Raw genomic sequence first — 57671 nt, 5'->3', positions numbered from 1 at the left:
TCAAACCAGATGATTTAATGGATTTGCCGGTAACCAACTTATCCGATGCATTAAAAGGATTAGTTCCTGGTCTTGCAGTTAGTGGAGGTTCAGGACGCCCTGGAGACGCTGCGACTATTCAAATTCGTCAAACTTTTGGTTTCTCAAAAGATGGAAATTCAACAATACCTTTAGTTGTAATCGATGATATGGTTCAGGTTGATCCAGCAACAGGTAAAGCTACGTTAGATGCTTTTAATAGATTGGATCCTTCAGAAATCGAAAGTATTACAGTTTTAAAAGATGCGTCAGCGGCTATTTATGGTTCTCGTGCATCTCAAGGAGCGATTGTTGTAAAAACTAAGAGAGGAAAAGCAGGTAAAGCTAAATTTAGTTATAACAGTCAATTTGTAGTTAATGACGCTGTAAGCCATACTAAAACAATGAATGCTTATGAATATGGAGTTTTTAATAACAGGTTTTTAACAGGACAAAATCCAACTATTGCTCCGGCTAGCTTATTTTCTCCAGCGGAATTAGAAGAAATGAAAGGTTTGAACTATGACTGGCTTAAAGAAGCATGGAAACCAGCTATACAGCAAAAACATTCGTTTAACGTAAGTGGAGGAAGTGAAGATATTACTTATTTTGCAGGAGCAACTTACTTAACGCAAGATGCAAATCTTGGATATCAAAAATATGATAAATGGAATTATCGTACAGGAATTAATGCAAAAATTGCAAAGAATTTAGATTTCTCTGCGGCTATTTCTGGAACTTCTGCATTTATCGATAAATCGTTTACTAAAGCGGCAGCAAATATTAGTGACGGCGGTTATGGAACAGCAGCAGGTGGTGAACAGGCTGATTATGGATACTTAGTACACATGCCAAAATTTATTCCATGGGAAACTACAGTTGACGGCAAACAATATTATATGTCTCCTTTTCCTAATACGAATAAAAATTTTGGAAGTGCAAATGCAAATAATAATATCGCAGGATGGAACTATTTTGCCAACCTAAATAATGGTTCGCACCAAACAACAGATGATTCTTCTTTCAATGTAAATGCTTCTTTGAATTATAAAGTAGAAGCAATTAAAGGTTTGTCTTTTAAAGCAACTTTTGCACGAACTAAAAATTCTACTTATTCAGAACAAATTCAATTGCCGTATGATCTGGCAAGAATTAAAAATTATGATTTAGCAGATAATCACCTTGCTAGTGCAGCGTATCCTAGTGCAATTGAAAAAAATCCAGAAGTAGGTGGTATAATTGATTACGCGATAGAAACTAACGTTCGAAACGCCAGAGTATATTATAATAGTAATTTTTCTAAGAGTACTCAAGCAGATTTTTTTGCGAACTATAACAGAACTTTCGGAGATCATCAGGTTAGCGGAATGTTTGGTATTGAAAGATCTGAATCTGAGTGGCAAAGTACACGTTTAGCTTATACAAATACTCCAAAAGATTATCTAGGGGATTGGCGTACAGCTGGAACAGTAGATACAGGTAACTCTACCGCTTTAAAAGGAAATAATGCAACACTTTCATATTTTGGAACTTTAAATTACAACTATAAGTCAAAATATTTATTACAATTCCTTTTACGTAGTGATGCTTCTACAAAGTTTGCACCAGAAAATTATTGGGGAACTTTTCCTTCTCTTCAATTGGGTTGGGTAGCTTCTAAAGAAGAATGGTTTGAAAGAATTTTGCCAACGGTAAATTTCTTTAAATTAAGATATTCTATTGGTAAAACAGGAAAAGATAATCTTCAGCCTTGGAAATGGTATCAATTTTATGATCTTACAGTTAATAAAGGCTGGCAATTTGGAGAAAATGGAGGTCAATTAGGATCTGGATTATCTCCTAAAGTAAATCCAAACAGAAATGCAAAATGGGATTCTACTTTAAAACATAACCTTGGTTTAGATTTAGCTTTTTTAAGAAGCAGATTACAGATTACAGCAGATTTCTATTATGACATAACAAAAGATATGTTAACAGATATGGGTAGTGCAACAGGTGTACCAATTGCTGTTGGTGGAGCTTTTGCAGAACAAAATTATGCGCAAGTTGATGCTTGGGGATCTGAGTTAAGCGTTAACTGGAGCGATAAAAGAGGTAAATTTAGTTATGATGTTGGAGTAAACTTTAGTTATGCAGATAACAAAATTGTAAAATTCCCAGATCAAGGAAATTTACTTCCATCTAATAATACAAGAAGAGAAGGATATTCAGAAGGATTTAATCCAGTATGGGGATTCAAAACATGGAATGAAACATCAACAGGAGATGGTATTTTACGTACAGATCAGGATGTTACTAATTATTGGAATTATTTATCTCAAAATGCAGCTGCGGCTGGTGTTGCGCCAAGTTATTTGGGAATAACTGACCCTGCTAAACTTCAAAAAGGATCATTAGCTTATCAGGATCTAGGTGGTGTGCTTAACCCTGATGGAACTCTTAGTGGACCTAACGGTCAAATTCTTGTAGGAAACGATTATGCTAAATTAGCCAAGAGCAGCAGAACGTATGGATTTACTACCAATTTAGGAATGAAATACAGCAGTTTTTCTTTAAGAACTCAAATCTCAACATCTTGGGGAGGAGCAAATTTTGTTGACTTAGTAAGTCAGGGAACTTCTAGTGCTAATAATATGTGGGCTCGTGAACCATTTTGGAATGATATGTACGGGTCTGATAATCCAAATGGTAAATACCCTAATTTAGCACAAACAGGTGTATTAAATCCTTCTGATTTTTGGCAGATAAGTACTTTCCGTTGTTTTGTTAGAAATTTAACTGTAGCATATGAAATTCCTAAACAAGCTTTAGCTAAAACTAAAATACAGAATATATCATTAGGTGTAACCGGTAATAATCTTTGGGATTTATATAACCCATATCCAGGTCATTATCGCAATATGTACGACAATTCTTCTGTAGGTTATCCTACTCTTAGATCATGGTCGCTTAATTTAAACGTATCATTCTAATTTAAATTCGATATCAATTATGAAAACAAAACTTAATATATATATACTTTCAGCACTTGTACTTGTTTTAGGTGTTTCTTGCAGCGAGAATTTCCTGGAAGAGGTTAAGCCTATCGGACAGTATGATGATTCATTCTATCAAAGTCAGGCACGTGTACAAGCGTATGTTGATAATCAATACTTTGATTTTTTTGCAGCTTTTAAATCACCAACATCAACTGTAATTGGGGTTTATAATGATGTAAACACGAAACTAACAGAAGAGCAGGGAGGAGTTCAGGATTATATTAATCCAAGTAAACTACTTAATAGTCCTGATGTAGCAAAAGATTATTTTGGTGCTAAAATTGGTACCGGTTTAGTTAATAATGCCTATACCAGAATTAGAGAATGTAATAATTTAATCGAGGATATTGATGTAAAAGGAGCTGCTTTAGATAAAACATTCCGCGATCAGGCAAAAGGTCAAATGTATTACATGCGTGCTATACAGTATTTTGATTTAATGCGTACTTATGGTGGTGTTCCTATCGTTACAAAGGTTATGTCTCCATCTGTAGATGATGAAAGTATAAAACTTCCAAGAGCAAAAGTATCTGAGGTAGTGGCTCAAATAGTAGCAGATTTAGACATGGCAGCTAGTTTATTGCCTGGAGACTGGAATTCTGCAAATTATGGACGTTTTACAAAAGGAGCAGCTTTAGCTCAAAAATCTCGTGTGTTATTAACTTTTGCGAGTCCTTTATTTAATAAAAGCTGGGATGGTTCAAATGAGCGTTGGCAAGCAGCTCTGGATGCTGGATTGGCAGCAGAAAGTGTATTAACGCAAAATGGTTATGGATTGTATGGAAATTCAATTAAAGAATGGAATGACATGTTTTTAATTGATAATGTTAAGTGTAGAGAAGCAATCACTGTTCAGCTTTTATCGAGCTCAAATAGTGATGTAAATTTTAACATAAACAATAACTGGGAGAAATCGATTCGTTTACCAAGTCAAGGAGGAAACGGTGGTGTTTCTGCTCCAAAAGAAATGATTGATTTATTTCCAATGGGAGATGGTAGAAGACCAACTGCTGCAAATGGATACAATGATTTTACATTCTTCGTTAATCGTGACCCAAGATTTTACAGAACATTTGCTTTCTCAGGAGTTAAATGGGGATATAAAGAAAATGCTAATGCAGTTCTATGGTCTTACCGCTGGTTAGATAATAAGAATAAACCTTATTTTAATGACCTTAACAGTACATCAACAAGCCCTGCATTTGTTCGAAAAATGACAAATACAACAGCAACCAATGCCGTAAATTATGCATATTCACCAACTGACATTATGGAATACCGTTATGCAGAGTTACTATTGAATATTGCAGAATGTTATGCAGCATTAGGGCAAACGGGTAATACTTTAGCCTATTTAGGAAAAATCAGAGCTCGTGTTGGTATTCCTGCAGCAAACAATTATGGAATTGGTACATTGGCAGATAAATATGCAGCTATAGAAGCGGTATTATATGAGCGTAGAGTTGAGTTAGCATACGAAGGAAAACGTTACTGGGATGTACAACGTTGGAAATTATACAGCGATGAACCACTTGGACCTAATACAAGCAACAGCTGTCAAAAATTAGGTTTAGCACCTATTAATGGAACTCAGCGAACAGGAAATTACCTGCAGTACAAAACAACTGCAACAGCAGCAGATCCTTTAGCAGCTTCACGCGCAGGCATACTTGCAGATCCTGATTCGGCTAATTTCGAAGCACAGTTAAGTACATTAGCGGCATATTATAATGATAATTTTGTACTTGCCACTTTAGTTACACCAATGGATAATGTTAGTGGAGCAGCCGTTAAAATTAAATTCAATCCAAACTATTACATAAGTGGTCTTAATACAACAGCTTTAACATCTAACCCTTGGTTATTACAAACAATAGGCTGGAATGATAATTTTGGAGGTGCAGGAACTTATAATTATCAAGAATAAGATAAGCACGATGAATTGCCCTAAATCATTAAGCATATCTAATAATAAACAACAAAATTAAACATGACAAATCTTCACCTGTATTCTACTTAGATGCAGGTGATTTGTTTAAACAGAATTACCAAAATCAAAATTAACATGAAAAATTCCGCATTATTTATCTTGACCCTGCTGTTTTTGGGAAATGCAAAATGTTTCGCTCAATACCCAAAATTAAGTGCAGAAGTTCAGGCGCAGGAAAAAGCTATTAAAGACGAAGCAAACAGACTTTCTGATGAAGCTTGGGCTAAAGCTTTAGTAGTTATTGAAGAAGAAGCAAAACACGGTAAACCATACATTCCATGGGCATCTCGTCCAAATGATTTACCTCAGGCAGAAATTCCTGCTTTCCCGGGTGCAGAAGGAGGCGGAATGTTCACTTTTGGAGGTCGCGGTGGAAAAGTTTACACGGTAACAAGTTTAGAAGACCGCGGTCCAGGAACGCTTCGTGACGCATGTGAACAAGGAGGAGCAAGAATAATAGTATTTAATGTTTCAGGAATTATCAGAATCAAAAGTCCGTTAATTATTCGTGCACCATACATCACAATTGCAGGACAAACAGCTCCGGGTGACGGTATCTGTGTTGCCGGAGAATCAGTTTGGATCGACACACACGATGTAATTATCAGACACATGCGTTTCCGCAGAGGAGAAACTTTCGTAGGACGTCGTGATGATGCAATTGGAGGAAATCCTGTTGGAAATATTATGATCGACCACGTATCAGCAACTTGGGGATTAGATGAAAATATGTCAATTTACAGACACATTTACAGCCCGGGTGCAGGTTATGCAGATGTAAAAGTAGGAACAGTAAATATTACAATCCAGAACAGTTTATTCGGAGAAGCTTTGGATACTTACAATCACGCTTTCGGAAGTACTTTAGGTGGAGAAAACTGTTCCTTTATGAGAAATATGTGGGCTAATAACGCAGGAAGAAACCCTTCTATCGGCTGGAACGGAATTTTCAACTTTGTAAACAATGTAGTTTTCAACTGGTACAACAGATCTACAGACGGAGGTGATTATACAGCAAATTACAACATCATCAATAACTTTTACAAGCCAGGTCCAGTAACTGATTTATCTCAGCCAATAAGCTATAGAATCTTAAAACCAGAATCAGGAAGAAGCAAATTACCATATATGGTTTTTGGTAGAGTTTATGCAAACGGAAACGTAGTAAACAATAATGAAAAAGTAACAAAAGACAACTGGGACGGCGGAATTCAACTTGAAAATAAAAAAGGAGAATTAATGTCTTATGACGAAGCAAAAGTCTATTTCGATAAAATGAAAGCAGACAAACCTTTCCCAATGCCTTGGTTCAATAAATTCATGACTGCAGAAGAATCGTATGAATTTGTACTTAAAAATGTTGGAGCAACTTTACCAATTAGAGATAAAGTGGACGAAAGAATCGTAAGAACAGTAAAAACAGGAGTTCCTGAATACGCAAAAGGATTAGAGAAAAAAGAATTTTATCAATTCGAACACAGACGTTTACCGATGGATTCTTATAAAAAAGGAATCATTACAGATATTTCTCAAGTTGGAGGATATCCAGAATACAAAGGAAAACCTTATGTAGACACAGACAAAGACGGAATGCCGGACGCATGGGAGAAAAAATATGGTTTAAATCCAAATGATCCATCAGATGCACAAGGAGATTTAAACGAAGACGGATATACAAATATTGAAGATTACATCAACGGTGTAAATCCAGCAATAAAAGTAAACTGGAAAGATCTTGCTAATAATAAAGAAACATTAGTTCGACCAATATTAGATTTAAAATAAGAAACATTTTGAAAACATTCTTGTTTCGCAATGAAATGAGAATGTTTTTAAATATTAAAATATCACGAAAAGATGGCATTAAGAAAATTTAATATCAGTTTTTTAGCATTGGTTTTTACATTTTCAGCATTAAATGCACAGCAGCATTTAGATCCTGAATATATCAAAATAACCAATGAAAGAGCAGCAAAAATCGTTGCCAAATTAGACTTAAAAGATGCTAAAAAAGAAACATCAGTTTCAAATATTGTAGCACAGCAATTTAGGGATTTAAGCGAAATTCAGGATGGAAGAGACGCTGAAATCAAAAAAATAAAAGACGATAGCAGTTTAGCAAAAGAAAAACAAAACGAGAAAATTGATAAACTAAAATCAAAAGCAGATGAATCAATTGAAAAACTGCATAAATCTTACCTTAAAAAATTAGGAAAAGAATTATCAGAAGACAAAATTACTGAAGTTAAAGACGGAATGACTTATGGAGTACTTCCAATAACTGTTGCAGGTTATAATGATATGCTTCCAAATTTAACTGCAGAACAAAAAGACTATATCTATAAAGCTTTAGTAGAAGCCAGAGAACATGCAATGGACGGCGGTTCATCTAAAGAAAAACACGGATGGTTTGGTAAATACAAAGGAAGAATCAATAACTATTTATCAAAACAAGGTTACGATCTAAACAAGGAAAGTGCTGACTGGCACAAACGTCTTGAAGAAAAAGAAAAAAGTAAAGTAAAGGATTCTACTTCAAAAGAATAATACGCTATAAACTTTACACCAAAAAACTATAAACCTTAGATTATCTTTTCATGCAGACTATCTTCCCAATAACCACATTAAAAAGAACCATGATGATTTTTTCATTTTGTTCTTTCTTTACTTCAGCATATGCACAATATCCAGAAATTCCGAAACCGCTTCAAGACAAAGCCGATGCAATATTGGCCGATGAAGAAAAAAGGTTAGCCGAAATCTGGAAAAATAATTACAGTACAATACAGGCAGAAGCCAAACAAGGAAAACCTTATTTACCTTGGGCATCTTACCCTAAAGATTTCGTTCAGGCAGATATTCCTGCCTTTCCGGGAGCTGAAGGCGGCGGAGCATTTACACAAGGCGGCCGCGGCGGAAAAATATTTGTAGTAACCAGTTTAGAAGACAGCGGAAAAGGAACTTTTCGCGAAGCCTGTGAAGCCGTTGGAGCCAGAACAATCGTATTCAATGTTTCTGGAATAATTCAATTGAAAAAAAGAATCAGCATGCGTGCGCCGTACGTTACAATTGCAGGACAAACTGCTCCAGGCGACGGAATTTGCATTGCAGGAGAAACTTTAGAAATTGATACACACGACGTTATTATCAGACATATGCGTTTTCGTCGTGGTGCAACAGAAGTAACCAGAAGAGATGACGCACTTGGCGGAAATCCAATAGGAAATATAATCGTAGACCACTGCTCAGTAAGCTGGGGATTAGACGAAAATATTTCATTGTACAGACATCAGTTTGCTGCCAATGAAAAATCTAAATTAGAAAAACTGCCAGCATGTAATATTACCATTCAAAATACCATTTCTTCAGAAGGTTTAGATACTTACAATCATGCCTTCGGAAGTACAATTGGCGGACTAAACAGCACGTTTATGCGTAATTTATGGGCTGATAATATTTCAAGAAATGCCTCTATAGGAATGTACGGCGATTTTAATTTCGTAAACAATGTGATTTTCAATTGGTGGAACCGTTCCCTTGACGGAGGAGATTATCGTTCGATGTTTAACATCATCAATAATTATTTCAAACCTGGACCAATTACACCTTCAGATCAGCCAATTCGTTACAGAATTCTAAAACCAGAATCAGGATATATGAAACCAAAAACATACGGAAGAGCTTATGTTTCTGGAAACTTTATTGTTGGTTCTCCAGAAGTTACAGCCGATAACTGGAATGGCGGTGTACAATTAGAAGATCTTCCCGAAGCAGAAGTAAAATCATATTTAGAATATATCAAACAGCCAAAAGCTTTTACAATGCCTCATATTACCATTATGAAAGCAGAAGAAGCCTATGAATTTGTTTTAAATAATGTTGGAGCAACAATTCCTAAAAGAGACATGGTTGACGAAAGAATTATCAAACAAGTTCGCACAGGAAAAATTGAAGTTAAAGACGGTTTAGAAAACGCCATTGGAAAAGATTTTATTAAAAGAAGATTACCTGCAGACTCTTATAAAAAAGGAATTATAACACACCCTGACCAAGTAGGCGGTTATCCGGTTTACAAAGGAAAAGCCTATAAAGATTCTGATAATGATGGAATTCCAGACGCATGGGAAAAGAAAAATGGTTTAAACCCGAATGATCCTTCAGACGCCAACAAAGATGCAAACGGCGACGGATATACCAACATCGAGAAATATTTTAACGGAATTGATCCAAACAGTAAAATTGATTGGACAAAAACCGAAAACAATACAGATACATTAGCAAAATCAAAAGGATTATTGCAATAAAGTCTTAAATTTAGTCACGTCAATATTCTCAAAGCAAACCTGACAGGTTTTTAAAACCTGTCAGGTTTAATAAGCATAAAGAATGTCCCTAAAGTTTGTCATTTCGACGAAGGAGAAATCACATGTGCTATTCGACAAAGATTGGCGATTTTCGGTGCGGAGTTTCTAGTGCGATTTCTCCTTCGTCGAAATGACAAGATTGCGAAAAATGTAAAATTTAAAATTCTATAAAATTGAATTTCAATAATTTAAAAAATATTATTTCTTTCAAATACACATTGGTTTTAGTGTGCTTGGCTTTGTCTTTTGGTGAAAACATCACAGCACAAAACAATTTCCCAGATATTGTAAAAACAAAAGAAGGAAAACTTTCTTTTACGGCAGACAGCAAAGGAAATCAAATTCCTGATTTTTCATATGCAGGATATATGGCTTCTGAAATAGCAATTCCGAATGTGGAGAATAAAATTTTTGTTTCAAAACAAGAAGAAGATGCCACAGAAAGAATTCAGGCAGCAATTGATTATGTAAGTAATTTGAAACCAAATAAATCAGGATTTCGCGGCGCTGTACTTTTAGATAAAGGAATCTTTAAAATCAACGGAACTTTATTCATTAAAAAATCAGGAGTCGTTTTACGCGGAAGCGGAAATACTGAAAACGGAACAATTCTATTAGGAACCGGATTAAAACGAGAAGCACTAATTAGAGTTTTAGGAACTGATGATAAAAAATTAGGAGAAACTTTTGAATTCAATACAGCTTATACACCACTTGGAACAAAAAAAATCCAATTAAAAAATACTTCTAAATTAAAACCATCTGATGAAATTATCATCACTAAACCTTTAACCGATAATTGGATTAAAGAATTAAAAATGGATGATTTTGGAGCAGAAACCGGTTGGGTTGGTTGGAAGAAAAATGATTGGGATATCACATGGAGTAGAGTCGTAACCAACATTAATGGTAATGAAGTAACGCTAAATGCACCGTTAACAATGACTTTGGATGATGTTTACGGACAAGCCAAAGTAACGGTTTATTCTTGGTCAGGAAGAATTGAGCAAATCGGAATAGAAAATATTCTGATGAAATCAACTTATGATCAGTCAAAACCAAAAGACGAAGAACACAGATGGCTAGGAATTAGCATCGAAAACACAAAAAATGCGTGGGTAAAACAAGTGAATTTCAAGCATTTTTCTGGAGGAGCGGTCGCCTTATTAAAATCAGCGCAGCAAATTACAGTTGAAGATTGTATCGCAACAGAACCTGTTTCTGAAATCGCAGGTTTTAGACGTCATACTTTTTATACCGAAGGGCAGCAAACACTATTTCAACGTTGCTACTCAGAATATGGTTACCACGATTTTGCAGTAGGCGGATTTGGAACGACAGGACCAAATGCATTTATTCAATGCGAGTCGTTTATGCCTTTTAATAATAGCGGAGCAATAGGCAGTTGGGCAACTGGAGTATTATTTGAAGTTTCTTATATAGACGGGCATGCTTTAAGTTATAATAATAGAGAACAAAATGGCAGAGGCGCAGGATGGACCGCTGCAAACAGTGTAATCTGGGAAACATCAGCATCTAAAATAGAATGTTACAGTCCGCCAACAGCACAAAACTGGGCTTTTGGAACTTGGGGCGGAATCATGGCTGGCGACGGTCATTGGAAAGATGTAAACGGACATATCAATCCGAGAAGTTTGTTTTATGCACAATTAGAAAATCGTTTAGGACAACTTCCTGTAAAACCTTTTATTTATGATTTAGGTTCAGAACCTTCATCAAGTCCCGAAGTTGAAGCAGCACAAGAATTAACCAAAAATTCAGTTGCTCCAAAAGAAAGTTTACTGGAATGGATTGCAGAAGTTTCAAAAGCAAATCCAATTGATACGAACAATTCAGGTCTTAAAAATGCCAATGATTTAAAGATAAACTCGGCACAAAATATAAATTCCAACAATAAAGTAATAACAAAAAATGGCTGGCTTACTTATGATAATAAAGTAATAGCAGGAAACCGATTAAGTGTTCCATGGTGGAGAGGAAGTCTTAGAGACAGCGACATTTCTAAGTCATTACCAGACGTTACCAGATTTGTTCCCGGCAGAACCGGAACAGGTTTTACAGACAATATCAACGAAGTTTCAGATTATTTAAGTACCAATAATATGGTCGTTTTAGAACATAATTATGGTTTATGGTACGAGCGAAGAATGGACGATCACGAACGAGTTCGCCGTTTTGATGCCGATGTCTGGCCGCCATTTTACGAACAGCCATTCGCAAGAAGCGGACAGGATTTAGCCTGGGATCAATTGAGTAAATACGATCTAACAAAATTCAATGATTGGTATTGGGATCGTTTGTCTCTTTTTGCAGATTTGGCAGAAACCAAAGGACAATTGCTAATCAATCAGCAGTATTTTCAACATAATATTATAGAAGCCGGAGCGCATTGGGCGAGTTCACCTTGGCGTTCGGCAAATAATATAAACAGTACAGGTTTTCCGGAACCGCCGCCGTATGCGGGTGACAAACGTATCTTTATGGCAGAGCAATTTTACGACGTTAACAATCCTGCCAGAAGAAAATTGCACCAAGGATTTATTCGTAAATCATTAGAAAATTTTCAGGAAAACAGCAACGTAATTCAATTAACAAGTGCCGAATATACGGGTCCGCTTCATTTCATGGAATTTTGGATTGATGAAGTACAGAAATGGAAAGACGAAACAGGTAAAAAAGGAATTATTGGTTTAAGCGCGACAAAAGATGTTCAGGATGCTATTTTAAATGATGCACAAAGAGCCAAAACAGTAGATTTAATAGACATTCGTTATTGGTATTATAAAGAAGACGGAACAGCATACGCACCACAAGGCGGATTAAATTTAGCACCAAGACAACACGCAAGAAAATTAAAAACCGGAAAAGAAACAGACGATCAGGTGTATCGTGCTGTTCGTGAATATCGAGAAAAATATCCTGAAAAAGTTATTTTATATTCGACAGATGCTTCTTCAAGATTTGGATGGCCAGCTTTAATGGCAGGAGCTTCAATGCCAAACATTCCAAAAATTGCACTTCCGGAATTTTATTCCGCTTTAAGCGAAATGAAATTAGTGAACGGAAACACGTTTTCAGATAATCTTTGGAAATTAGAAAATAAAGGAAAAAGCTATCTTTTCTATTTAAAAAACAACCAAGATATCACAATTGATTTATCAAATGAAAAAGGAACTTTCGAAGTATATACAATAAGCGCCACAACAGGAATTATCACCAAAAAAGCAAACATAAACGGAGGAAAACAAATAACAATCCCACAATCCGAAATAAAAGAAAAAGTGCTTTTTGTAGTGAAAAAATAATTGCCCACGGATGGAACTGATAAAACAGATTTACACAGATAATTTTAAAAATTAAAGATTAAGAATCAAAAATTAAAAAATAAATCTGTTCAATCTGCATGAAAAAAATAAACCAGCGAAAACCCGTTCAATCAGTTAAACCTGTGGCCCAACCAAAAAAACATAAATTCAAAATAAACCAAAATGAATCTGAAAATTAAATATTTATTCGTCTTAAGTATAAGCTTTCTGCTGGCAGCACAAAGCGGATTTTCGCAATCAACAAAAGGCGCACTGCCTCAAATTAAAGTTTCTAAAAACCAGCATTATTTTATTACTGAAGATGGAAAACCATTTTTCTGGTTAGGTGACACAGGCTGGCTGACATTCGGAAAACTAGACAGAGTAGGCATTGATAAATATTTTAAAGACAGAAAAGAAAAAGGATTCAATGTTGTTCAGGTAATGGTTTTGCATAATATAAATGCCGTTAACGTTTATGGCGATGCTGCTTTAATCAACGAAGATGTTTCAAAACCATTAACAACATCTGGAAACAATTTCAACAACACATCAGAATACGATTATTGGGATCACGTAGATTATACTTTAGATGTGGCTCAGAAAAACGGAATTTATGTTGCAATGGTTCCGGTTTGGGGAACAAACGTTTCAAAAGGAAATAAAGTAAGCAAAGAACAGGCAATAGTTTACGCTAAATTTTTAGCTGACAGATATAAAAGCAGATCCAACGTAATTTGGTTAAACGGAGGCGATACACATGGAAATGAATTTCAGGATATATGGAACGCCATCGGAAATACCTTAAAAACAAACAATCCAAATCAGTTAGTGACTTTTCACCCGTTTGGGAGAACCGATTCTTCAGAAAACTTTCACAACGAAAAATGGCTGGATTTCAATATGTTTCAGTCAGGGCACAGAAGATACGATCAGGATTCATCAAAAACGAATTTCAAAGAAGACAATTACAAATTCGTTCTAAGAGATTTCGAATTAAAACCAACAAAACCTACACTCGATGGAGAACCATCTTACGAAGGAATTCCACACGGTTTACACGATACTTTACAACCAAAATGGACAGCAAATGATGTTCGCCGTTACGGATATTGGTCGGTACTTTCAGGTGCAGCCGGTTATACATACGGACACAATGCCGTAATGCAAATGTTCAGAAAAGGAGATAAACCAGCGTACGGGAATAAAGAATTATGGACATCGGCAATTGATGCGCCAGGAGCAAAGCAAATGATTTACATCAAAAAACTAATGTTAGAATTTCCGTTTTTAGAAGGAATTCCAGATACTTCATTAATTGCTAACCAAGGAGAAAAATACGATTACATTTCTGCAATAAAAGGAAAAAAGTACGCTTTGATTTACACTTACAACGGAAGAAAAATCGAAGTAAATATGGGCAAGATTTCTGGAGATAAAGTCACAGGAACTTGGTACAATCCAAGAAATGGACAAAAAATAAAAATAGGAATTGTAGATAATAAAGGAACTAAAGAATTCCAGCCTTTAGGTAAAAAAGAAGATGGTAATGACTGGGTTTTGATTTTAAGTACAAAGTAACCACACAGCTTGTCATTGCGAGGAACGAAGCAACCTCACTAACCATAAGACACAAAGTTTGATTTTGTAAATGGGATTGCTTTGTTCCTCTCAATGACAAAAAATGAGAATAAAATATTTCACGCAGATTAAAAAGATTTAAGCAGATTCTGCAGAAATTTTGAAAATATAAATCGGCGCTAATCTGCTAAAATCTGCCAGATCTGCGTGAAACAAAAAAATACAGCTATGAAAAACATATTAATAATTCTCTGCTTCATAACAGGATTAAACACCGCTTTTGCAAACGACGGCTGGCTAAACATCCTAAATGAAGGAGGAAACAACAAAGGAATAAAATGTACCGAAGCCATTCAAAATGCCATAGAAAAAGCATCTAAAAACGGCGGTGGAACCATTTTTTTTCCAGCAGGAGAATATTTAACCGGAGCTTTAAAACTAAAAAGTAATATCACAATCTATTTAGATTCTGGTGCACTTTTAAAATTTTCAGACAATTTTGATGATTATCTTCCATACGTAGAAATGCGTTACGAAGGATTAGTAATGAAATCTTTCTCGCCCTTATTCTATGCCAAAGACGCCGAAAATATCACCATTACTGGAAGAGGCGTAATCGACGGACAAGGAAAAGCATGGTGGAATGAAGTCTATAGAATCGAAACTGCAAAAGGCCCGATTCCGTTAACGAAATACCAAAAAATGTGGGAAGAGCAAAATCAGGGAATTGTATATTCTGATTACTATAAAAGAACAATCGATAAAAAGTTTTTCAGACCTTCTTTCTTTCAGGCTTATGGCTGTAAAAATATTTTAATCGAAGGCGTAACATTCCAAAATTCGCCTTTTTGGACGATTAATCCTGAATTCTGCGATAATGTAACCGTAACCGGGGTTTCAATTTTTAATCCGCATTCACCAAATACAGACGGAATTAATCCATCGTCTTGCAAAAATGTTCATATTTCAAATTGTCATATAAGCGTTGGAGACGACTGTATTACCATCAAATCAGGAAGAGACGAGGACGGACGTAAATATGGAGTTCCAACAGAAAATGTTACAATTACAAATTGTACCATGTTAAGCGGTCACGGCGGCGTTGTTATTGGAAGTGAAATGTCGGGCGGAATCAAAAAAATCACCATTTCAAACTGTGTTTTCGACGGAACAGACCGCGGAATTCGAATTAAAGCAGCACGAGGAAGAGGCGGTGTTGTAGAAGATATTCGCGTAGATAATATCGTGATGAAAAACATAAAAGAAGAAGCAATCGTATTGAGTCTTTTTTATGATAAAGACACCAAAGCTGAACCTGTAACCGAAAAGACTCCGATTTTTAGAAACATTCACATGAGCAACATAACAGCTTCAAACGTAAACAAAGCGGGACAAATTCTAGGAATTACCGAAATGCCAATTCAAAACATCACGTTCTCAAACATCAACATGGACGGAAAAGAAGGTTTTACGGTAAACACAGCGACAGATGTAGAATTTCATGATGTAAAAGTAAATGCGACAATTGGTTCTTCTTTCAAAATATCACATTCAAAAAATATCATTTTAGATAACGTTGGATCTTCAACACCAATAAAAGGAATTCCGGTTATCAAATTAGAGAATGTTTCGAATGCGTTGATTAATAATAATTTTCCATTTAATGCAACGGATATTTTTATCGAAGCAAATGGAAAAGAAACAAGGAATATTTTCCTGAAAAACAATGTTTTTAATAATGTAACAACACCGGTTAAAAAAGGAGCTTCTTTAGATAAAAAAGCAATTATAGAATAGATTACACAAAAGAATAATATCACACAGATTTCACGGATTTACACCAATTTAATTCGTGCTAATTAGTGAAATCCGTGTTTAATTTGACAACATGAAAAAAATATTCATCATATTAACCTTTTCCCTTTTTGCGATCAGTTATTCGCAGAAAAAGAAAGATTTATATCTTTTTACGTCGTTTCGCGAACCCGCGACAGAAGGTTTGTATTTGGCGTACAGCGAAGACGGTTACAACTGGAAAGGTTTAGAAGGTTCATTCTTAAAACCAGAAATCGGAACAAGCAAAATTATGCGTGACCCGTCAATCACAAAAGGAGCTGATGGAACCTATCATATGGTTTGGACAACCGACTGGAAAGGCGGAAACGGTTTTGGATATGCAAGTTCAAAAGATTTAATTCATTGGTCAAAACAAGAATATATTCCGGTAATGAAAAACGAACCGGAAGTCGTAAACGTTTGGGCACCAGAGATTTTTTATGATGATGTAAAAAAAGAATACATAATTATCTGGGCATCAACAATTCCGTTTAGATTTGAAAAAGGAGTGGAAGAAGAGAAAAATAACCACAGAATGTATTATGTTACCACAAAGGATTTTAAAACATTCTCAGACAAGAAATTGTATTACGATCCGGGTTTCAGCGTGATTGACTGTGTGATTGTAAAGAAAGGAAAAAAAGATTATGTTTTGGTTTTAAAAGACAACACAAGACCAATGCGAAATATAAAAGTAGCTTTTGGGAAATCGCCTTTAGGTCCGTTTCAAAAAAGTTCTGAACCTTTGACAGAATATTTATCAGAAGGACCAACAGTAGTAAAAGTCGGTAAAAACTGGCTGTTGTATTATGACAATTACGGTTCAAAAAATTATAAAGCTTTAAGCACTTCAGATTTTGTTCATTTTGAAGATGTTTCATCAAAAATAAGCCTTCCAGAAGGACACAAACACGGAACGATCACAACAATCTCCGAAGAAGTTTTAAAAGGATTAATTGAAAGAAAATAAAAGATAAGGCCACAGATTTCACAGATTAAAATGATTTTTTTATTTATAGTATTTATTAATTAAAAATGTAAATCTGCTTAATCTGCCTGAAAAATTATAAAGAGTTCAAAGATAAAAATCCTTTTAATCTTTTTAATCTGTGGCAAAAAAAAAACAAAAAACATGATTGCTTTCCAAAACATAAAAAACAACATCTTAACTACAGCCACAATTCTATTGGCTTGTACAGCTATAAATGCACAAAACGACACTGTGCGTTATGTTGGTAAAACACTTTCCAATGTCGATTATCACCACGGACAATTAAGTCCAGCAGTTGGAGTTCACGCTACGCAAATCATGCGTGCAAGCCGCGAACATCCCGAAAAAGCAGATGGTTTTGGATGGACATACAATCACCAGCCTACAATGGCGTATTGGAATGATACTTTTTATCTGCAGTATTTAAGTGATCCTGCGGGAGAACATATTCCGCCAAGCCAGACTTTGATTATGACTTCAAAAGACGGTGTAAGCTGGAAAATGCCAAAAGTAATTTTCCCCATTTATCATATTCCTGACGGATGGAAAAAGGAAGGTGTAGAGGGTGTTGCCAAAAATCTTGATGCGATTATGCATCAAAGAATGGGCTTTTATACCTCAAAAGACAAACGACTTTTTGCCTTGGCATATTATGGAATTGCTATGGATGAAAAAGACGATCCAAACGACGGAAAAGGAATTGGACGTGTGATTCGTGAAATCAAAAAAGACGGAAGTTTTGGTGAAATTTATTTCATCAGATACAATAAATCTTGGGATAAAACGAAATCGGCTTTTCCTTTTTATACACAGGCAAAAGACAAAGAACTGAAAAAAGCCTGCGAAGAAATATTATCAGATCCTTTGGTTTTACAGCAATGGGTGGAAGAAGCCGATCGTGACGATGAATTGATTCCGCTAAAAAAGCCTTATAAAGCTTTAAGTTCGTATCATTTACCAAACGGAAATGTCGTAGGTTTATGGAAACACGCTTTAACTTCGATCAGTAAAGACGGCGGAAAAACATGGGAATATAATCCGCTTCGTGCTCCCGGTTTTGTAAACAGCAATGCCAAAATCTGGGGACAAAAAACATCTGATAATCGTTATGCAACAGTTTATAATCCATCAGAATATCGTTGGCCTTTGGCGATTTCAACAAGCGATGACGGTTTGACTTACAAAGATTTGTTATTGGTTCACGGAGAAATTAGCCCGATGCGTTATGGCGGAAACTACAAATCAGCAGGCCCGCAATATGTTCGCGGAATTTCAGAAGGTGATGGAACTCCGCCTGACGGAAAACTTTGGGTAAGTTACAGTATGAACAAAGAAGATATTTGGGTAGCGTCGATTCCTGTTCCGGTAACTTCGGTTGTAACAGAAAATGTCAATGATATTTTTAACGAACTTCCAGACGGACAAGAATTAAAATTATGGAATACGTATGATCTTTCTTGGGCATCTACTAAAATTGAAAAGAAAGCCGATGGCAAAAAATGGCTGACATTAAGAGATCAGGACAATTTTGATTATGCCCGTGCAGAACGCGTGATTCCGTTTGCAGAAAAAATGGAAGTAACTTTCACAGTAAAACCAGAGCAAAATAACCACGGTTTATTGCAGGTTGAATTTCAAAACAAACAAGGATTACCAGCGGTGAGATTGGTTTTTGATTCGGATGGACAATTAAAAGCAAAAAATGGTGCTCGTTTTGGCGGAGTTACAAAGTATGAAGCTGGAAAAGAATATAAAATAAACGTGAAACTGAATGTTAAAACCCGTTCGTATACGATAAAGGTAAACGACGAAAAAGAATCAACGAGAATTTTTTATGCTCCAGTAGACGGCTTTGAGCGCATTATGTTCCGTACTGGTGATCAAAGGTATTCTCCAAATGCAGATACAGAACCGGACACGGACGATTATGATGATTTACCACAAACAGGAAAATTAATTCCGGAAGCGGTATTTAATATTCAATCGTTGATTACGAAAAAGCTATAAAAATAGAACGCGGATGATACGGATTCGCTATCGCGAAGACGCAGATTTGCACGGATTTTATTTTTAAAGAAATAAAAAATCAGTTTTTATCCGCGTCTTTACGAAGTAAATCTGCGTCATCCGCGTGCTAATCTCAACAATAAGAAATGAAGCATTTTAAAATTATATTAATTCTTTTAGCCACTTTCATCTCGAATGGACAAATTTTGCCCGTACATCTAACTACAGAAATGGCTGAAAACCCATTAACCGTAGTTCAGAACCAGCCGAGATTTAGCTGGCAGTTGGTTTCAAAAGAATCGAATGCATCACAAATTGCTTACATTATTTTAGTAGCTTCTTCGGAAGAAAAACTGCAAAATGACGAAGGTGATATCTGGAACAGCGGAAGAGTAAATTCTCTAAAAAATCTGCAGATTGCTTATGGAGGAAATACATTAAAAAACGAGACCAAATATTTCTGGAAAGTAAAAGTTTGGAATCAAATTGGAAAAGTTTCTAAATGGAGTAAAACAGCATCTTTCAGAACCGCTTCTTTAGAATCAGATTTGAATCCGGTTTGGATTGGGGCGATTACAAAGGCTGACAGTCATCTGCCGGAAGGCCGAAATTATCATTCAGCGACTTTCAATAGAGAAAAAAAGAACTCATTTATCAACGCTTCTGATTCATTGTCACGCAGAAGTATTATGCTTCGTAAACCTTTCGAAGTAAAAAAAGAAATCAAAGAAGCCGTAGTTTATATTTCAGGTTTAGGACATTACGAATTAACCATCAACGGAAAAAAAGTGGGAAACAGCCAGTTTGCACCGCTGTGGACAGATTACGATAAAACAGTTAATTACAATGTTTATGAATTAGGTGCAAAAGAATTTCAAAAAGGCGATAACGTAATTGGTGTTTTGTTAGGAAACGGAATGTACAATACATTGGCAGAACGATATACCAAATTCTTCGTGAGTTTTGGCCCGCCGACTTTATTCTTTAAAATGAAAATCAAATATAATGATGGTTCAGAAGAAATTATAAAGTCAGATGAAACTTGGAAATACAGCAAAAGTCCGATTACCTACAACAGTATTTTTGGTGGAGAAGATTACAATGCCAATTTAGAACAAAAAGGATGGAACAGTAAAGGTTTCAAAGATTCGAATTGGAAAAAAGTTGTCGTTCAGGAAGCTCCAAAAGGAGTTTTAAGACCGCAGACAGCACCGCCAGTTATAATTCAGAAACAATATAAAATTAAGACAGTTAAAGAACTTAAACCAAATTTTTATGTTTTTGATATGGGACAGAATCTTTCTGGATTTCCAACTATCAAAGTAAAAGGAAAAAAAGGACAGACGATTCGTGTTTGGGTTGCTGAAGGATTAAATGAAGAAGGCACAATAGCGCAGGGAAGATCAGGAAAACCATATTATTACGATTATACCTTAAAAGGCGAAGGAACAGAAGAATGGACACCAAAATTCAGTTTCTACGGTTATCAATATGTTCAAATTGAAAACATCAATTACAAAGAAGCTAAAAATGTCGAGTTTCCGACTTTGGTTGATTTAAAATCAAATTTCATTTATAATTCGGCGGGTGAAGCAGGAAGTTTTGCATGTTCAAATGAAATCTTCAATAAAACGCACGAGCTGATTAATAATTCAATAAAAAGTAATTTCCAAAGTGTTTTTACCGATTGTCCGCAGCGAGAAAAATTAGGCTGGATAGAAGAAATTCAGTTGAACGGACCGGGTTTAATGTTCAATTATAATCTTGAAAATTACATTCCAGCGTTAATGCAGAACATTTCAGATTCACAGCGAGATAATGGTTTAATCCCGACAATTGTTCCTGAATATGTAGTTTTTGGAGGTGATTTTACCGATTCTCCAGAATGGGGCGTAACAGGCGTGATTCTGCCTTGGATGTATTATGAATATTATGGAGATTCTTCTTTATTAGAAAAATATTTTCCTGTAATGAAAAACTACGTGGATTATTTAGGAACCAAAGCAGAAAATCATATTGTGTCGCACGGATTAGGTGATTGGTACGATTACGGAACACATGCCGCAGGATATTCTAAAAATAGTCCAATTGCACTTTCTGCGACTTCACATTATTATTACGGAGCTTATTTAGTAGCAAAAGCGGCGAAATTATTAGGGAAATCTGAAGATATTGAAAAGTATGAAACATTGGCTTCAGAAATTAAAACCGCTTTTAATGCAAAATTTTTTAATGCTGAAACCAAACAATATGGAACAAACAGCCAGTTTAGTAACTCAGTTCCAATTTTTATGAATATTGTCGAACCGCAATATAAAGAAGCTGTAATGCAGAACCTATTAGCTGACATAAAAGAAAAAGGCGATCGTTTAACAACGGGAGATGTTGGAAATCGATATTTATTTCAGACTCTGGCGAGAAACGGAGAAAATGAAACTATGTATAGAATGCACAATCATTATGATGCGCCGGGTTATGGTTTTCAGATTAAATTTGGCTTAACGACTTTAACCGAACAATGGGACCCGACAAAAGGAAATTCATGGAATCACTTTATGTTAGGACAAATTGAAGAATGGTTTTACCAAAGCTTGGCAGGAATTATGTCTGATCCTGAAAAACCTGGATTTAAACATTTCTTTATTCAGCCGGAAGTAGTAGGAGATATGACTTTCGCGAAAGCAGATTATCAATCTGTCTATGGAAAAATTGCTTCTTCGTGGGAGAAAAAAGATGGCAAATTTATTTTGACGGTTCAGATTCCTGTAAATACAACGGCAACAATAAAACTGCCTGTTGCTAAAAATTCGGAAATAAAAATTGATAATAAAAAAGTGAGAACGGGTTTTGATGAAAAGTCTCAAAAGCCGGTTTTGGAATTTGGATCAGGAAATTATACAATAGAATGCAAATTATAGAACTCGGATGACGCAGATTCGCTATCGCGAAGACGCGGATTTATACAGATTTTTTGTTCTATTTGAAAATGTAAAATTGAATTGCCTCCAGTTTTAACTGGAGGTAAAAAAGAAGTCAAGTCATAGGGCTTTAGCAAAATGAATAAGTTAGGCTAAAGCCAATGTAGAATCTAAAAATATTTCCTCCAGCTAAAGCAGGAGGCAATTCAAAAAAAATAAAAAGATCCGTTTTTATCTGCGTCTTTACGAAGTAAATCCGTGTCATCAGCGTTCAATTTTAAGCTAGTTTAACACCAAAAACAATGAAAATTAAAAACATATATACAGTAATTTTATTCCTTGCTTGGACATTTGTCAACGCTCAAAGCACTTCTGATACTAATTTTAGAAAACCAGTTTCAGAAACACTAAAAAAAATAGAAACTGTTTTTAATGTAACAATAAACGACGACAGAGGTTTACTAAAAGGAAAAGAACTCGATTATGCCGACTGGAGAATTGAACCGGGAAATCTGGCAGTTTCGTTAACTAATATTTTGGCTCCGTTTGAATTGATGTATTTCAAACAGCCTGATGGAACCTACATTATTCGTAAATATGAAAACCATAAAGTTTCAGTTGATAAAGGAAAAGAACGCCTGTTTTATTTGGAAAGCCTTTATTCGACTAAAGAACAGTGGGAAAAACGTAAAACGGAGTTAAAAGCTTGTATGATAACCTCATTTGGATTAGAAAAGGCTCCCCCAATGCCAAAATCTAAACCACTTTTAACTCCAAAAAGACTTTATAAAGATTACAGTGTCGAGAATATTGCTTTAGAAATTCTGCCGGGTGTTTATGCAACAGGATCGATTTACAAACCGTATCCGTTAAATAAAAAAGCAGCAGTTATCTTAACGCCTGAAGGACATTTCGGAGATGGAAGATATAGAAAAGATGAACAGTACCGTTGTGCAATCATGGCTAAAATGGGAGCAATTGTTGTATCTTATGATTTATTTGCATGGGGAGAATCATTACTACAATTTCCGGAAGAAACGCATAGAAACAGCATTGCATCGACGGTTCAGGTTTTAACTGGAATTCGTTTTCTGGATTATTTAGCAACCGTAAAAAATGCTGATATGTCGAGAGTTGGTGTTACTGGAGGTTCTGGCGGTGGTTCACATACCATGTTTTTAGCTGCAATTGATGATCGAGTAAAAGTTTCGGCTCCGGTTGTAATGGTTTCTTCTCATTTCTCAGGAGGTTGTCCATGTGAAAGCGGTCGTGGAATTCACCTTTGTGGAAATGGAACAAACAATGCTGAAATCTCAGCTATGATGGCGCCAAAACCACAATTAATCGTTTCTGACGGAAAAGACTGGACATTAGCAGTTCCTGAATTGGAATTTCCTTTTATTCAAAGAACCTATGAATTGTACGGAAAGAAAGATTTAGTCGAAAATGCTCATTTTGCAAAAGAAGGACATGATTTCGGAATCTCGAAACGTATGGCTTTGTACCCATTTATGGCGAAATATTTAAATTTAGATTTGAATAAAGTGAAGAATGAAAAAGGAGAAATCGACGAATCGACTTGTGTAATTGAACCAAAAGAAAAGTTGTTTGTTTTTGGAGATAAAGGAGAAAAACTGCCTACGAATGCTTTAAAAGACATCAACAAATTATATGAAATGTTCGGAGAAAAAAATCTGAAAGTTTACGAGGTTAAGAAATAAAAAGGTTGCCACGAATTTCACTAATTGGCACGAATTATTTTTTTTCTGCCACAGATTAAAAGGATTTACACAGATTATTTATTTAAAAAAGAAATCCAAATAATCTTTTTAATCTGTGGCTAAAAATTATAAAAAAAATTAGTGCCAATTCGTGTAATTCGTGGCGGAAAAAATATATTTATGAAGTTAAGAAATAAAATAACGGCGATTTTTTTTGGAATTTATTCCTTTACCGCAACAGCTCAAAGTGACCTGAAATTATGGTACGATAAACCAGCTGCAATTTGGAACGAAGCTTTGCCATTAGGCAACGGTCGTTTGGGCGCAATGGTTTTTGGTGATCCAGCGGTTGAACGTTTGCAATTGAATGAAGAAACGATTTGGGCGGGTTCTCCAAACAGCAATGCGCATTCCAAATCGATTAAGGCACTTCCAATTGTTCGTCAATTAATTTTTGACGGAAAATTTGACGAAGCACAGGATTTGGCGACACAAGATATAATGTCGCAAACCAATGACGGAATGCCGTATCAGACTTTTGGAAGCGTTTATATTTCATTTGCCGGACATCAAAAATATACCGATTATTACCGTGATTTAGATATCAGTAACGCCACAGCAAAAGTAAAATACAAAGTAAATGGAGTTGAATTTACAAGAGAAATTCTAACCGCATTTTCAGATCAGGTTATTGTGGTTAAGCTTTCTGCAAGTCAGCCGGGACAAATTACGTGTAACGTTTTTATGAACAGTCCGATAGATAAAACGGTTGCTTCGACAGAAGGAAATCAGATTATACTTTCGGGTTTAGGAAGTAATTTTGAAGGCGTAAAAGGAAAAGTAAAATTTCAGGGACGATTATCGGCTAAAAATAAAGGCGGAGAAATTGATGCCAGCAACGGAGTTTTAAGCATTAATAAAGCCGATGAAGTGACTTTATACATTTCAATTGCAACCAACTTCAAAAACTATCAGGATATTTCAGGAGATGAAATTGCGAAAAGCAAAGACTATTTGGCGAAAGCCGAAACAAAAGATTTTGAAACGATTAAGAAAGCTCATGTTGATTATTATCAAAAAATCTTTAACAGAGTTTCCTTAAATTTAGGTTCGAATGATTTGGAGAAAAAGCCAACAAACGAAAGAATTAGAGATTTTTCAAAACAATTCGATCCGCAATTGGCTGCTTTATATTTCCAATTCGGACGATATCTTCTAATTTCCAGTTCACAGCCAGGAGGACAGCCAGCCAATTTACAAGGAATTTGGAACGATATGGTCACTCCGCCTTGGGACAGTAAATACACCACAAACATCAATGCCGAAATGAATTACTGGCCAGCACAAGTAACCAATCTGCAGGAAATGCATGAACCTTTTGTACAAATGGCAAAAGAGTTAGCGGTAACGGGTGCTGAGACAGCTAAAACGATGTACAATGCAAATGGCTGGGTTTTACACCACAATACCGATATCTGGCGTGTAACAGCTCCGGTAGATGCGGCTGCTTCGGGAATGTGGCCGACAGGCGGTGCTTGGATTTGTCAAGATTTATGGGAAAGATATTTATACACGGGAGATAAAAAGTATTTAGCAGAAATTTATCCAATCATGAAAGGTGCTGCAGATTTCTTTTCAGATTTTATGGTTATAGATCCTAACACAAAATATTTAGTGGTTGTTCCGTCAAGTTCGCCTGAAAACACACACGCAGGCGGAACTGGAAAAGCAACAATTGCATCAGGAACAACAATGGACAATCAGCTGGTTTTTGATTTGTTTACGCATGTTATGGAAGCTTCGGCATTGGTTTCTCCAGATGCTGCTTATGTGAAAAAAATAAGCGATGCTTTGGCAAAAATGCCTCCAATGAAAATAGGTAAATACAATCAGTTACAGGAATGGCAAGAAGATTGGGATAATCCGAAAGACAATCACCGACATGTATCGCATTTGTATGGATTGTATCCGAGTAATCAGATTTCGGCAATTAAAACACCTGAATTATTTGAAGCTGCAAAACAATCTCTAATTTACAGAACAGACGAATCTACAGGCTGGTCAATGGGATGGAAAGTGAATTTGTGGGCGAGATTATTAGACGGAAATCATGCTTATAAATTGATTCAGGATCAACTGCATTTGGTTACAGCTGACCAAAGAAAAGGCGGCGGAACATATCCAAATATGTTAGATGCGCATCAGCCTTTTCAAATTGACGGAAATTTTGGATGCACAGCGGGATTTGCCGAAATGCTCATGCAGAGTCAGGAAGATGCAATTCATTTATTGCCTGCTTTACCAACTGTTTGGAGAGACGGAAGCATAAAAGGTTTGGTTGCCAGAGGTGGATTTGTAATCGATATGACCTGGAAAAACTATAAAATTTCGGAGTTGAAAATCTATTCGAGAATAGGAGGAAACTGCCGATTGAAAGTAGAGAATACGTTGAAAGGATCTTCAATAAAAAAAGCAAAAGAGAAAAATTCGAATCCGTTGTTTTATGATGTTGAAGTGAAGAAACCTATTATTTCTAAAGAAGCAAAATTACCTAAAGTACAATTGCCAAATTATAATATTTATGATGTAAATATGAAAGCGGGGCAGACGTATACTTTTACGGGAAATTAAAAATATTTTAAAACCATATAAGTAATATAAGAAAATATAAAGTAAAGCTTAATTGAACTTATATTTCTTATATGGTTTAACTTTAAAAAGATTGAATTTTAAATGTTGACAAATTTCAAACATAAAATAATAACACTTTCAATAGTAATCGCTTGTATAAACAGCGGTTGCAAATCGGGTGTATCACATTCTCAAAAGGGGAAATCGGTTGTTTTGAAAGAAGAAAACTTCAAGCATTATGTTGATTATTTCAACACGATGGAAGATGAAAACTTAAAATTTGCGATTCCGAATGACAGTGCGTGGACTTGGATGGAAAAGAATATTCCGTTGTTTGAATGTCCACAGCAGAATTTTGAGGAAATCTATTATTTTAGATGGTGGAGCGTTCGTAAACATATCAAAAACACACCACAGGGATTTGCGATTACCGAGTTTTTGGTTGATCGTTCTTATGCTGATAAATATAATATGATTAGCTGCGCTTTGGGACATCATATTAATGAATTCAGATGGGTTCATGATCCGCAGTATATTGAGCAGGACGTTCATTTATGGTTTAGAGGGAATGATGGTAAACCAATGAAAAAATTGCGAACTTTTAGCAGTTGGACGGCTGATGCTTTGTATAATAGATATTTAGTAAATAAAGACGAAAAGTTTTTATTGGATATGTATCCTGATTTATTTGCAGAATATATTGCTTGGGAAGAAGACAGACAACGAAAAGATGGTTTGTTTTGGCAGTATGATGTAAAAGACGGAATGGAAGAATCGCTTAGCGGAGCTAGAAAATTTAGAAATGCCCGCCCAACAATTAATAGTTATATGTTTGGAAATGCAGTAGCGTTGTCTAAAATCGCGGCCATGAAAGGCGATAAAACAGGAGAAATAGTGTTCAAAGCTAGAGCTGCTGTTTTACAGCAATTAGTGGAAACCAAATTATGGAATCAAAAAAGCGAATTTTTTGAGACCTTTACAGAAAAAGATACACTGGCTCAAGTTAGAGAAGCGATAGGATTTATTCCGTGGTATTTTAATCTACCGGAGCAGAATAAAGGTTTTGAAAAAGCCTGGGAACAAATCAAGGATGAAAAAGGATTTTCGGCTCCGTTTGGTTTGACAACAGCAGAAAGAAGAAGTCCAAGATTTAGAACACATGGTACTGGAACCTGTGAATGGGACGGTGCTATTTGGCCATTTGCTAGTTCGCAGACGTTAACGGCTTTAGCGAATGTTTTGAATAATTACAATCAGAATTATGTTGCGAAAACGGATTATTTCAAACAAATGAGCTTGTATGTAGAATCGCAATATTTTCATGGAAAACCATATTTGGGAGAATATTTAGACGAAACAACAGGTTATTGGTTAATGGGTGACAGAGAAAGAAGCCGTTATTATAACCACTCCACATTCAACGATTTGGTGATTACTGGTTTGGTTGGTTTACGTCCGAGAGCAGATGAAAAGATTGAAGTAAATCCGTTGATTCCACAGGAAAAATGGGATTGGTTTTGTTTGGATAATGTTCTGTATCACGGCAATATTATTACAATTCTTTGGGATAAAACAGGAGAAAAATATAAAAAAGGAAAAGGTTTTAGAATCTTTAAAAACGGAAAAGAAATAGCGGTTTCTGAGAGATTGGAAAAGTTGGTTTCTGAATAAAGTTTTTTTTGCCCACGGGTTTGACGGATTAAACTGATTTACGCTGGTTTATTTTTTTAGTTTAGTTGTCATCCCGAGGAACGAGAAATCGCACACGAAACTCGTCAACGTTTGTCGACTTTTTGTGCGGAGTTTCTAGTGCGATTTCTCCTTACGTCGAAATGACAAAAATAAAAAAAATCTGTGCACACCAGTTTAAATCAGTAAAATCTGTGGGCAATAATTGACCAGCACATCATTACGCTTAAAAATAATATCATGAAAAAGTTTTTTCTACATCTTACCTTAATCATTTCACTTTTTACAATTTCGGCGAAAGCCCAAAACAAAATCATTGTGAGTGATTTAAAATGCGAAATGCTTACCAATCCAGAAGGAATTGACGTTTTACAGCCAAGATTGAGCTGGAAAATAAAAGCGAACATAAATGATGTAAAACAAACTCATTATCAAATTTTAGCTTCTTCTTCTTTAGAAAAACTAAATGCAGGAAATGGAGATTTATGGGACAGCGAAAAAGTGCAAAGCGATGCATCTGTAAATGTAATTTATAACGGAAAAAAACTGAATGACAGACAAGACGTTTACTGGAAAGTAATTGTTTTTACGAATAAAGGCGAAGTAAAATCGACAGAATTAGCGCATTTCAGTATCGGAATTTTAACTTATTCTGAATGGAAATCAACACGCTGGATTGGATATGAAAAAACTTCTCAGGGAGATAGTATTTCACAATATTCCAGATTATCTGCCAGATATTTAAGAAAAGAAATTGACTTAAAAAAGAAAGTAAAAAGCGCCAAAGTCTATATTATGGGAATGGGCTTGTACGAGTTATATATCAACGGAAATAAAATTGGCAATCAGGTTTTAGCGCCCGTTCCGACAGATTATACTAAGAATGTAAAATACAATGTTTTTGATGTGACTTCGCAATTGAAAGAAGGTAAAAATGCATTGGGAACGATTTTAGGAAACGGACGTTTTTTTACCATGCGTCAGGATTATAAACCGTATAAAATCAAAACATTCGGATATCCGAAAATGGCTTTGCAATTGTTTGTAGAATATATAGACGGAAGCAAAGACGTTATTCGCACAGATGACACTTGGAAGATTACGACTGATGGTCCGATTTTATCGAACAACGAATACGACGGCGAAGAATACGATGCACGCAAAGAAATGAAAGGCTGGAATACCATCAATTTTGATGATAAAAAATGGCTTTCGGCAGAATATGTTCAGGAACCGGGCGGATTCTATGAAGGACAGATGTCGGCTAATATGAAGATTAAACGTGAAGTAAAACCTATTTCGATTAAACAAACCCCAAAAGGAACTTATATCTTAGATATGGGGCAAAATATGGTGGGCTGGTTACAATTGAAAGTGAAAGGAAATGCGGGTGATAAAATTACGATGAAATTTGCGGAATCTTTACAGCCTGACGGTTCATTATATATTGCCAATCTGCGTGATGCCAAAACAACGGATATTTATACGTTAAAAGGCGAAGGCGAAGAAATTTGGGAACCACGTTTTATTTTTCATGGATTCCGATTTGTTGAAATTTCGGGTTTCAAAACCAAACCAACTTTAGATAATTTCGTTGGAAAAGTCGTTTACGATGATATTGCAACAACTGGAACTTTTGATTCTTCGAACCCAATCATGAATCAGATTTTTAAAAATGCTTGGTGGGGAATAAGTGGGAACTATAAAGGAATGCCAATTGATTGTCCACAACGAAATGAGCGTCAGCCTTGGCTGGGAGACAGAACAACCGGAGCTTACGGAGAAAGTTTTTTATTTGATAATCAGACTTTGTATGCAAAATGGTTAGACGATATTAAAAATGCCCAAACTATCGATGGCGGAATCCCAGATGTAGCACCAGCTTTCTGGCGTTATTACGGAGATAATGTGACTTGGCCGGGAACTTATATCACAGTTGCCGATATGCTGTATCAGCAATTTGGAGATAAAAAAGTAGTAGAAAAGCAATATCCGTCGATGAAAAAATGGATGGATTATATGGAAGAAAACTATTTGGTTGATGATATCATGACCAAAGATAAATACGGTGATTGGTGTGTTCCGCCAGAATCGTTGGAATTAATCCGTTCAAAAGATTCTTCTCGTTTAACAGACGGCGAATTGATTTCGAGTGCTTTTTATTATCAGCTTCTAAATATCATAAAAAAGTTTGCTGTAATCGCCAATGCTCAGAATGATATTAAACATTATGATGAATTGGCTTTGCGAATCAAAAAAGCATTCAATGCCAAATATTTTAATACAGCAAAAAACAATTACGCCAATAATACCGTAACAGCTAATTTACTGCCTTTGACTTTCGGAATGGTTCCTGAAGATTCACAGCAAAAAGTGTTTGAAAATTTAGTTCATGAAGTTGAAGTGACTAAAAACGGTCATGTAAGCACAGGAGTTATTGGAACTCAGTTTTTAATGAGAACATTAACGAATTTTGGTCGTGGAGATTTGGCTTTTAAATTGGCATCAAATAAAACCTACCCAAGTTGGGGTTATATGGTTGAAAACGGAGCGACAACAATTTGGGAACTTTGGAACGGAAACACTGCTGATCCTGCAATGAATTCACAAAATCACGTAATGCTTTTAGGTGATTTATTGATTTGGTATTACGAAAATATGGCGGGAATCAAGAGCAATCCTCAAACTCCCGGTTTTAAGCAAATTATCATGAAACCAGATTTTAATGCGGGATTAACTTATATAAATGCTTCTTACGAATCGGTTTACGGAACAATTAAAAGCGATTGGAAAAAAGACAAAAAAGCTTTGGTTTGGAATATTACCATTCCGGCAAATACTTCTGCATTAGTTTATCTTCCAACAAATGATATTTCGCTTGTTTCAATTGATAAACAAAAATTAGATAAAACTTCGCATTCTTATAAAACAGAAAAAAGTAATCTAGTTATTACACTTTCATCAGGTTCTTATATTTTAAACGTTAAATAGTCAGCATTTTCAATAATTCGGGACAGTACAGGATACATCTTTAGTTTTTTAGTGTCATTTTTACATTTATTAAATAATTTTGTGCGAAAAATTATTAGTAATGTATTTATAATCAAAAATTTTAATTCATAATAAAATTAAAAATGAGAATAATAAAATTGACATTTGTCTTGTTTGGACTTTTCCTTTTAGGAAGTTGTAAATCGGCTTTAGAAAAAAAGACCTGGAAAGAGGGGATTTTGGTAGATGAATTTATTTATGATAAAGCGCCTTATCCGTCTTGCCATGCCGTTACAATTGTCGAAGCAACAAATGGCGATTTAGTTTCATCTTGGTTTGGAGGAACTGCAGAAAGAAATCCTGATGTCTGTATTTATGTAGCAATCAAACCTAAAGGAAGCGATAAATGGGGCGAAGGCGTAAAAGTAGCCGATGGCGTGATGAAAGAGGGACCGAGATTACCTACATGGAATCCGGTTTTATATCAAATTCCGGGTGGTGATTTAATATTATTCTACAAAATAGGGCCAAAACCATCTGAATGGTGGGGCGTAATCAGAACTTCATCTGATGGCGGAAAAACTTGGTCAGAGGCGCAAAAAATGCCAGACGGTTTCTTAGGGCCAATCAAAAATAAACCGGTTTTATTAAGCAACGGAACTTTATTATGTCCGTCAAGTATCGAAGGTGATGGCTGGAGACTTCGTATGGAATCTACTCCAGATTTCGGAAAAACATGGGTCATGGGTGATACACTTGCTAGAGGAAAACAAAAAATAAATGCTATTCAGCCAAGTATATTATTTCACAAAGACGGAAGTATTCAGGCAATTGGTAGAACCAGAAACAGAGCGATTTTCAGCACATTCTCAAAAGACAACGGAAAAACCTGGTCTGATGTAGAATTAATCGGATTGCCAAATAACAATTCAGGAACGGATGCTGTAACTTTAAAAGACGGAAGACATTTGTTAGTTTACAATCACGTTCTTCCTCCAGGAAAAGAAGCAAAAGGACCAAGAACACCATTGAATGTTTCTGTTTCTAAAGACGGAATTCACTGGAACGCGGCTTTGGTTTTAGAAGATTCAAAAATTAGCCAATATTCGTATCCGTCAATAATTCAAAGTTCTGACGGAATGGTTCATATCGTTTACACTTGGAGAAGAGAAAAACTGAAATACGTAAAAATTGATCCGAGTAAACTGGTGGCACTTCCAATTAAAAACGGAATCTGGCCGGGCGACGAAAATAAAGTAGTAACAGCCGTAAAAGCTGAGGAAGAGTAAAAAATAATATAAGGCCACAGATTAAAAGGATTAAAAATGATTTTTATTCTAATTAATCTCCAAAATCTGCTTAATCTGCGAGAGTAAATTTTTTCACGCAGATTTAGCAGATTTAGCAGATTTTTTTAATCCTTCTAATCCTTTTAATCTGTGGCAAAAAAATATAAACAATGAAATCTAAAAGAAATTTATTTATTGCAATGCTTGTTGTTATGTCGACAACATTCAACAGCTGTGCAACGGCTCAGACTTCAAACAAAAAGCAAAAATATAAGGTTGCAGTTTGCGACTGGATGATTTTAAAAAGACAAAAATTAGGTGCTTTTGGTTTGGCATCAGAAATAAAAGCTGACGGAATCGAGTTGGATATGGGAGGTTTAGGAAACCGTCCAACTTTTGACAGCAAATTAGGCGATCCAGTCGAAAGACAAAAATTCTTAGATAAATCAAAAGAAACTGGAGTTGGAATCAGCTCGATTGCGATGTCTGGATTTTACGCACAATCATTTGCGACAAGAGAAATCACACCAATGATTACGGATTGTATTCAGACCATGAAAAACATGAAAGTAAAAGTTGCCTATCTTCCGTTAGGAACACAGACAGATTTGGTTAAAAATCCGGAATTACGTCCAGAAGTTATTAAGAGATTACAATGGGCAGGAAAAGAAGTCGGTAAAATAGGAGGTGTTATCGCAATTGAAACTTCTTTGAGTGCGACTGAAGAGAAAAAACTTTTAGATGAAGTCGGTTCAAAATACATTAAAAGTTCTTTCAATTTTGCGAATGCGGTTGATAATAAAAGAGATATTTCATCAGAATTAAAAATATTAGGAAAGAAACATTTAGCACAAATTCATGCTTCGAATACGGATCAATTTTGGTTAGAAAATGACAAAGCGATCGACATGCCAAAAATCAAACAAACTTTGGACGAAATGAAATGGAGTGGCTGGCTTATTGTAGAACGTTCACGCGACGTAACACAAGTGCATAATGTAAAAGCTAATTACGGAGCAAATGTGGCTTATTTGAAGAGAATTTTTCAGAATTAAAAAGATTAAAATATACAGTGAATAATATGTAATCGTTAAACAATACAATTTTTCACTATAAATCTGCCGAATCTGCTAAATATGCGAGAGATACTTTCACGCAGATTTAGCAGATTTAGCAGATTGTTTTTAAAAAGAATACCCAAAAACAGCATACCATGAAATATTTACAATTACTTTTTTTATGTTTTTATGTCTCTTTTGCATCGGCACAAAATATCACTATTGTTAGTGATGTGAGTTCGCCGAGAGCAAAATTCGGAGCAGAGAAATTATCAGAAACCCTTACTGCAAAAGGATTCAGCGTAACTTCTTCAGATAAATTCAAAAAATCAAAAGATAAAGTAATTGTTATTGGAGAAAAAGGAACAGACTTTTGGAAACAAAATGCTAAAAGCGCCAAAATCGATGACAGTAAATTAACGAAGAAAGAAGGTTTCCAGATACGCACTCAAAATAATGTAATTTATATTGAAGGAACAGATGCATCAGGAACTCTCTATGGAGCTTTGGAATTAACAGACCGCATTAAAAATTCAGGGGAACTTCCTTCAGAAATTAATATCGAAGACAGTCCGGAAATGGTTTTGAGAGGAGCTTGTATCGGAATGCAGAAACCCGTTTATCTACCGGGACGTGATGTTTATGAGTATCCATATACGCCAGAAACGTTTCCTTGGTTTTACGATAAAAAATTATGGGTAAAGTATTTAGATATGTTGGTAGAAAACAGAATGAATTCTTTGTATTTATGGAATGGACACCCTTTTGCTTCTTTAGTAAAATTAAAAGAATATCCATTTGCGGTAGAAGTCAGCGATGAAGATTTCAAAAAGAACGAAGAAATCTATAAATTTTTAACAGTTGAAGCCAACAAACGTGGAATCTGGGTAATTCAGATGTTCTATAATATTATTGTTTCTAAGCCTTTTGCAGAGCATTATAACATTAAAACACAAGATCGTTCGCGTCCAATTACGCCATTACTTTCAGATTATACGAGAAAATCTATCGCCGCTTTTATCGAAAAATATCCAAATGTTGGTTTAATGGTTTGTTTGGGAGAAGCCATCAATACGGTCGATGATGACGTAGAATGGTTTACCAAAACTATTATTCCGGGTGTTCGCGACGGTTTGCAGGCATTAGGAAAAACAGAAGAACCGCCAATTATCCTTCGTTCTCACGATACCGATGGACCTTTGGTTATGGAAAAATCACTTCCGTTATATAAAAATTTGTACACAGAAAGTAAATATACAGGAGAGTCTTTAACGACTTATACACCGGGTGGACCTTGGGGAGAAACACACAAACAGTTGAGTGTTTTAAAATCAATTCATATTGAGAACGTTCATATTTTGGCCAATTTAGAACCTTTTAGATACGGTTCGCCAGATTTTATTCAGAAAACGGTAAAAGCGATGCACAGTGTTCACGGAGCAAATGCATTACATTTATATCCACAAGCGTCGTATTGGGATTGGCCGTATTCGGCAGATAAAACTAAAACTGGCGAACGTTTATTAGAAATGGATCGTGACTGGATTTGGTACAAAGCTTGGGCAAGATATGCTTGGGACAGCAAAAGAGATAGAAACGAAGAAGTAAAATTTTGGGATAAAGATTTAGCCTCAAAATTCGGAACTTCTCAAGAAGCGGCAAATAACATTTTAAAAGCTTACGAAGAAACAGGAGAAATCGCTCCAAAAACCTTAAGACGTTTCGGAATTACCGAAGGAAATCGCCAAACGTTATTGTTAGGAATGTTTGAAAGTCAGTTGGTAAATCCGTCGAAATGGCGAGTTTACCCAGGATTCCATGAATCTTGCGGACCTGCTGGCGAATTGCTTTTAGAATATGCTAAAAAAGAATGGAATAAAGAACCGCATTCGGGCGAACTTCCAACTCAGATTATTGCTGAAATTACAGAACACGGAAGATTAGCTGTTGAAGCTATCGACAAAGCCGAAGCAAGCGTAACCAAAGACAAAGAAGAATTTGCACGTCTTAAAAATGATATGCATGCGTATAAGGCTTTCGCCGATTTCTTCTCAGAAAAAGTAAAAGCAGCTTTATTGGTTTTAAGATACAGTTATTCAAACGATATTACCGATTTAGATAAAGCGATGCCTCATTTGGAGAAAAGCATCGAATATTACGAATTATTGGTAAACTTGACGAAAGATACATACTATTATGCCAACAGTATGCAGACCGCTCAACGCCGAATTCCAATTGGAGGAGACGACGGAAACAATAAAACATGGGCTGAATTATTACCGCATTACGAGCGAGAATTAGCTAATTTCAAAAGAAATTTAGAGAAGTTAAAATCTTCAAAAGACGGTAAAATTGAAACCAAAGAGGGAAAACCTTGGAAAACGGAGGAAGTAACTTTTATCGACGAAAAACCGGGAACGTATCTAGTTAAAACAGGAACAAAAGTTTACGGAACAGATATTTCTGAGTTAACTAAAATTGCTCCTGAACTTCAAAACCTTAAAGGATTTTCATTCGTAGAAAACGATCAAAACGAAAAAGGAACACATTTGAAGTTTAGAAACACAAAAGCCGTTAAATTAGTGGTTGGTTATTTCAATTCAGATCAGAAGAGATTTTTATTACCGCCAAGTTTAGAAACCGATGCTGCAGGAAATGCGCACGGTCAAGCCGAAGTTATTCTGGCAAGTGCCATGAATTTAAAAGAGCTTCCGCGTGTAAATATCCATACTTACACATTTCAGCCGGGTGAGAACAAATTAGATTTAGGAAAAGGAAAAGTATTGATTTTAGGTTTTATAGACGCAGATCAAACGATAACGCCACGTGATGTTGGATATATCGATGCAGGAGAAAAAGCAGCTATTGACTGGTTGTTTTATTAATATTATAGACAAACTTAAACCTGACGGGTTTTAAAAACCGGTCAGGTTTGCTTGCAAATATCAAAACTTTAATAACCTTATATCACTTATATGGTTCAATAAAAAAATATGAACAGAGTAGTTTTTTTTATTTTTTATTTTTTTTCAAGTACATGCTTTGTTTGGAGTCAAAGCACTAAAAGTTCAGCGAAAGTCCGAAAGGAAGTTTCGCTGAACTCCTCTTGGGAAACCATTCTTTTGGATAATCCGAAAGAAGAAAAATCTTTTATAGAAAATCCAAAGTCAGATAAATGGTTAAGTGTAAATGTTCCGCACAACTGGGATCAGTATTATGGTTACAGAAGAACAAAACACGGAAATTTACACGGAACAGCCTGGTATAAAAAAACTTTAAAACTGGATAAAAAAGACGTTTCAAAACAACTTTTTCTCTATTTCGAAGGTGTAAGTTCGTATGCAACTGTTTGGGTCAACGGCAAAAAAATAGGAGAACACAAAGGCGGACGAACGACTTTTACATTAAACATTACAAAAGCTGTTTCTTTCGATAAAACAAATACGATTTTAGTAAAAGCAGCGCATCCATCTTTTATTGCAGATTTGCCTTGGGTTTGCGGCGGCTGTTCCGGTGAATGGGGATTTTCAGAAGGTTCTCAGCCAATGGGGATTTTCAGACCTGTTTCGTTGGTTATCACAAATGATATTCGAATTGAACCTTTTGGTGTTCATATTTGGAACGATAAATCAGTTTCAAAACAAAAAGCCATTCTTCATATAACAACAGAAATCAAGAATTACGGTACTTCAAACAGAAATGTAACGATTGAAAATATACTATTTGATGCTTCGGGAAAGAAAGTTGTTGAAGTAAAAAGCGACATTAAAAATCTTTCGGAAGAAACAAAAGAAATAGCACAGACGCTTCCGGAAATTATAAATCCAAAATTATGGTCGCCTTCCAATCCGTATTTGTATAAATTGGTAACTTCAATTTATGAAAACGGAAAAATAATCGACCAGTTAACAACGCCTTACGGAATTCGTTGGGTTAGTTGGCCAATAAGTCGTGATGGAAAAGATAATCGTTTTTTTATTAATGATGAACCTGTTTTTATAAATGGCGTCTGTGAATACGAACATTTAATTGGAAACAGTCATTCATTTTCAGACGAAATGATTCATTCCAGAATCGAGCAGATAAAAGCTGGCGGATTTAATGCTTTTAGAGAAGCGCATCAGCCTCATAATTTAAAATATCAGGAAGAATTAGATAAAAACGGAATTCTGTTTTGGAGTCAGTTTTCGGCACATATTTGGTACGATACGCCTGAGTTTAAAGAAAATTTTAAAACTCTGTTACGAGAATGGATTAAAGAGCGCAGAAACAGCCCGTCGGTTGTCATGTGGGGATTGCAGAATGAAAGTACAATTCCGAAGGAATTTGCTGAAGAATGCACAAAGATAATTCGTGAAATGGACCCGTTATCAGCTTCGCAGCGCATTGTAACGACTTGCAATGGAGGTGAAGGAACAGATTGGAATGTTGTTCAGAACTGGTCTGGAACTTATGGCGGAGATCCGTTAAAATACCATTTAGAAATGACGACTCAGTTATTAAACGGCGAATACGGCGCATGGCGTTCTACCGATTTACACACCGAAGGTGAGTTTGATCAAAAAGGAACTTTGAGCGAAAACAGATTCTCTCAATTAATGGAAATTAAAGTCCGCGAAGCCGAATCTGTAAAAGATAAAATTGCCGGACAATTTAACTGGCTTTTTGCTTCGCATGAAAATCCGGGACGCGTACAAAATGGAGAAGGGTTTAGAGATATTGACAAAGTTGGTCCAGTAAATTACAAAGGACTTTTTACCATTTGGGGAGAACCTCTTGATGCATTTTATATGTACCGTGCTAATTATGTTTCAAACAAAACAAATCCGATGGTTTATATTGTTTCGCACACTTGGCCAAGTCGTTGGGAAACAACTGGAATCAAAAACGGAATCGATATTTATTCGAATTGTGATGAAGTAGAATTATTCAACGATGTCAATAAATCTTCTTTAGGAAAACTAAAAAATCCGGGAATCGGACAACATTTTCAGTTTAATAATGTCAATATTCAATACAATGTTTTATATGCTGTTGGGTATGTAAATGGAAAGGCTGTTGCTAAAGATTATATAATTTTAAATACACTTCCGAAAGCGCCAAATTTTGATGCTTTAACATCTGATAAAAACGATATTACAAAAGCAAAAAGCGGCTATAATTATATTTACAGAGTAAATTGCGGTGGTTCTGAATTTACAGATTCTGCTGGAAATACATGGTTTAGCGATACTCATAAAAATGGACAACATACTTGGGGATCTTTATCCTGGACAGATAATTTTGAGAAACTCCCAGACTTTTTTGCGAGCCAAAGAAGAATTTTTGATCCAATAAACGGTACAAAAGATCCAGAACTATTTCAAAGTTTTAGATATGGCGTTGATAAATTGCGTTATGAATTTCCTGCATCAGACGGAGAATATTTAGTAGAATTATATTTCACAGAACCTTGGTACGGAACTGGAGGCGGAATGGATTGCAAAGGCTGGCGTTTGTTTGACGTTGCCATTAACGAAAATGTGGTTTTAAAAGATTTTGATATTTGGGCAGAAGCAGGGCACGACAATGCTTTGAAGAAAACTTTTGTTGTAAAAAGCACAAACGGAAAGATTGTTATTTCGTTTCCAAATGTAAAAGCTTCGCAAGCGATAATTTCTGCAATTGCGATTGCAACAAAAGATATTCATGCAAGACCAGCAGCTGAATCTCCAAAAAACATAGAAAATTATGTACAGGGAACTTATGATAAGAACCGTAATACTATAGCTTCCTGGCTGGATATCAATTCAAAACAATATTCAGATTCGGATGTTGTTTTTACCGAATTGCCTTCTGAAGTTTTTGGTGCAGATTATTTACAATTTTCTGATCATTCTAAAATTAAGGGGACTTTTTCTGCCAAAGAAGATTCGGATTTATATCTTTTTATAGATAATAAAAATTTGAATTTAGAGAAGTTTACAGATTATAAAAAGTTAGAAGAAAAAGCTAAAAATAGTAATCAAACTGAATTTATAATTTTTACTAAAAAGGTAAAGAAGGGCGAGAAAATCTCTTTTGATAATAGTGAAGAGATAACTACAATTGCAATCGTTCCAATTTATGATATGGGCGAAAAAGACGATTCAAGACCTGTAGTAATCATTGAAGCAGAAAATGCCAAAACCACGGGAATCGGAATTGAAAAAGGAAATTTCAAAAAAGCCGATTATATTGAGTTTACTCAAAAAACAAATAACAGTATTCAGTTTGAAGTTAAACCCGGTGTGGCAGGGATTTATTTAATGCGTTTTCGTTTTATGAATAGAAATGAAACACCGTTAAAAGTCAAATTCAAAATGGAAGATGCGTATGGGATTTTAATGCGAAATGATACGATTGAATTCTTTCCTTCACCAGAAAAATGGAAGGTTTTAAATACGACTTCTGGTGGTTATATTAATGCAGGTACGTATAAAATTACTTTGGAAGGTGATGATTTGAAAGGATTGATGCTGGATAATTTTGAATTTCAATAAGGGAGTGTTTGCCACGAAGACACAAAGACGCAAAGGTTTTACTGTAGAGACGCACTGCTGTGAGTCTACGCTCCAATTGTCGATACTTTGTGTTAGACGCACTGCAGTGCGTCTCTACGGTAAAACATTACGATTATAACGTTCAGCTTGTCATCCTGAGGAACGAAGGATCACACCAGAAACTCGACAAAGATTGGCGATTTAGTTTGTGTGGGCTTCGACTTCGCTCAGCCTGACAAAACGGTGTAAAAATTAGATTAGAATAAAAAACATATTTATGATTAAACATAAAAACATATTTCAAAAAATTACAATTGCCTTATTGTTTTCGTTTTCAATTTTTGCACAAAAACAAGCCAGAATTGTTGAAGATTTTAATAAAAACTGGAACTTCAAGTTAGGTGATTATCCTGAAGCAGTCAATGCTAATTATAATGTGTCAGACTGGAGAACACTTCAATTACCGCACGATTGGAGTATTGAAGGAACTTTTGACAAAGACAGCAAAACGAAACAAGCGCAAGGCTTTTTACCTGCCGGGAAAGGTTGGTACCGTAAAGTTTTTACTATTCCGGCGAGTTGGAAAAGCAAAACGATTTCAATTGAATTTGACGGTGTTTTTAAGAATAGTGAAGTTTTCATTAATGGAAAATCACTTGGAATTCGCCCAAATGGTTATATCTCTTTCAGCTATGATTTGTCTCCGTATTTAAATTTTGGACAAGCCAATATTATTGCCGTTAAAGTTGATAATGATGCTCAGCCAAACTCAAGATGGTATACGGGTTCTGGAATTTACAGAAATGTGAGATTGGTGACAAGTGAAAAATTACACGTTGGGAAGTGGGGGACTTTTGTAACTACGCCTGAAGTTTCAACAAATAAATCAAAAGTGCATTTAGAAGTTACAATTGATAATGATAATGATACTGCCAGAGAATTTACATTGGTCACTTCTATTTTAGATGCAAAGAATAAAGAAGTAGCTAATAAGATTTCTACAGAGAAAATTGAAGCTAAAACATTTGAAACGAAGGTACATAATCTTGATGTTCTAGAGCCACAATTATGGAATACTGAAAATCCGTATTTGTATAAAGTAATTACTAAAATCTACGAGAAATCTGTACTAGTCGATAATTATGAAACGCCGCTCGGATTTAGATTTTTTAATTTCGATTCAGAGAAAGGGTTTTCATTAAATGGTGTTCCGACAAAAATATTAGGAGTTTGCCTGCATCATGATAACGGCGCTTTGGGTTCAGTAGAAAATATTCATGCCGTTAGAAGAAAACTGACTTTGCTGAAAGAAATGGGAGCAAACGCAATCAGAATGTCACATAATCCGCATTCGTTGGAAATGATGCAATTGTGCGACGAAATGGGATTCATCGTTCAGGACGAAGCTTTTGACGTTTGGAAGAAGAAAAAAGTAACCAACGATTACCATAAAGATTGGGATGCGTGGCACAAACAAGATTTAGTAGATTTTATTAAAAGAGATCGCAATCATCCATCTGTAATGATGTGGAGTATTGGAAACGAAATAAGAGAACAGTTTGACTCTACGGGAATTGCGATTACTAGAGAATTAGCTAAAATTGTAAAATCGTTAGATATTACGCGTCCTGTAACTTCGGCTTTGACCGAAAATATAATTGAGAAGAATTTTATTTATCAATCGGGAGCTTTGGATCTTTTAGGATTTAATTATAAACATGAAGATTACAAAGATTTTCCGGAACGTTTTAAAGGACAAAAAATATTGGCTTCTGAAAGTGTTTCGGCTTTAGAAACACGCGGACATTATGATTTTCCAGATGGAATTAAAGCATGGCCAACAAAACACGGCGCTCCGTTTGACGGAAATGCCGATTGGACAGTTTCGGCTTACGATCAGGTGAAATCGTATTGGGGAGCAACGCATGAAGAGAACTGGAAAACAATCAAAAAGCAGGATTTCATGGCAGGAACTTTTATCTGGACAGGTTTTGATTATATCGGTGAACCTGATCCATATCCTTATCCGGCGAGAAGTTCTTATTTCGGAATTGTTGATTTAGCGGGACTTCCAAAAGATGTGTATTATATGTACCAAAGTGAATGGTCAACAAAACCTGTTTTGCATATTTTCCCGCATTGGAACTGGAAAAAAGATCAGGAAGTTGATGTTTGGGCGTATTACAATAATGCTGATGAAGTGGAATTATTCTTAAACGGAAAATCTCTCGGCATAAAATCAAAACAAAATGATGATCTCCATATTTCATGGAAAGTGAAATTTGAACCGGGAACTATAAAAGCTATCTCAAGAAAGAACGGAAAAGTAGTTTTAGAGGCAGCAATTCATACAGCGGGAGAAGCTTCTAAAATAGATTTAAAAGCAGATAAAACTATTATCAAAAACGATACTTATGATTTGGTTTATGTAACCGTTTCTATAGTTGACAAAGATGGAAACTTATTACCAAATGCAACAGATTTAATTAATTTTGAAGTTACCGGCGGAGGAAAATTAGTTGGAGTTGATAATGGTTATCAGGCTAATTTGGATTCTTTTAAAGCGAATTCTTGTAAGTTATTCAGTGGAAAATGTATTGCAATTATTCAGTCGAATGGGAAGAAAGATAATATTAAGTTAAAGGCTTCGAAGGCTTCGACAGGAAATTTACAAGCAACGACAATTGAAGTTAAAGTAAAGTAAATTTATCTCTCGTAAAGTTTTAAACCATATAAGTTATATAAGTAAATTTAAGTTTTAGCTTAATTGTACTTATATAACTTATATGGTTTATTTTTTAAGCTTAGCTCATAACTTATAGGCAAAATTCTTTGACTTGATTACCTTTCCATTATCAGCAATCATCACGCAGCTGTATTCAGGGAATTTTTGAAGTAAGAGCAAACCTTCCTTTTGGCCTAAAACCATTAAAGAAGTACTTAATCCGTTTGCGGTTTCGGCATTGGGGCCAAAGACTGTCACACTGCATAAACCAGTTGCAGGATATCCTGTTGCGGGATTTATAATATGTGAATATCGTTTTCCGTTAAAAACAACGAATTTTTCATAACTGCCGGATGTTGTTACAGCACCTTGATTTAGTGGAACAACGGCCAAAACTTTTTCAGGTTTAAACGGATTTGTAATTCCTATTTTCCAAGGTTGTCCGTTGTGTTGTTTTCCCCAGGTGCTCATGTCTCCCGAACCGTTTATAATTCCGGCTTGAATTCCTTTTGCAATCATCATTGCTCGGCATTTGTCGGTTGCGTAGCCTTCGCCAAGAGCGCCAAAACCAATTTTCATTCCTTTTAATTTTAGGAAGATTGTCGATTCAACGCTGTCGAGAATAATGTTTTTGTAGCCCACTTTTTCGACCGATTTTTTTATGGCTTCCGCCGAAGGCATTTCGGTCATTGATCCGTCAAATTTCCAGATTCTGTCCATGGCGGCAAAACTAACGTCAAAACCGCCATTTGTAATTTCCGATAATTTTATGGCTCTTTGCGTAAGTTCAAAAACTTCACGATCTACTTTTATGGGTTTAATTCCGGCATTTTGATTGACCTGAGAAACTTGAGAATCCGGTTTCCAGTCGGAGATTAAATTTTCAATTCGGGTAATTTCGGCAATAACTTCGTTGATGTTTTGCTCGGCAGTTAAAGAATCTTTGGCAACTATACTAATGTCAAAACGTCCGCCCATAAGTAAAGTCGTTCTTTTTCGTAATATTTGCGAATGTGCTGATAAACAACAGCTAATTGCAAAAACACATAAAACTTTATTTAGGAAAGATATCTTTGTCATCATTTTATTAATAGCAATCGGTTAATAATTGCCCATTTTCTTTATACTCTAACAGACTTTTAGTTCCGTTTGCAAGGCACAATTCATCCAGAATTGTTTCAACATCTTTTTGCATCGCAAGAGATCCGCAAATCATAATAACGCCGCCTTGTTTCAATAAATCAATAAAAAAAGCAGTATCTCTTTTTATTAAATCCATTACATAAATATGTTCAGCTTCGCGCGATAAAGCAACGTGAAAATTATCCAAATGTTCTTTTTGAATCATTATTCCAGCAAACTTTTTATAAGCCTGAAGCGTTGGCGTTTCCATTCTAAATCCGCTATAAAGGTGTATTTCTTTCTTAGCACTATTTTGTTCGATCATTCCTAGGAAAGGAGCAATTCCGGTTCCGTTTGAAATAAAAGCCACTTTTGGAGCTTTATTAGGAAAATGAAAAGCTCTGTTATTAATAATTCTGGCTTTGATTGTATCTCCAATTTCTAAATTATTTAAAAATCCGGAACCTAATCCGTTTGGATGCAGTTTTACAACCAATTGTACGTTTCCGGAATGATTTCCGATAGAATAAAGACGTTCTCTTGAATCATTCGCCGGATAAATAGCCAGTAAATCACCCGAAGCAAATTTAGTTCGACTACTGGCACGTAAAGTCAATATAAAAGTATGTTCTGTATTTGAAATTGGGGTTTTGTCTAAAACCATTAATTTCTGCAAACCTTTTGGAACATGATTGTATAAAGATGGAGTAGTGGCAAGTGGAATTTCGGCTTTGGCACTCCATAATTTTATCCATTCTACAAATTCTATTGCCGATTTATCGTTAACAGTCTGTAAATCTAAAAAGCGTTCTGCCCAATTTTGAGTTTCTAAAAATTGATCAATTTCAATTGCAAATTGGCAGAAATCCGGATATGATTTGGAACCGAAACCAACGACAGAGAATTTAATTTTCTGTTCCTGATTTTGTTTCTGTAAAAGCGCTTTAAATTTTGTTCCGTTCGAAGGCGCATCTCCCAAACCGTGTGTTGATGAAAAAACAATAATATGTTCTGCTTTCGGGTAAACCGAAAAACTATTTAATTCTGCAATAAAAGCTTTTTTTCCGTGTCCGATTAATTGTTTTAGAATAGCATTGGCAAATCGAAAAGAACTTCCGTTTTCAGAACCAACTAAAAGAATGTATTTACTTTCATTGGCCTTGAATTTATTTTTAATTCGGCTTGATCTTCTTTTTAAAGTAATCGCAAAACCAGAATAAATAAAGAAAAGGATATTGATACAGGCAATGGCTAAAATAAACGCCCAGATTCCGTTAATTCTTCCCGTATGAAGGTCAAGGCTTAAAGCCGATAATTGAACGGTAAACGGCGAACGTTTTTCAGAAATCAAAGTTCCATCAACCTGATTTACTTCAATTTCACGATCTTTAAGTTCAATGATATAATATTCTTCAGGATCATCGGTAAAAGGAAATTCTATTTTTTTTACGTCAGACAGCAATATTGTTTTAAATACTGAAGTTTTTTTGGCTTCCGCCGAAAGCTCTGTTTTTACAGGTTTCGCTTTTTCTTCGCCCATAAAAAAGTTGAATCTTTCGAGCGATAAATACGTTCCTGTAAATGCAATAATGAAAATTGGAATTAAAACCAGACGTCCAAAAAGAACGTGATAATATTGAGCAAAATATTCTTTTATGATTTTCGAAAAGAAGTTACGGATTCCTCTTTGTCTTTTTAAAACCAATACAAAACCCGAAATGGAAATCAATAACAAACAAAAAGAGATCACGCCCACAAAAAAACGTCCGGTTTCATGAAGAAACAGCGAACGGTGAAAACCGGTAATCCATTGAATAAATTCGCTCTTTTTTTCAGGTTTTCCTAATGCTTTTCCGGTTTTGGGATCAATGTAAGCATTAATGTCATTTCCGTCTGCATCAATTGCCTGCAGTGTTACAAACTGATTATGATCGACACTTAATTCTGTAATTTCTGAATACTCTTTTTTCAATATTGGCAACGTTTCTCCCAACGTTATTTTATCAAAATTGGCTGCTTTATACGGAAGTGTTTTTTCCTGTACTGCATCGACAGCCAGAATGATTCCGGTAACAGATGCTAAAAGCAGAAATATCGAAGAAAATAAGGCCAAAGCCAAATGTGCGTAACGCCAGAAAGAAAGAGTCATTTAGTGTATTCTATGAATGTAATAAAATGTTTAAAGCTTTGCCAAAATTAAAAACTTTGACAAAGCCTGAATTCAAGTTTAAGCAGAAAAAATAAAATTCATGCTTATTATGAGGTTAAGAAATAATTACTAAAAATTATATTTTGTTTAGTCGTACATATTTGATGTAACCTTTTCCGTCTGTTTTATCAGCTAAACCTTCTGTTGAAAGCGGAATTTCAAGATCACTTACGTAATATTTCTGGTCTTCAACGGCAGTTTCAAAACGTAATTTGTAGCCTTTATTGATTTTCGAATCTTCAATTTCTATTGTTGTCACGCTGCGATCACCACCAGTTACAGATGCGCCTGTTTTTGCACTGATATCTTCTCCTTTTTGAGCGTGGAATTTATTCCATTCTTTTAAAGATTTGTACCATTTTTTATCGTCGCCCATTACATAAAGCGTTTTTTCGTATGCTCCTGTTGGGTTAATAAGCGAAACTACGATATAGGCGCCTTCTCCCATATAATTTGTCATTTGCAGCATGCATTTGTATTTGCTTGATTGTGCATTTGATTGTAAAGCAACAAGAAAGATAAGAGCGCTTGTAAGAGCTATTTTAAGTATTGATTTCATTTTAATTAATTATGAATTATGAGTTATGAATTATGAGTTGTAAGTTATGAGTTGTAAGTTATGAGTTGTGAATTATGAGTTGTGAATTATGAGTTGTGAATTATGAGTTGTGAATTATGAGTTTTTTTTGAATTATAATCTATAAGTAGTCTACAACTCATAACTTATAACTCAAAACTCAAAACTTTAAAAAAGTTATTTTAAAAAGTCAATAGATACGTTGTTTTTTGTAAGCAGTTCATTTTCTTTAGCCAGGGCATAAGCTGTTTCATCAAATTCTGTGTTGATGTCTTTTTTTGCTCCGGCAGAAATAAGATATTTTAAAACAGCATCATCTTTAGAAGTCATTGCCGCTCTGTGCAAAGCTGTTAAACCATCTTTGTTTTTAGCATTTATATCTGCTTTTAAATCTGTTATTTTTTTAAGAAGTGCGATATCATTTTTTGTAATGGCTAAATGGTATAAAGTATTTCCGTCTTTTTGAGCTGCTGCTAAGTTTAAACCTTTATCCTGAAGTAATTTTGCTTTTGCATCAAAAGGATCAGCGGTAGTTTCTTTTCCGGAAGGTTTGTATGATTGAACCAAATAAACACCTAAATTGTTTCCGTCTTTATCTTTTACATTCACATCGGCACCTTTGTTTAAAAGTAAAGCTACAGCTTCTGGAGTTCCAGTTCGTACTGCGTTTGTCAAAGCCGATTCTCCTTTTAAGTTCTGGGTATTAACATTTTTTGTAACTGGAAGTAAAATTTCTAAAACCGCAGTTTCTTTAGCCGAAGCTGCAGCCATCAAAGGTGTATTTCCTTCTTTATCAGTTTTATTTGCATCAGTACCTTTACTTAAAAAGTATGTAACGATTTCAGCCTGATTTGGTTTTCCAGCTAAAATATGCAGTACATTTTGACCTGCTTTATTTTGTGCATTTGCTTTTAGTTTTACTTCTTCAACTAAATATTTATAAGTCTCAATTGTATTTGTTTCTCTACGGCTTCCTTGCGCTGCAGTAAAAAGCGCATTATCATTTGGTTTTATTCCTTTTTCAATAAGTTTTTTCAGGAAAGGAATATTTCCAGATCGTGCTGCGTAAGTAAAAGCAGTATTTCCGTCATTATCGACATCTTTAAGCGATAATCCTTTTGTAGAAAAATATTCAGCAGCTTTTAAGTCTTTATCAGAAGAAATGGCCAAAAGCAATAAGTTTGCTCCGTTTGCATATTTTTTCTTCGGATCGATTCCGGCTTTAAAGAAAGCTTCGTATAAAGCAGGATTTGCTTGTCCGTTTGAAGCAGCGAAATCTGCCGGAGCTGTACCGTGACTGTCTTCAAAATTAACATCAGAACCTTTTTTAATTAAATATTCAACTAATTCTGTATTTCCTCTGTAAGCTGCCCAGTGTAAATAAATACGATTGTCATGCGTTAATTTTGTAATGGAGTTTCCAGGCTGATCAAGTAAAAATTTAATTGTTTCATTTGGAGCATCATTATTGATAGCTAGTGTAGTAACATCAAAAGCATTTATGTTGGCTTCTGCCGGATTGTTTCCTTTTGCGATTTCTGCTTTTACAGTTTCGACGTTTGGAGACGTTTTCCAGAATGATGCTTCTAAAAGCGTATTTTTTTGCTGTGCATTAACAAATGAAGCAGCTGCAAATGCTAAAGAAATAAAAAGATTCTTTTTCATATTTTGTTATGTTGTTTATTGGAGTTTTTGTTCCAATTATTATAGATGAGATTAAAGTCTATTTAGAATAAATCAAAATAATCGCAAATGTAAAGATTAATATTTTTATAGCAAGTTTTATTGCTTTTAAAAGTTTAATTCTAATGAATTTTAATCTAATCCTAAGTTTTCATTTCTCTTTTTCTACAACAGCGATTTTTGAGAATTGTAAGATGGCAATTTAATATTTTGGTTTAATAAGTGTTTAATCTTTTTTGTTATTGTAAAATTTAAATATCTGATAATTAGTTTTTTAATGTTTGTTAAAATAGAACATTTTCTAAATTTTAAATTTTATTTTCTATCAGATGAAACTCTTTTTAAGAGGAAATTTGACGTTTACTTTTACTTAAAATTGGATCAAAAAAGTCCAAATTTGAATTTTGGATGTTAATAACTGTTTTTTCATTCTCCGGATTTTTTTCATTTTTTATGTTGACAAGTTTATTTAGATCCAGTTTAAATAACTGGTATTTCGGCAACTACGAAAAATTATGTGCTTGTTAATAAATTGTTTTTTTAATGGTTTTCAACCTAATATTTTCCTGTTGATAATTGTTGGGATTTTTAACATCAAAACCTAGTCTAAAGGAGAATCGTGGGTTAATTTTGTATGTATAGAAAACGCAGTTCCCCACCCCAAATCCTGTTAATTTTCTATTCTTACTTAGTCACCGTTAAATACTATATATATGTCTATATTTGATAAAAGAGTCAATTATAAACCTTTTGAATACCCAGAGGTTTTGCAATTTACAGAAGCGATAAATAAAGCGTATTGGGTTCATACAGAAGTTGATTTTACTGCTGATACTCAGGATTTTCATGCTCATTTAACAACAGCAGAAAAAACGGCTGTAAAGAATAGTTTACTGGCAATTGCACAGATTGAGGTAGCTGTAAAAAGTTTTTGGGGAAACATTTATGAGCACTTTCCAAAACCTGAATTTAATGGTTTAGGGACGACTTTTGCTGAGTGCGAATTCAGGCATTCTGAAGCCTATTCGCGCCTTCTTGAAGTATTAGGTTATAACGATGAGTTTGAAAAACTTTTGGACGTTCCGGTTATCCGAAGACGTGTAGATTATCTTTCGAATGTTTTAAAAGATACACGCTCTCAGGATAACAGAAAATATATGGTTTCGCTGATCTTATTCAGTATTCTAATTGAAAATGTTTCGCTTTTCAGCCAGTTTGCTATTCTGCTTTCTTTTACAAGATTTAAAGGTTACATGAAAAATGTGAGCAATATTATTGCATGGACTTCTATCGATGAGCAGATTCATGCTAATGGCGGAATTTTCATCATCAATAAAATCAGAGAAGAATTCCCGGATTATTTTGATGCTGATACTTTAGAATTAATTAGAGAAACGGTTAAAGATTCTATTTCAGTCGAATCAGACATATTAGACTGGATATTTGAAGAAGGTGAAATTGAAAGTATTAAAAAAGGTGATTTGGTGAATTTTATGAAATTTAGACTTGACGAAAGCTTAAAACAAATTGGAATTCCTACCATATTCAACGTTAATATGGAAGATTACAAAGCTTTGGCCTGGTTTGAAGAAGAAGTTTTTGCGAACAGTCTGGATGATTTCTTTGCAAAACGTCCGGTAGAATATACCAAACACGATAAAAGTATTACGGCAAACGATCTTTTCTAATAGCAAAACAGTATGAGTACAATAGATATAAATGAAGTAAATAGTCTTCCGCAAAATGAAGCAGGAACCAAAATGTGGTGGAAGAACTCTGAGAGTGAACAAATTTTAAACCGCGGTTATCTTTTAAAAGGTGAAACGGTAGAAGGTGCAATTGACAGAATTTGCACGGCTGCCGCAAGAAGATTGTATAAACCGGAATTAAAAGAATCTTTTGTAGAAATGATTGAACGCGGCTGGATGAGTATCAGCTCGCCGGTTTGGGCGAATATGGGAACCGAAAGAGGTTTGCCTATTTCTTGTTTTAACGTACACGTTCCGGATAAAATCGAAGGAATTACACATAAATTGGGCGAAGTGATCATGCAGACTAAAATAGGCGGTGGAACATCTGGTTATTTTGGAGAATTGCGTGAACGCGGAAGTGCGGTAACGGATAACGGAAAGAGTAGTGGAGCGGTAAGTTTCATGAAGCTTTTTGATACGGCTATGGACACGATTTCGCAAGGCGGAGTTCGTCGCGGTGCTTTTGCAGCGTATTTAGATATCGATCATCCGGATATTGAAGAATTTTTGAAAATTAAAAGTATTGGAAATCCAATCCAGAATTTGTTTACGGGAATTTGTGTTCCTGATTACTGGATGCAGGAAATGATTGACGGTGATAATGATAAAAGACAAATTTGGGCAAAGGTTTTAGAAAGCCGTCAGCAAAAAGGATTGCCTTATATCTTTTTCAGCGATAACGTAAATAAAAGCAAACCACAGGTTTATAAAGATCAAAACCTGAGAATTAATGCGAGTAATTTATGCAGTGAAATTATGCTTCCGTCAACTCAGGACGAATCATTTATTTGCTGTTTATCATCCATGAATTTGGAGCTTTACGAAGAATGGAAAGATACTGAAGCGGTAAAACTGGCTATCTTTTTCCTAGATGCTGTATTGCAGGAATTCATCGAAAAAACGGAAGGTAACTATTATCTTTCAGCAGCAAATAAATTTGCTAAAAGACACCGTGCATTAGGTTTAGGTGTTTTAGGCTGGCATTCTTATTTACAGAAAAACATGATTCCGTTTGAAGGAATGGAAGCTAAATTGAAAACGACAGAAATTTTTAAACATATAAGCGATAAAGCGGATAAAGCCACTCAGGAATTAGCCCGAATTTATGGTGAACCTGAATTGTTAAAAGGTTACGGAAGACGTAATACGACAACAATGGCAATTGCACCAACAACTTCATCTTCGGCAATTTTAGGACAGACTTCTCCGGGAATCGAACCTTTTAGCAGTAATTATTATAAAGCTGGTTTGAGCAAAGGTAATTTCATGCGTAAAAATAAATACCTGAAAAAACTGCTTGAAGAAAAAGGTTTGGATAATGAAGAAGTTTGGAGAGAAATTATGCTAAATGGCGGAAGTGTTCAGCATATGTCTCAGCTTTCTCAAACGGAAAAAGATGTTTTTAAAACGTTTAAAGAAATCAGTCAGCTGGAGATTGTACAGCAAGCTGGAATTCGTCAGAAATTTGTTGATCAGGGACAGAGTTTAAATCTTAATATTCCGGCAGAACTGCCAATTAAGGAAGTAAATCGTTTGATGATTGAAGCATGGCAATTGGGTGTAAAAAGTTTGTATTACCAAAGAAGTCAAAGTGTTTCTAAAGAATTGGTAACAAGTTTGGTTACTTGCAGCAGCTGTGAATCGTAAAAAAGAAAAAAAGCCGAATCTTATTTTAGATTCGGCTTTTTTATGTGTTTGAATTAAAGATATATGTCAATAAATTCAGCATTCTTTTTAATGAGAATTTAATTTAGTTCTCATAAAATATTAATTTAGTAGCCAGAAATTATCATCCAAAACAAATAAATACCCGCAGTAAATGGAAAATATCACAGTAATTATAATGTTACTTTTTGGCGTAGCTTTTCTTAGTTTAGTAAGTAAAAGGTATAATTTTCCAATACCAATTGTGTTAGTACTTTGTGGTGTAATTATCAGCGTTGTACCGGGACTGCCGGTTATTGCGCTGAGTCCTGAGGTTGTTTTTATTATATTTCTTCCGCCGCTTTTGTATCATGCTGCATGGCATACAAGCTGGTCTGAATTTAAACAAACGATTCGTCCGATAACTTTAGCAGCTGTTGGTTTGGTTTTTTTTACCACAGGATTGGTTGCTGTTGTGGCACACTGGCTTATAGATGATATTTCCTGGCCGTTAGCTTTTTTACTTGGCGCTATTGTTTCGCCTCCAGATGCTGTTTCTGCAACATCTATTACTAAAGGTTTAGGTTTACATCCAAGATTAATTGCCATTTTGGAAGGTGAGAGTCTGGTGAATGATGCGAGCGGTCTTGTGGCGTATAAATATGCTTTAACTGCCATTACAGCTGGAAATTTTGTTTTATGGCAGGCGGGATTAAACTTTGTTTTGATGTCGGTTTTGGGAATTGCGATAGGTTTGGCTGTTGGATATATAATGTATTACATTCATAAAAGGTTTGTTTGTGATGATATTATTGAGGTAACGCTTACGTTATTGACACCATTTTCATCTTATTTAATTGCAGAACATTTTCATGGTTCCGGAGTTCTGGCTGTTGTAGCTACCGGACTTTTTTTGGCCGCAAGATCTGGTACTATTTTTTCGCATGAAAGCCGAATCATGACCAATACAATATGGGATGTTTTGAGTAATATTTTGAACGGTTTAATTTTCATTTTAATTGGATTGCAATTGAGACAGATTATTGAAGGGATCAGTAATTATTCTGGAGATTCGTTATTTATTTGGGGAGCTGTAATTAGTATTGTTGTAATTGTTGTTCGCTTTTTATGGGTAGTTCCGGCAACGATGATTCCGAGGATGCTCAGTAAAAAAATCCGCATGAAGGAGGAATTTGATTATCGCAATATGATTGTCTTTGGATGGTCGGGAATGCGCGGCGTGGTTTCGATGGCTGCAGCTCTGGCACTGCCGTTAATGTTGAATAAAACCGAAGAGTTTCCGCTTCGTAATCTGATTATTTATTTGGTTTTTTGTGTGATTCTTTCCACTTTGGTAATTCAGGGACTTACGCTTCCGTGGCTGATTAAAAAACTTAAAATTGAGCGTTATTCTATTTTGGCTGAAGAATATGATGTTCGAAATATTATTGTTTCTGAAACCATTGCGCATATCGAAGATAATTTATCATTACTGGATGATGAATTGCTGCATAATATTAAAAGTAAATATGAAGTAAAATTTAATCGTTTGCAGAAAACGGAACTTCCGGCTAACTTTTTTGGAAACGGAAAAGTATTTGGAAACGAAATTTTTAATGATTTCACCAAAATTCAAATTGATCTTTTGAATGTAGAGCGCGGTAAACTTGAAGTTATGCATAAAGCCGGTTCAGTAAACGAAGAGATTTTTAGAAAAATAGAAAAAGAACTCGATCTTGAAGAAACGCGTCTTTGGATGGAAATGTATGAGGAATAGATTTTTAGAATAAGCTGTAAATCATTATTTACGGAATTATTTGAATTAAACACCTGTTTCCATGTGGGGAGCATCTACAGGTTTTGATTGTGAAGAGCCAATCTGACGCAGGTATATTGATAATATCACGATAGCAAATACGGATAGAAATTCGCTCTGCCAGTTTTGAAAAGATTCAAACCAAAATCTTGAATTTGTTATATAGGAGGAAAATGTTTCTAATTGCTTTCCTTGCAGAAGCAGTTTTTCATTTTCGTCTTTTAGGCTTCCATAAAAATGAATTATTAATGAAATAAGAAATAGTAACAATAGCGCTGCCGAAAGGGAATGTTTGTATAATGTCAGGATAAAACCTCCTTTTTTAACAGGCCACGGCGCATTTTTTCGTTTAGGGTCTGGCTCGCGGTCAACTTCTTCTTTTTGATTAATTTTTTTAGATTCTGATGATCCTTTTTGTTTTAGGAAAATGGTAAACACAACAAGAAGACCCATTTGAAGAAATTCACTTTCCCAATTTTCAAAAGTAGATTCGATAAAATGTCCTGATAAAAGGTATGACCCCAGATTAATTGATTTTCCTCCTTCGCTTACAAGTTCTTTATTGTGTTCTTCTAAACCAAATAAAGTCTGGCCAAATAAAGTTCCGGCAAACAGTATCAAAAAACAGATACTCAAACCATTATTACGAAAGTAAGTTTTCATCATACTATTGTTTCTGCAAATTTCACAAAAACAACGTTTATGGTGTTATATAATTAAATTTTCAATTTATAGATTTTGCATTGTATAACAATAGTTTAACACATTTCTTTGATTCATATAAAGGATTGTAGAAATTATGTAATGATATTGGTTTACAGTAACTTAAATTTGAAATATTAATAAGAATACAAACAGAAAAAAATATAATTATGAAAACGCTATTAAAAATCAAAATTGTAATGTTGGTCCTGTTAACGGGATTGGCATTTTCGTGTAAGAAGAATGAACCAACGATAGAGTCTCAAAGCAGTATAGATTCAACTGAAGCTATTATTGATACTGTAGGACCAGATGTAGATACAGTTACAAATGATACAGTTAGTACTGTCACAAAAGATTCTATTAAAAAATAGAATTTAATATTTTAAAAAAAGCCTGTAATGGATTTGTCCGTTACAGGTTTTTTGTTGTTTAGAATGGTTATTAAGTTTTTTTATGTTCAAAATAGTATTTTTGAACATAAAAAAACAAACTTATGAAAATCGCAAAATTTATTAAATTTTTCTCTTTTGCATTATTGATCGCATGTATTGTGAGCTGTAGTGTTCATCACTCATCATCACCATCAGGGAAAGTTCCTCCAGGACAGGCTAAAAAAGCATCGGGCAGCAAAAGTGCAAAAGCTTATGCTCCGGGTCAGCAAAAGAAGAGGTAATACTTCTAAATTTACCTATAAAACAAAAAAAGCTATTCAGATACTGAATAGCTTTTTTTTATTGGTCTTGAATTAATTATCGCAATGCAAACCTTAATTTAAGACCGTATGAAACAAGTCTTACACTACTGCTTAAATTGGTATTAAATACGCTGTTGTAACCTAATTCAACAGGTAGTTCAGCATTATATTGAACAAGCTGCCCGTTTCCGGTTTTATCATAAATATTATTTAAACCGTACTCAAAATAAGCACCGATATATATAGAATTTCTATTGCCTAATTCTTGTTTTAAACCAGTTTCAAAAGTTGCTGAATAAGAAACTTCTGTATCAAGATCCTGTTCGCCGGTTACTAAATTGTTAGTACTTGCAAAACCTGCAAAAGCCGGACTAAATAACTCTACATTGTATTGTGGATAGTAACCGCTTGTAGTTAGATTTTGAAAAGATGTTTTATAACTTCCGCTTGAAGCGAAACCAATTTTAGCGCCTGCAGCAACATATAATTTGGATGTTCCCGGTGTTTCAAACTGAATATTAATTGGCACATTGATATAAGCCAGTTTTTGTTCTTCTCTCACATTTGTACCTCTGTATCTAAACTGGAAATTTTCATTTTCAGCATCGGTAGCAGCAGATGCTCCGTATAAGGAATTGAATTTTAAATCGGAATTGTAGGTTTGATATTCAACACCAATTCCTAAACTTAAACTTTCGCTTAAATAATAAGAATAACGAAGACCCGCACTAACACCAATTCCGGGAACCGTTTTTCCAGAAGAATTAGAATCTACATAAGAAAATGGCCCTCCCAAAGAAATCGAAAATTCTTGTTTTTTATCCTGGCCATAACTATTTAAAGACGCTGCTAAAAATGCCGTAAAAATGGCAATGGATGTGATATAGCTGTAAATATTTTTTTTCATCTTAAGTTATATTATGCCAGTACTATTTTTATCTAGTACTGGCAGGGTTTATTTATTTTACAATTACTTTGAAAGTTTTTTTGATGTTTGGCGTTTCAAGAACTACCATGTACATATTGCTCTCAGTTGTTTGAGGTAATTGTATTTCAGTTTTAGCTGTAGATGATTGTACAGTTTTTACCAATTGACCTGTAACAGTGTAAAGGCTAATTTGCATTTTCGCTAATTCTTCTTCAGGGAAATCTGCTTCAACAGTTACTACTTTTCCAATTTCAATTGGGTTAGGGTAAACTTTAGCCAGCAGCGTATTTGACAATGTGATTTTTGAAGCACATACATAAAGTACACTTCCATCTTTAGTTGTCAATTTTACAGTATAATCTGCCGTTGGGTCTAATAGTGAAGTAAGACTGTTTCCTGCAGAATAATATTGGCCAGTTCCTATTGACTGGTCGTTTTTGAACCATTCGTAAGAAGTAAACTCATAACCACCATTTGTCTGCGGATTGTTATTTACAAGAAGTACGTTATTAAATTTCTGTTTAACAATGTCAAAGAAATTAAACGGTTTCACAACTACGATTGAATAAGTTTCAGATAAACTTCCGTCTTGTGATGTAATTGTTACATTCTTACTGTAAATTCCCGGTTTAGGAGTTGGAATTGTAAAATTAGGAGAAGGAGTTATAACTGCACCCGATTCATTTAAGATAGATACACTAGGATTTGTTTCACCACATGGCAATACATAAAAAATTGTTTTTCCAGGGTTTTCAAAAACTTTTGTTCCTATAGTGATTCTCTTAACATCGATATTGTTGTTTAAGATCACTAACAATTGTGAAACATCTGCTGCAGGAAGATAGTTGTTATCTCCAGCTTGATGAGCTGTAATTAATACATCACCAGATCTCAACATATTTACCACGCCTGTAGCAGAAACTGTAGCAGGAGCTAATGGTGCAGTATATGTTGATGTGTAAGTAACAGCTAAATTTGAATTTGAAGTCGCTGTTAAATTAAAGGTGTTGTTTGCTCCAAGTGTTTTAACCGGAATTGCATTAAATGTAATTTGCTGTGCTGCTTTATTAATAACAAGATTTGCTGTCAGCGTTACTACTGCACAATTTGGCGTACTAGCTGATGGTGTTACTGTAGCAGTAACTACATAAGTACCAGCATTTGTTGACGTATTGTTTGCAGAATATGTAACAGTTGCTCCTGTTGGAAGATTCGCAACTTGCAAAGCATGAGCATTTCCATCGTATGTGAATTGAGCGCTGCTAAAAGTTACTGCATTCAATGGAGAAGCAAGTACTTTTATTGTTTGCGGTTGTGTCGTAATGTTTCCATTTCCGTCATTGTATGTCCATGTAATTACATAAGTTCCTACAGCATTGTAGCTTAAAGGATCAGTTGTAGTTCCATTTAGGATTCCTGCACAATTATCTGTAGCAGTTGGAATAGCTATATCTGATGCTGAAACTGCACAATAGTTACTTATTTCCGGAAGAGTAGCTACAGTTGGTACTGGTGCCGTTGCATCTGGAGTTGTAATAATAGTTACTGTTTGAGTTAATAAACATCCATTAGCATCTGTAATTGTTACAGAGTAAGTTCCTGCGCTTAATCCAGTTGCTGTTGCAGCTGTTCCTCCAGCTGGTGACCAAGAGTATGTATAAGCTCCAGTTCCTCCGGTTGCAGTTACAGTTGCAGTTCCGTTAGTTCCTCCGTTGCAAGAAACATCTGTTTTAGATATTGTTGCAGCAAGAACTGCTGGTTCTATAATAGTAATACTTTGTGTTGTTTGACACGCGTTTGCATCAGTTACAGTTACTGTATAAGTTCCTGCGTTTAATCCAGTTGCTG

Annotated in this window: 32 protein-coding genes (1 of these 32 running past the window's edge); 25 read left to right on the top strand and 7 right to left on the bottom strand. The window is 35.1% G+C overall.

Annotation, left to right across the window (positions count from 1 at the left end):
* The 20 genes from J2Y38_RS16555 to J2Y38_RS16460 form a co-directional block, all read left to right on the top strand.
* Positions 1-2990: the 3' portion of a SusC/RagA family TonB-linked outer membrane protein gene (locus tag J2Y38_RS16555; RefSeq protein ID WP_309844637.1), read on the top strand. Its footprint begins 391 nt before the window's first position; the window shows 2990 of its 3381 coding nt (coding positions 392-3381); the start codon falls outside the window, past its left edge; its stop codon occupies positions 2988-2990.
* Positions 2991-3009: 19 nt separating this feature from the next.
* Positions 3010-4983 carry a RagB/SusD family nutrient uptake outer membrane protein gene (locus J2Y38_RS16550; RefSeq protein ID WP_309844635.1) on the top strand — a complete coding sequence of 658 codons (1974 nt, stop codon included), beginning with the start codon at positions 3010-3012 and terminating at the stop codon, positions 4981-4983.
* A gap of 138 nt (positions 4984-5121) precedes the next feature.
* Positions 5122-6831 carry a polysaccharide lyase gene (locus tag J2Y38_RS16545; RefSeq protein ID WP_309844634.1) on the top strand — a complete coding sequence of 570 codons (1710 nt, stop codon included), beginning with the start codon at positions 5122-5124 and terminating at the stop codon, positions 6829-6831.
* 72 nt (positions 6832-6903) lie between these two features.
* Entirely contained in the window at positions 6904-7593 is a 690-nt protein-coding gene (locus J2Y38_RS16540) for a DUF3826 domain-containing protein (RefSeq protein ID WP_309844631.1), read from the top strand.
* Between the two features lie 50 nt (positions 7594-7643).
* Positions 7644-9350 (top strand): polysaccharide lyase, encoded by a 1707-nt coding sequence (locus tag J2Y38_RS16535; RefSeq protein ID WP_309844628.1) that lies wholly within the window; start codon positions 7644-7646, stop codon positions 9348-9350.
* Positions 9351-9583: 233 nt separating this feature from the next.
* A complete protein-coding gene (locus J2Y38_RS16530; RefSeq protein ID WP_309844625.1) occupies positions 9584-12736 on the top strand; it encodes a DUF6298 domain-containing protein in 3153 nt (1050 codons plus the stop codon).
* A gap of 183 nt (positions 12737-12919) precedes the next feature.
* On the top strand, positions 12920-14317 hold the full coding sequence (locus J2Y38_RS16525) for a glycoside hydrolase family 140 protein (RefSeq protein WP_309844624.1): 1398 nt from the start codon (positions 12920-12922) through the stop codon (positions 14315-14317).
* Positions 14318-14545: 228 nt separating this feature from the next.
* Positions 14546-16114, top strand: a complete 1569-nt coding sequence (locus J2Y38_RS16520; RefSeq protein WP_309844621.1) for a glycoside hydrolase family 28 protein — start codon at positions 14546-14548, stop codon at positions 16112-16114.
* A gap of 91 nt (positions 16115-16205) precedes the next feature.
* Positions 16206-17123 (top strand): glycoside hydrolase family 43 protein, encoded by a 918-nt coding sequence (locus tag J2Y38_RS16515; protein WP_309844619.1) that lies wholly within the window; start codon positions 16206-16208, stop codon positions 17121-17123.
* 162 nt (positions 17124-17285) lie between these two features.
* Positions 17286-19151 carry an exo-alpha-sialidase gene (locus J2Y38_RS16510; protein WP_309844617.1) on the top strand — a complete coding sequence of 622 codons (1866 nt, stop codon included), beginning with the start codon at positions 17286-17288 and terminating at the stop codon, positions 19149-19151.
* 146 nt (positions 19152-19297) lie between these two features.
* A complete protein-coding gene (locus J2Y38_RS16505) occupies positions 19298-22069 on the top strand; it encodes a glycoside hydrolase family 78 protein (RefSeq protein ID WP_309844615.1) in 2772 nt (923 codons plus the stop codon).
* Between the two features lie 302 nt (positions 22070-22371).
* Positions 22372-23790: an acetylxylan esterase gene (locus J2Y38_RS16500; RefSeq protein WP_309844614.1), complete on the top strand. Its 1419-nt coding sequence runs from the start codon at positions 22372-22374 to the stop codon at positions 23788-23790.
* A gap of 180 nt (positions 23791-23970) precedes the next feature.
* Complete coding sequence (locus tag J2Y38_RS16495) at positions 23971-26421, top strand: glycoside hydrolase family 95 protein (RefSeq protein WP_309844612.1); 2451 nt, start codon at positions 23971-23973, stop codon at positions 26419-26421.
* Positions 26422-26523: 102 nt separating this feature from the next.
* Complete coding sequence (locus tag J2Y38_RS16490; RefSeq protein ID WP_309844610.1) at positions 26524-28092, top strand: MGH1-like glycoside hydrolase domain-containing protein; 1569 nt, start codon at positions 26524-26526, stop codon at positions 28090-28092.
* Positions 28093-28350: 258 nt separating this feature from the next.
* Positions 28351-31101 (top strand): glycoside hydrolase family 78 protein, encoded by a 2751-nt coding sequence (locus J2Y38_RS16485; RefSeq protein ID WP_309844608.1) that lies wholly within the window; start codon positions 28351-28353, stop codon positions 31099-31101.
* Between the two features lie 143 nt (positions 31102-31244).
* Entirely contained in the window at positions 31245-32390 is a 1146-nt protein-coding gene (locus tag J2Y38_RS16480; RefSeq protein WP_309844607.1) for a sialidase family protein, read from the top strand.
* Between the two features lie 170 nt (positions 32391-32560).
* Entirely contained in the window at positions 32561-33445 is an 885-nt protein-coding gene (locus tag J2Y38_RS16475) for a TIM barrel protein (protein WP_309844605.1), read from the top strand.
* Between the two features lie 158 nt (positions 33446-33603).
* Entirely contained in the window at positions 33604-36333 is a 2730-nt protein-coding gene (locus J2Y38_RS16470) for a glycoside hydrolase family 20 zincin-like fold domain-containing protein (protein ID WP_309844604.1), read from the top strand.
* A 108-nt stretch (positions 36334-36441) separates the two neighbouring features.
* Positions 36442-39969 (top strand): malectin domain-containing carbohydrate-binding protein, encoded by a 3528-nt coding sequence (locus tag J2Y38_RS16465; RefSeq protein ID WP_309844602.1) that lies wholly within the window; start codon positions 36442-36444, stop codon positions 39967-39969.
* 277 nt (positions 39970-40246) lie between these two features.
* Positions 40247-42673: a sugar-binding domain-containing protein gene (locus J2Y38_RS16460; protein ID WP_309844599.1), complete on the top strand. Its 2427-nt coding sequence runs from the start codon at positions 40247-40249 to the stop codon at positions 42671-42673.
* A gap of 105 nt (positions 42674-42778) precedes the next feature.
* Here J2Y38_RS16460 and J2Y38_RS16455 read toward each other — a convergent pair whose 3' ends face one another.
* The 4 genes from J2Y38_RS16455 to J2Y38_RS16440 all read right to left on the bottom strand — a co-directional run bounded on the left by J2Y38_RS16455 (position 42779) and on the right by J2Y38_RS16440 (position 48267).
* Complete coding sequence (locus tag J2Y38_RS16455) at positions 42779-43777, bottom strand: FAD:protein FMN transferase (protein WP_409025147.1); 999 nt, start codon at positions 43775-43777, stop codon at positions 42779-42781.
* 4 nt (positions 43778-43781) lie between these two features.
* On the bottom strand, positions 43782-45965 hold the full coding sequence (locus J2Y38_RS16450) for a PepSY domain-containing protein (protein ID WP_309844597.1): 2184 nt from the start codon (positions 45963-45965) through the stop codon (positions 43782-43784).
* Positions 45966-46101: 136 nt separating this feature from the next.
* Positions 46102-46584, bottom strand: coding sequence for a DUF2271 domain-containing protein (locus J2Y38_RS16445; RefSeq protein WP_309844594.1), 483 nt, complete (start codon positions 46582-46584; stop codon positions 46102-46104).
* A gap of 195 nt (positions 46585-46779) precedes the next feature.
* On the bottom strand, positions 46780-48267 hold the full coding sequence (locus J2Y38_RS16440) for an ankyrin repeat domain-containing protein (protein ID WP_309844592.1): 1488 nt from the start codon (positions 48265-48267) through the stop codon (positions 46780-46782).
* Between the two features lie 731 nt (positions 48268-48998).
* On the opposite strand from J2Y38_RS16440, the gene J2Y38_RS16435 reads away from it, so the two are divergent.
* From J2Y38_RS16435 to J2Y38_RS16425, 3 genes are all read left to right on the top strand, one after another.
* Positions 48999-49973, top strand: coding sequence for a ribonucleotide-diphosphate reductase subunit beta (locus J2Y38_RS16435; protein WP_309844590.1), 975 nt, complete (start codon positions 48999-49001; stop codon positions 49971-49973).
* Between the two features lie 12 nt (positions 49974-49985).
* Entirely contained in the window at positions 49986-51683 is a 1698-nt protein-coding gene (locus J2Y38_RS16430) for a ribonucleoside-diphosphate reductase subunit alpha (RefSeq protein WP_180856582.1), read from the top strand.
* A gap of 172 nt (positions 51684-51855) precedes the next feature.
* The gene (locus tag J2Y38_RS16425) at positions 51856-53457 is read left to right on the top strand and encodes a Na+/H+ antiporter (protein ID WP_309844586.1); all 1602 of its coding nucleotides are present in this window, start codon (positions 51856-51858) and stop codon (positions 53455-53457) included.
* A gap of 45 nt (positions 53458-53502) precedes the next feature.
* Here J2Y38_RS16425 and J2Y38_RS16420 read toward each other — a convergent pair whose 3' ends face one another.
* Positions 53503-54162, bottom strand: a complete 660-nt coding sequence (locus J2Y38_RS16420) for a DUF6766 family protein (protein ID WP_309844583.1) — start codon at positions 54160-54162, stop codon at positions 53503-53505.
* 206 nt (positions 54163-54368) lie between these two features.
* On the opposite strand from J2Y38_RS16420, the gene J2Y38_RS16415 reads away from it, so the two are divergent.
* Together J2Y38_RS16415 and J2Y38_RS16410 are read left to right on the top strand one after the other, a co-directional pair.
* Positions 54369-54572, top strand: coding sequence for a hypothetical protein (locus tag J2Y38_RS16415; protein WP_309844580.1), 204 nt, complete (start codon positions 54369-54371; stop codon positions 54570-54572).
* A gap of 122 nt (positions 54573-54694) precedes the next feature.
* A complete protein-coding gene (locus J2Y38_RS16410) occupies positions 54695-54874 on the top strand; it encodes a hypothetical protein (protein WP_309844577.1) in 180 nt (59 codons plus the stop codon).
* Between the two features lie 76 nt (positions 54875-54950).
* On the opposite strand, the gene J2Y38_RS16405 is transcribed toward J2Y38_RS16410, so the two are convergent.
* Positions 54951-55802, bottom strand: coding sequence for an outer membrane beta-barrel protein (locus J2Y38_RS16405; protein ID WP_309844575.1), 852 nt, complete (start codon positions 55800-55802; stop codon positions 54951-54953).
* A gap of 52 nt (positions 55803-55854) precedes the next feature.
* Positions 55855-57671 (bottom strand): T9SS type A sorting domain-containing protein (locus J2Y38_RS16400; protein WP_309844574.1); only part of this gene is annotated, 1817 nt, incomplete at its 5' end.

It is taken from the genome of Flavobacterium sp. 2755 (assembly GCF_031455715.1).
Taxonomy (GTDB): domain Bacteria; phylum Bacteroidota; class Bacteroidia; order Flavobacteriales; family Flavobacteriaceae; genus Flavobacterium.
The sequence above is the reverse complement of the archived record's forward strand: the minus strand, read 5'-3'. Positions and strand labels throughout refer to the sequence as shown.

Excerpts from the sequence above, each read along its gene's own strand:
- J2Y38_RS16480 (WP_309844607.1), top strand. The coding sequence starts at position 31,245 with ATGAGAATAATAAAATTGACATTTGTCTTGTTTGGACTTTTCCTTTTA.
- J2Y38_RS16420 (WP_309844583.1), bottom strand. The coding sequence starts at position 54,162 with ATGATGAAAACTTACTTTCGTAATAATGGTTTGAGTATCTGTTTTTTG.
- J2Y38_RS16425 (WP_309844586.1), top strand. The coding sequence starts at position 51,856 with ATGGAAAATATCACAGTAATTATAATGTTACTTTTTGGCGTAGCTTTT.
- J2Y38_RS16540 (WP_309844631.1), top strand. The coding sequence starts at position 6,904 with ATGGCATTAAGAAAATTTAATATCAGTTTTTTAGCATTGGTTTTTACA.
- J2Y38_RS16435 (WP_309844590.1), top strand. The coding sequence starts at position 48,999 with ATGTCTATATTTGATAAAAGAGTCAATTATAAACCTTTTGAATACCCA.
- J2Y38_RS16475 (WP_309844605.1), top strand. The coding sequence starts at position 32,561 with ATGAAATCTAAAAGAAATTTATTTATTGCAATGCTTGTTGTTATGTCG.
- J2Y38_RS16430 (WP_180856582.1), top strand. The coding sequence starts at position 49,986 with ATGAGTACAATAGATATAAATGAAGTAAATAGTCTTCCGCAAAATGAA.
- J2Y38_RS16550 (WP_309844635.1), top strand. The coding sequence starts at position 3,010 with ATGAAAACAAAACTTAATATATATATACTTTCAGCACTTGTACTTGTT.
- J2Y38_RS16535 (WP_309844628.1), top strand. The coding sequence starts at position 7,644 with ATGCAGACTATCTTCCCAATAACCACATTAAAAAGAACCATGATGATT.
- J2Y38_RS16465 (WP_309844602.1), top strand. The coding sequence starts at position 36,442 with ATGAACAGAGTAGTTTTTTTTATTTTTTATTTTTTTTCAAGTACATGC.
- J2Y38_RS16450 (WP_309844597.1), bottom strand. The coding sequence starts at position 45,965 with ATGACTCTTTCTTTCTGGCGTTACGCACATTTGGCTTTGGCCTTATTT.
- J2Y38_RS16460 (WP_309844599.1), top strand. The coding sequence starts at position 40,247 with ATGATTAAACATAAAAACATATTTCAAAAAATTACAATTGCCTTATTG.
- J2Y38_RS16410 (WP_309844577.1), top strand. The coding sequence starts at position 54,695 with ATGAAAATCGCAAAATTTATTAAATTTTTCTCTTTTGCATTATTGATC.
- J2Y38_RS16545 (WP_309844634.1), top strand. The coding sequence starts at position 5,122 with ATGAAAAATTCCGCATTATTTATCTTGACCCTGCTGTTTTTGGGAAAT.
- J2Y38_RS16440 (WP_309844592.1), bottom strand. The coding sequence starts at position 48,267 with ATGAAAAAGAATCTTTTTATTTCTTTAGCATTTGCAGCTGCTTCATTT.
- J2Y38_RS16485 (WP_309844608.1), top strand. The coding sequence starts at position 28,351 with ATGAAAAAGTTTTTTCTACATCTTACCTTAATCATTTCACTTTTTACA.
- J2Y38_RS16455 (WP_409025147.1), bottom strand. The coding sequence starts at position 43,777 with ATGATGACAAAGATATCTTTCCTAAATAAAGTTTTATGTGTTTTTGCA.
- J2Y38_RS16520 (WP_309844621.1), top strand. The coding sequence starts at position 14,546 with ATGAAAAACATATTAATAATTCTCTGCTTCATAACAGGATTAAACACC.
- J2Y38_RS16415 (WP_309844580.1), top strand. The coding sequence starts at position 54,369 with ATGAAAACGCTATTAAAAATCAAAATTGTAATGTTGGTCCTGTTAACG.
- J2Y38_RS16525 (WP_309844624.1), top strand. The coding sequence starts at position 12,920 with ATGAATCTGAAAATTAAATATTTATTCGTCTTAAGTATAAGCTTTCTG.
- J2Y38_RS16505 (WP_309844615.1), top strand. The coding sequence starts at position 19,298 with ATGAAGCATTTTAAAATTATATTAATTCTTTTAGCCACTTTCATCTCG.
- J2Y38_RS16470 (WP_309844604.1), top strand. The coding sequence starts at position 33,604 with ATGAAATATTTACAATTACTTTTTTTATGTTTTTATGTCTCTTTTGCA.
- J2Y38_RS16515 (WP_309844619.1), top strand. The coding sequence starts at position 16,206 with ATGAAAAAAATATTCATCATATTAACCTTTTCCCTTTTTGCGATCAGT.
- J2Y38_RS16445 (WP_309844594.1), bottom strand. The coding sequence starts at position 46,584 with ATGAAATCAATACTTAAAATAGCTCTTACAAGCGCTCTTATCTTTCTT.
- J2Y38_RS16500 (WP_309844614.1), top strand. The coding sequence starts at position 22,372 with ATGAAAATTAAAAACATATATACAGTAATTTTATTCCTTGCTTGGACA.
- J2Y38_RS16490 (WP_309844610.1), top strand. The coding sequence starts at position 26,524 with ATGTTGACAAATTTCAAACATAAAATAATAACACTTTCAATAGTAATC.
- J2Y38_RS16510 (WP_309844617.1), top strand. The coding sequence starts at position 17,286 with ATGATTGCTTTCCAAAACATAAAAAACAACATCTTAACTACAGCCACA.
- J2Y38_RS16405 (WP_309844575.1), bottom strand. The coding sequence starts at position 55,802 with ATGAAAAAAAATATTTACAGCTATATCACATCCATTGCCATTTTTACG.
- J2Y38_RS16495 (WP_309844612.1), top strand. The coding sequence starts at position 23,971 with ATGAAGTTAAGAAATAAAATAACGGCGATTTTTTTTGGAATTTATTCC.